46 protein-coding genes and 1 pseudogene (1 of these 47 running past the window's edge) are annotated in these 57671 nt (G+C 70.5%); 27 read left to right on the plus strand and 20 right to left on the minus strand.

Features of this window, described 5'->3' with window-relative positions; translation table 11 throughout:
- Positions 1–655 precede the first annotated feature (655 nt).
- The 3 genes from Ahu01nite_RS46085 to Ahu01nite_RS46095 form a co-directional block, all read right to left on the minus strand.
- Positions 656–2077 (minus strand): WGR domain-containing protein, encoded by a 1422-nt coding sequence (locus tag Ahu01nite_RS46085; RefSeq protein ID WP_203843093.1) that lies wholly within the window; start codon positions 2075–2077, stop codon positions 656–658.
- Positions 2078–2138: 61 nt separating this feature from the next.
- A complete protein-coding gene (locus Ahu01nite_RS46090; RefSeq protein WP_203843094.1) occupies positions 2139–3041 on the minus strand; it encodes an SDR family NAD(P)-dependent oxidoreductase in 903 nt (300 codons plus the stop codon).
- 41 nt (positions 3042–3082) lie between these two features.
- On the minus strand, positions 3083–5155 hold the full coding sequence (locus Ahu01nite_RS46095) for a HelD family protein (RefSeq protein WP_203843095.1): 2073 nt from the start codon (positions 5153–5155) through the stop codon (positions 3083–3085).
- A 230-nt stretch (positions 5156–5385) separates the two neighbouring features.
- Here Ahu01nite_RS46095 and Ahu01nite_RS46100 point away from each other — a divergent pair, with 230 nt between their 5' ends.
- The 5 genes from Ahu01nite_RS46100 to Ahu01nite_RS46120 all read left to right on the plus strand — a co-directional run bounded on the left by Ahu01nite_RS46100 (position 5386) and on the right by Ahu01nite_RS46120 (position 11614).
- Complete coding sequence (locus tag Ahu01nite_RS46100) at positions 5386–6795, plus strand: RICIN domain-containing protein (protein WP_203843096.1); 1410 nt, start codon at positions 5386–5388, stop codon at positions 6793–6795.
- A 372-nt stretch (positions 6796–7167) separates the two neighbouring features.
- Positions 7168–9264 (plus strand): sensor histidine kinase, encoded by a 2097-nt coding sequence (locus Ahu01nite_RS46105; RefSeq protein ID WP_203843097.1) that lies wholly within the window; start codon positions 7168–7170, stop codon positions 9262–9264.
- The gene (locus tag Ahu01nite_RS46110; protein ID WP_239159678.1) at positions 9246–10232 is read left to right on the plus strand and encodes a magnesium transporter CorA family protein; all 987 of its coding nucleotides are present in this window, start codon (positions 9246–9248) and stop codon (positions 10230–10232) included. Before Ahu01nite_RS46105 ends, Ahu01nite_RS46110 begins: the two co-directional genes overlap by 19 nt.
- A gap of 54 nt (positions 10233–10286) precedes the next feature.
- Positions 10287–11174 (plus strand): aldo/keto reductase, encoded by an 888-nt coding sequence (locus tag Ahu01nite_RS46115; protein WP_203843098.1) that lies wholly within the window; start codon positions 10287–10289, stop codon positions 11172–11174.
- Between the two features lie 14 nt (positions 11175–11188).
- Positions 11189–11614 carry a hypothetical protein gene (locus Ahu01nite_RS46120; protein WP_203843099.1) on the plus strand — a complete coding sequence of 142 codons (426 nt, stop codon included), beginning with the start codon at positions 11189–11191 and terminating at the stop codon, positions 11612–11614.
- A 393-nt stretch (positions 11615–12007) separates the two neighbouring features.
- On the opposite strand, the gene Ahu01nite_RS46125 is transcribed toward Ahu01nite_RS46120, so the two are convergent.
- Entirely contained in the window at positions 12008–12922 is a 915-nt protein-coding gene (locus Ahu01nite_RS46125; protein ID WP_203843100.1) for an ADP-ribosylation family protein, read from the minus strand.
- 90 nt (positions 12923–13012) lie between these two features.
- On the minus strand, positions 13013–17239 hold the full coding sequence (locus Ahu01nite_RS46130) for a carboxypeptidase regulatory-like domain-containing protein (RefSeq protein WP_203843101.1): 4227 nt from the start codon (positions 17237–17239) through the stop codon (positions 13013–13015).
- Positions 17240–17397: 158 nt separating this feature from the next.
- Between Ahu01nite_RS46130 and Ahu01nite_RS46135 the strand changes: the two genes are divergently transcribed.
- From Ahu01nite_RS46135 to Ahu01nite_RS46165, 7 genes are all read left to right on the plus strand, one after another.
- Complete coding sequence (locus tag Ahu01nite_RS46135) at positions 17398–18378, plus strand: helix-turn-helix transcriptional regulator (protein ID WP_203843102.1); 981 nt, start codon at positions 17398–17400, stop codon at positions 18376–18378.
- Between the two features lie 67 nt (positions 18379–18445).
- Complete coding sequence (locus tag Ahu01nite_RS46140; RefSeq protein ID WP_203843103.1) at positions 18446–19273, plus strand: SDR family NAD(P)-dependent oxidoreductase; 828 nt, start codon at positions 18446–18448, stop codon at positions 19271–19273.
- A 9-nt stretch (positions 19274–19282) separates the two neighbouring features.
- Complete coding sequence (locus Ahu01nite_RS46145; protein ID WP_239159679.1) at positions 19283–19978, plus strand: polyamine aminopropyltransferase; 696 nt, start codon at positions 19283–19285, stop codon at positions 19976–19978.
- A 27-nt stretch (positions 19979–20005) separates the two neighbouring features.
- Positions 20006–20509 (plus strand): acyl-CoA thioesterase, encoded by a 504-nt coding sequence (locus Ahu01nite_RS46150; protein ID WP_239159680.1) that lies wholly within the window; start codon positions 20006–20008, stop codon positions 20507–20509.
- A gap of 448 nt (positions 20510–20957) precedes the next feature.
- The gene (locus Ahu01nite_RS46155) at positions 20958–21431 is read left to right on the plus strand and encodes an Rv0361 family membrane protein (protein ID WP_203843105.1); all 474 of its coding nucleotides are present in this window, start codon (positions 20958–20960) and stop codon (positions 21429–21431) included.
- Positions 21432–21478: 47 nt separating this feature from the next.
- On the plus strand, positions 21479–21865 hold the full coding sequence (locus tag Ahu01nite_RS46160; protein WP_203843106.1) for a hypothetical protein: 387 nt from the start codon (positions 21479–21481) through the stop codon (positions 21863–21865).
- Positions 21866–22090: 225 nt separating this feature from the next.
- Entirely contained in the window at positions 22091–23584 is a 1494-nt protein-coding gene (locus Ahu01nite_RS46165; RefSeq protein ID WP_203843107.1) for a cellulase family glycosylhydrolase, read from the plus strand.
- A 14-nt stretch (positions 23585–23598) separates the two neighbouring features.
- On the opposite strand, the gene Ahu01nite_RS46170 is transcribed toward Ahu01nite_RS46165, so the two are convergent.
- Positions 23599–24570 carry a helix-turn-helix transcriptional regulator gene (locus tag Ahu01nite_RS46170; RefSeq protein WP_203843108.1) on the minus strand — a complete coding sequence of 324 codons (972 nt, stop codon included), beginning with the start codon at positions 24568–24570 and terminating at the stop codon, positions 23599–23601.
- 63 nt (positions 24571–24633) lie between these two features.
- On the opposite strand from Ahu01nite_RS46170, the gene Ahu01nite_RS46175 reads away from it, so the two are divergent.
- A complete protein-coding gene (locus Ahu01nite_RS46175) occupies positions 24634–25089 on the plus strand; it encodes a VOC family protein (RefSeq protein ID WP_203843109.1) in 456 nt (151 codons plus the stop codon).
- A gap of 95 nt (positions 25090–25184) precedes the next feature.
- The gene (locus Ahu01nite_RS46180) at positions 25185–26078 is read left to right on the plus strand and encodes an aldo/keto reductase (protein WP_307794771.1); all 894 of its coding nucleotides are present in this window, start codon (positions 25185–25187) and stop codon (positions 26076–26078) included.
- Here Ahu01nite_RS46180 and Ahu01nite_RS46185 read toward each other — a convergent pair whose 3' ends face one another.
- Together Ahu01nite_RS46185 and Ahu01nite_RS46190 are read right to left on the minus strand one after the other, a co-directional pair.
- Positions 26079–26447, minus strand: a complete 369-nt coding sequence (locus Ahu01nite_RS46185; RefSeq protein ID WP_239159681.1) for a hypothetical protein — start codon at positions 26445–26447, stop codon at positions 26079–26081.
- Positions 26444–28450: an alpha-1,4-glucan--maltose-1-phosphate maltosyltransferase gene (locus Ahu01nite_RS46190; RefSeq protein WP_203843151.1), complete on the minus strand. Its 2007-nt coding sequence runs from the start codon at positions 28448–28450 to the stop codon at positions 26444–26446. Before Ahu01nite_RS46190 ends, Ahu01nite_RS46185 begins: the two co-directional genes overlap by 4 nt.
- Before the next feature lie 506 nt (positions 28451–28956).
- On the opposite strand from Ahu01nite_RS46190, the gene Ahu01nite_RS46195 reads away from it, so the two are divergent.
- Both Ahu01nite_RS46195 and Ahu01nite_RS46200 read left to right on the plus strand, forming a co-directional pair.
- The gene (locus Ahu01nite_RS46195; protein ID WP_203843110.1) at positions 28957–29862 is read left to right on the plus strand and encodes a hypothetical protein; all 906 of its coding nucleotides are present in this window, start codon (positions 28957–28959) and stop codon (positions 29860–29862) included.
- Between the two features lie 6 nt (positions 29863–29868).
- Positions 29869–30363 carry a SigE family RNA polymerase sigma factor gene (locus tag Ahu01nite_RS46200; RefSeq protein WP_203843111.1) on the plus strand — a complete coding sequence of 165 codons (495 nt, stop codon included), beginning with the start codon at positions 29869–29871 and terminating at the stop codon, positions 30361–30363.
- A gap of 2 nt (positions 30364–30365) precedes the next feature.
- Here the strand turns inward: Ahu01nite_RS46200 and Ahu01nite_RS46205 are convergent, their stop codons facing one another.
- Together Ahu01nite_RS46205 and Ahu01nite_RS46210 are read right to left on the minus strand one after the other, a co-directional pair.
- Entirely contained in the window at positions 30366–31109 is a 744-nt protein-coding gene (locus tag Ahu01nite_RS46205) for a GTP pyrophosphokinase (protein ID WP_239159682.1), read from the minus strand.
- A 251-nt stretch (positions 31110–31360) separates the two neighbouring features.
- A complete protein-coding gene (locus Ahu01nite_RS46210; RefSeq protein ID WP_203843112.1) occupies positions 31361–33163 on the minus strand; it encodes a protein kinase domain-containing protein in 1803 nt (600 codons plus the stop codon).
- Positions 33164–33446: 283 nt separating this feature from the next.
- Here Ahu01nite_RS46210 and Ahu01nite_RS46215 point away from each other — a divergent pair, with 283 nt between their 5' ends.
- Complete coding sequence (locus Ahu01nite_RS46215; protein WP_203843113.1) at positions 33447–33821, plus strand: hypothetical protein; 375 nt, start codon at positions 33447–33449, stop codon at positions 33819–33821.
- A gap of 216 nt (positions 33822–34037) precedes the next feature.
- Here Ahu01nite_RS46215 and Ahu01nite_RS46220 read toward each other — a convergent pair whose 3' ends face one another.
- The 4 genes and pseudogenes from Ahu01nite_RS46220 to Ahu01nite_RS46230 all read right to left on the minus strand — a co-directional run bounded on the left by Ahu01nite_RS46220 (position 34038) and on the right by Ahu01nite_RS46230 (position 36404).
- A complete protein-coding gene (locus Ahu01nite_RS46220) occupies positions 34038–34910 on the minus strand; it encodes a DUF2267 domain-containing protein (protein ID WP_203843114.1) in 873 nt (290 codons plus the stop codon).
- 146 nt (positions 34911–35056) lie between these two features.
- A complete protein-coding gene (locus Ahu01nite_RS46225) occupies positions 35057–35776 on the minus strand; it encodes an SDR family NAD(P)-dependent oxidoreductase (RefSeq protein WP_203843115.1) in 720 nt (239 codons plus the stop codon).
- Positions 35686–36078: pseudogene (locus Ahu01nite_RS51110) on the minus strand (MmyB family transcriptional regulator); the annotation flags it as partial. The gene Ahu01nite_RS46225 and the pseudogene Ahu01nite_RS51110, both read right to left, overlap by 91 nt.
- Entirely contained in the window at positions 36075–36404 is a 330-nt protein-coding gene (locus tag Ahu01nite_RS46230) for a helix-turn-helix domain-containing protein (RefSeq protein WP_203843116.1), read from the minus strand. The gene Ahu01nite_RS46230 and the pseudogene Ahu01nite_RS51110, both read right to left, overlap by 4 nt.
- Before the next feature lie 40 nt (positions 36405–36444).
- On the opposite strand from Ahu01nite_RS46230, the gene Ahu01nite_RS46235 reads away from it, so the two are divergent.
- Positions 36445–37344, plus strand: coding sequence for an aminotransferase class IV (locus tag Ahu01nite_RS46235; protein ID WP_203843117.1), 900 nt, complete (start codon positions 36445–36447; stop codon positions 37342–37344).
- Here the strand turns inward: Ahu01nite_RS46235 and Ahu01nite_RS46240 are convergent.
- Genes Ahu01nite_RS46240 through Ahu01nite_RS46250 form a run of 3 tightly spaced genes read right to left on the minus strand, consistent with a single transcriptional unit; the run spans position 37339 to position 39288 of the window.
- Positions 37339–38043, minus strand: a complete 705-nt coding sequence (locus Ahu01nite_RS46240) for a sulfotransferase-like domain-containing protein (protein WP_203843118.1) — start codon at positions 38041–38043, stop codon at positions 37339–37341. The two genes, Ahu01nite_RS46235 and Ahu01nite_RS46240, sit on opposite strands and share 6 nt — an antisense overlap.
- Before the next feature lie 30 nt (positions 38044–38073).
- Positions 38074–38898 (minus strand): tyrosinase family protein, encoded by an 825-nt coding sequence (locus Ahu01nite_RS46245; RefSeq protein WP_203843119.1) that lies wholly within the window; start codon positions 38896–38898, stop codon positions 38074–38076.
- Positions 38899–38910: 12 nt separating this feature from the next.
- Positions 38911–39288: a tyrosinase family oxidase copper chaperone gene (locus tag Ahu01nite_RS46250; protein WP_203843120.1), complete on the minus strand. Its 378-nt coding sequence runs from the start codon at positions 39286–39288 to the stop codon at positions 38911–38913.
- A gap of 253 nt (positions 39289–39541) precedes the next feature.
- Here Ahu01nite_RS46250 and Ahu01nite_RS46255 point away from each other — a divergent pair, with 253 nt between their 5' ends.
- Genes Ahu01nite_RS46255 through Ahu01nite_RS46290 form a run of 8 tightly spaced genes read left to right on the plus strand, consistent with a single transcriptional unit; the run spans position 39542 to position 50391 of the window.
- A complete protein-coding gene (locus Ahu01nite_RS46255) occupies positions 39542–40354 on the plus strand; it encodes a glycosyltransferase family 2 protein (protein WP_203843121.1) in 813 nt (270 codons plus the stop codon).
- A gap of 7 nt (positions 40355–40361) precedes the next feature.
- Positions 40362–41528 (plus strand): glycosyltransferase family 4 protein, encoded by a 1167-nt coding sequence (locus tag Ahu01nite_RS46260; RefSeq protein ID WP_203843122.1) that lies wholly within the window; start codon positions 40362–40364, stop codon positions 41526–41528.
- Complete coding sequence (locus Ahu01nite_RS46265) at positions 41504–42466, plus strand: glycosyltransferase (RefSeq protein ID WP_203843123.1); 963 nt, start codon at positions 41504–41506, stop codon at positions 42464–42466. The genes Ahu01nite_RS46260 and Ahu01nite_RS46265 overlap by 25 nt, the downstream gene beginning before the upstream one ends.
- 3 nt (positions 42467–42469) lie before the next feature.
- Positions 42470–43576, plus strand: coding sequence for a glycosyltransferase family 4 protein (locus Ahu01nite_RS46270; protein WP_203843124.1), 1107 nt, complete (start codon positions 42470–42472; stop codon positions 43574–43576).
- The gene (locus tag Ahu01nite_RS46275; protein WP_203843125.1) at positions 43573–45873 is read left to right on the plus strand and encodes a glycosyltransferase family 39 protein; all 2301 of its coding nucleotides are present in this window, start codon (positions 43573–43575) and stop codon (positions 45871–45873) included. Before Ahu01nite_RS46270 ends, Ahu01nite_RS46275 begins: the two co-directional genes overlap by 4 nt.
- On the plus strand, positions 45870–48482 hold the full coding sequence (locus tag Ahu01nite_RS46280) for a glycosyltransferase (protein ID WP_203843126.1): 2613 nt from the start codon (positions 45870–45872) through the stop codon (positions 48480–48482). Before Ahu01nite_RS46275 ends, Ahu01nite_RS46280 begins: the two co-directional genes overlap by 4 nt.
- Positions 48479–49321 (plus strand): PIG-L deacetylase family protein, encoded by an 843-nt coding sequence (locus tag Ahu01nite_RS46285; RefSeq protein WP_203843127.1) that lies wholly within the window; start codon positions 48479–48481, stop codon positions 49319–49321. The genes Ahu01nite_RS46280 and Ahu01nite_RS46285 overlap by 4 nt, the downstream gene beginning before the upstream one ends.
- Positions 49318–50391, plus strand: coding sequence for a GNAT family N-acetyltransferase (locus tag Ahu01nite_RS46290; protein WP_203843128.1), 1074 nt, complete (start codon positions 49318–49320; stop codon positions 50389–50391). Before Ahu01nite_RS46285 ends, Ahu01nite_RS46290 begins: the two co-directional genes overlap by 4 nt.
- A 90-nt stretch (positions 50392–50481) precedes the next feature.
- On the opposite strand, the gene Ahu01nite_RS46295 is transcribed toward Ahu01nite_RS46290, so the two are convergent.
- The 3 genes from Ahu01nite_RS46295 to Ahu01nite_RS46305 all read right to left on the minus strand — a co-directional run bounded on the left by Ahu01nite_RS46295 (position 50482) and on the right by Ahu01nite_RS46305 (position 56733).
- Positions 50482–52266 (minus strand): LamG-like jellyroll fold domain-containing protein, encoded by a 1785-nt coding sequence (locus tag Ahu01nite_RS46295; protein ID WP_203843129.1) that lies wholly within the window; start codon positions 52264–52266, stop codon positions 50482–50484.
- Positions 52267–52491: 225 nt separating this feature from the next.
- On the minus strand, positions 52492–55581 hold the full coding sequence (locus Ahu01nite_RS46300) for a S8 family peptidase (protein ID WP_203843130.1): 3090 nt from the start codon (positions 55579–55581) through the stop codon (positions 52492–52494).
- A 243-nt stretch (positions 55582–55824) separates the two neighbouring features.
- Positions 55825–56733 carry a DMT family transporter gene (locus Ahu01nite_RS46305; RefSeq protein ID WP_203843131.1) on the minus strand — a complete coding sequence of 303 codons (909 nt, stop codon included), beginning with the start codon at positions 56731–56733 and terminating at the stop codon, positions 55825–55827.
- A 54-nt stretch (positions 56734–56787) separates the two neighbouring features.
- Between Ahu01nite_RS46305 and Ahu01nite_RS46310 the strand changes: the two genes are divergently transcribed.
- Positions 56788–57671: the 5' portion of a hypothetical protein gene (locus tag Ahu01nite_RS46310; protein WP_203843132.1), read on the plus strand. It continues 352 nt past the right edge of the window; only the first 884 of its 1236 coding nucleotides appear in the window; its start codon is at positions 56788–56790; the stop codon falls past the right edge of the window.

A 57671-nucleotide genomic window follows, 5' to 3' on the forward strand; every position in this document is an offset into this window, starting at 1 on the left:
TTTCTTGATTGTTCTCAGGGATTTCCATGATCGGAAGGCGGTTTGTGCCATTGTCGGGTTGAGGGGGATCACACCAATTCGAATGGCAGATAGCGAGTATTCGGATAGCCGTGAAGTGGTGGTGGATGGATCTCGGGAGGCGATCGTCGTGCTTACCGCGCCACGAGTTCGTTGGCCGCCTTGTTGTCATCGGCAGAGGCGGATAGCTGATAGATGATCATGCTGATTGCGGACGACGCCGGTTGGGCAGTGCGGCGAGCGTTCGGATGAGCTGGCGCCCCGGTGCTCATCGGCGATGATGACGTGTTTGTCCTCGGCCAGGGGACGGGTCGCTTCGGCGCAGCGATCGACGGGAGAGCTGGACCGCCGGCTGCGCTTGTCATGGTTCTGGCGGTCGTCGCAAACACCTGGCCCCGGGCCGGGCGGCCCGAGGGTGGGCGGGCCGGGCGACCCGGGGTTTGACCGGCTGATCCGCCCGGTCTCAGCCGCCCGGTCTCAGCCGCCAGGTCTCCGCGATCCGCCCGGTCTCCGCGACCCGCCCGGTCTCAGTGGCCCGCCCGGTCTCAGCGGCCCGCCGGGTCGCCCGGACCGGGGATTGGCGGGCCGGGCGAGCCGCGAACCTCTCCTCGGCTGTTAGGTGTGCGACGGGGCCGGGTCAGACGAGGCGGCGGATTTCGCCGTAGGCGCGGTAGAAGCCGCCTCGGGTGGCTTCGCGGACGCCGGTGAGGACGTAGCGGCTGCCCTGTTCGCGGATGCCCTTGGGGAATTGGACCTGCCAGTCGTGGTGGTAGCCGGAGGAGATGACGCGGACTCGGAGGCGGCCGCTCTCTTCGATGCATTCGACGATGACGCCGTCGGAGGGGTCGTGGACGATGTCGATGGTGGTGGAGGGGGTGACGGCGGGCATGCGGGGTGGGGCCTTGACGTCGACCGCTTGGGGGACCGTGCCGGCTACTGCGGACTGGATGGCGGACTCGCTGGCGTCGATGCAGGCGAGGGAGCCATCCGTGGTGACGATGTAGAGGCGGTTGTTGCGGTACTGCATGGAGAAGGCGGAGCCGCAGCCGGTGGCGAGTTTCCAGAGGCGGGTGCCGTCGGCGGCGAAGCAGTAGATGGAGGAGGCGCTGTCGCCGGCGAAGACGTAGCGGCCGTCCTCGGCGGTGGCGCAGGAGTAGACCGCGGCGTCGCAGTGGTAGGTCTGGTGGTGGGTGCCGTCCTTGCCGAGCTCGACGACCTGGCGGTTGGCGGTGCCGGCGTAGACGGTGTCGCGTTCCTGCCAGCCGAAGAGGACCGAGCCGGTCTTCGTGTGCCAGAGCTCGCGGCCGGTGCGCCAGTCGTAGCTGGTCACGCCCTGGGTGTGGCCGTGGTGGATGGCGTTGGTGTCGCAGCGGACCATCCACGCCGACTGGCCGCGGCCGGGGCGCTGCCAGAGGAACTCGTCCTCGTGGTCGATCGCGGAGATGCCGCCGCCGGCGTCCGAGACGCCGAGGACGCCGTCGTGGATGTCGAGCCAGTAGATGTCGATCTCGGGGGCGATGCGGTAGGCCAGGCGGGGGACCTTGCCGGACAGGTCGTAGACGTTGCCGTCGTCGCAGCCGGCGTAGATCCAGCCGTCGTCGGCGACGATGCACTTGACGCCCTCGGGGAGCCGGAACTGCTGCAGCACCTCGGCTCCGTGGCTGAGCGTGGTGATCAGGCCGCTCTCGTTGCCGACCATGCACACGTCGTCGTCGACGAAGATGCCGAACGCCGGGCTGCCCGACGAGTAGCGCCACAGCACCGGTGCGCGGGTGGCCGACGAGCGGGTGCTGACGATCTGGCGCCGGGACACCGAGCGTTTCTGCCGGCCGCCGGGCTGCGCTGTGGCGTACCCCTTGCGGACCTTCTCCCCGATCTTCTTGGCCGCCTCGGCCTTGGCCTTGTCGGTGGTGGTGAACGACTTCTGGCTGGTCTGGCCGCGGTCGCCGATGCGCCCATATCGGATGGTGAGGTCGGTGCCGTCGACCGTCACCTCGTAGAACTTGTGGGCACTGCCGTTGTCCTCGGAGAGCTCGAGGTACGTGGTGTCGGCGGGCATGGGTCACCTTCCATCCAGCGGATCGATGGGTGAGAAGGTAGCGACGGGGTACGACAGTTTTTCAGCCGACCCCGTTGAGCAGGACACGCGTCTCGGCGACGTAGCGATCCTGGAACGCGGGGTCACTCACCTGGGTGGAACCGCGCATCGTCCGGCCGTTCTCGTCGTAGTAGCCGCCGGTGCCGGTCGCCGGGTCGGTCAGGACCGTGGTGATCACGCGGCCGGCGGTCTTCGGGTTGCTCCAGTACTTGATCATCGGGGCGATCGGCGACAGGACGTACTTCGACAGGACGCGCAGGGCGATGTTCGCGTCGCGGCCCAGGTCGGAGCCGGGGCTGAAGCCGGGTTCGACGGCGTTGAAGCGCAGCCGCGGGGTCTCGCGGGCGAACGCGAGGACGGTGGCGAGATTGCCCTGCTTGGACGTGGCGTACGCGTCCCCGCCCGGCAGTTTCGACCCGCCGGGCAGCCATTCGCCGCGGGCGCTCGCCTCGGCCGAGATGTAGCGGGAGCCCCGGAAGCCGGCGGTGACGGCGGGTTTACGCTCGGGGTCCTCGACGGCGGAGACGACGAACACGACGTTCGCGCCGTCGGGCAGGTGCGGGATCAGGGACTCGGTCAGCGCGAACGGCCCGAGGTGGTCGGTGGCGAAGACGCCGTCCCAGCCCTGCGCGGACGTGAACGGGCGCATCGCCATGATGCCCGCGTTGTTGACCAGCCCGGCGAGCGGCAGCCCGAGCGCGGCGATCTCCCCGGCCGCCCGGCGCGCGCTGGTGACGTCGGACAGGTCGGCCACCACCGGCACGGCGTGCCCGCCCCGGGCCCGGATCTCCTGGGCGACGTCGTCGAGTTTGGCGCGGTTGCGGCCGGCCAGCACCACCGTGCCGTGGGTGGCGAGTTCGAGGGCGGTGCGGCGGCCGATGCCGGCGGTCGGCCCGGTGATGATCCATGCTGCGGAAGGTGTCATACCAGCAGCGTGGCAGGGTTCAAGCGCTTGAACGCAAGCCCTCAGACCAGGTGCAATTGTCCCAGTTCCTGGGTGCAGCGGGTGAGGGCCACATAGAGACCGTTCCAGCCCCGGGGTTCGGCCGCGATGCCCGTCGGGTCGATCACCAGCGTGGCGTCCCACTCCAGGCCTTTGGCCTCGGTCGCAGTCAGCACGGGTACGCCACCCAGCGCGGCCCGCAACTCTTCAGCGCGCGCCACGGGGGCGACAACCCCGACCGTGCCACCCGCCCACCGCTCCTGCAGCTCCCGGACGGCCTGGGCAGCGGTCCCGACGAGCTCGTCCGCCGCGACGGTGTGCTCCCACGGCGTGATGCCGGAGGAACGGACCGCGCGCGGCGGTGCGTTGTGGCTGCCGGCCTTCGCGAGGACCGGGCCGGTGAGCTCCATGACCTCGCGCGGGGTCCGGTAGCAGATGGTCAGCTCCGCCGGGGTCCAGCGGTCGCCGAGCGTCGCCTGCACGGCCTGCGCCCAGCTGGTGTGCCGGTGTGACGCCTCGGCCTGGTCGATGTCGCCGACGGCGGTGATCGAGCGGCTGGGGCAGCGGCGCAGGACCATCTGCCACTGCATCTCGGAGAGCTCCTGCGCCTCGTCGATCACGACGTGGCCGTAGACCCAGTCGCGCCGGCTGCGGGCCCGGTCGGCCATGAACTCGCCCTGCAGTTGCGGGGACTCCTCGCCGAGCAGCTCCGCCACGGCGTCCAGCAGGGGGATGTCGCTCGGCGCCCAGGCTCCGGGCTCGGCTGCCACGAGCGCCTTTTCGTCATCGGTCAGCTCCGGCGCGTACCGATGAAGGAGATCTTGATCGTGCAGCAGTGAGCGCACCGTGACCGCGGGGTCCCGGACCGGCCAGATCGAGGCGAGGAACCGGGCGATCGTGGGGTGGGTGGCGATGCGTTCGCGCAGATCCTCGAGCTCGTCCTCGGAGAGCAGGCCGTCGACGTCGCTGGCGGAGGGCCCGGCGGGGGAGTCGGGGCCGGAGAACCGGGCGAGGATGTCCTCGAAGCCCTCCTCCATCGACTCGAGCAGGGACTCGCGCTGTTCGGCGACGGCATCGGCCAGGAGGTGGTGCAGCTGGGCGGCAAAGGCGGCACGGGCCTGGTGGTACGCGCGTCCCTGCGTCGCCGAGGCGAGCGCCTGCGCCACCGTCCCGGCCGGGATGACGTACGCGTCGCCCTCCCAGCGCAGCTCCAGATTGCGCGGTTGTGGGAGCAGCGAGCCCACGTAGCGTTCGAGGGTCTGCTGCCACATCGCGCGGCCCTTGATCTCGGAGATCCGCCTGTCCTCGCCGCGGGCGACGGTAACGCCGGGCAGCAGGGTGTCGCAGGTGGCGGAGACGACGGCGGTCTCGCCGAGCGCGGGCAGGACCTGGGCGATGTAGTCGAGGAACCGCGGCGACGGGCCGAGCACCAGGACCGCCCGCTCCGCCATGTGGCGATGGGTGAACAGCAGATATGCCACGCGGTGCAGCGCGACGACCGTCTTGCCGGTGCCGGGCCCGCCCTGCACGATCAGCGGCCCGGTCGCCCCGGCCCGGACGATGTCGTCCTGCTCACGCTGCAGTGTGGAGATCGCCGTTGACATTCTCCCGGTACGCCGTTCACCCAGCGCCGCCAGCAGAGCGCCCTCGCCGACAAGGCTGCCGTCGCTCTTCTCGTCCAGTGGTTCGTCGTCCACACCGGTGACCACCGAACCGGACGTCCTGATGTGCCTTCGCCGGGCCTGGCCCTGCGGGTCGAGCGGTGTCGCCGTGTAGAACGGCCGGGACGCAGGAGCGCGCCAGTCGAGCACGAGCGGGTCGGCGTCCTCGCGCTGGTCGCGGAGTCCTATGCGGCCGATGTGGCGGACCGTGCCGTCGAGGCCGTCGAGGCGCCCGAAGACGAGGCCGTCGCGGGCCCGGCGCAGCTCGTCGTACTGCCGTTTCAGCATGCGCCGGCGGCTGTGGTCGAGGGCGTCCTCCGCGGCCTCCTCGAGCTCGGTGCTCAGGTGCCCGGCCAGCCGGTCGCGACGGTCCAGGGCCGTGTCGAGAAACGACTGTTCCTCGGCGATCGCGGATTCGGCGGTGCGTGACCTCATGCTGCGTGACCTCGCAAGGCTCGGCGGATATCGCCGCCAAGAATAGCGACGAAAGGGGCCGGGAATGGTAATCGACGAGATCGATATCTCAGCCGCTTGCGATATCGGGGCCGTCCGTGTCCTCGAATCCGAATTTCATTCTTGACTATTCCGCACGGTCGCGTGCAGAAGCCGCACATATCGACCTACATCTATTGCCATACCAGGGATGAACCGGTTGAGTGTCAGGCATGTTACGAATCCTGGCCCTGGTGGCCGCTATCCTCATGATCCCCAGTCCCGCGCAGGCCGCCGCGGTCACCATCACCAACGGGACCCAGTTCACCGACACGAGCGGGACGGCCGTGCACGCCCACGGCGGCGGCATCCTCAAGGTGGGCGGCTACTACTACTGGTTCGGCGAGAACCGCAACGCCGACGACACGTTCCGGGCGGTCTCCGTCTACCGCTCCACCGACCTGCGCACCTGGGAATTCCGGCACGACGTGCTCACCCGCACGTCGGCCACCGAGCTGCAGAACGCCAAGATCGAGCGCCCCAAGGTCATCTACAACGCGTCCACCGGCACGTTCGTGATGTGGATGCACAAGGAGAACGGCACCGACTACGCCGAGGCGCGAGCGGCCGTCGCCACGTCGTCGACCGTGGACGGTGACTACAGCTACCGGGGGAGTTTCCGGCCGCTCGGCTCGTACATGTCGCGCGACATCACCCTCTACGACGACGGCGCCGGCGCGGCCTACATGATCTCGGCCGCCGACGAGAACCGCGACCTGCACATCTACCGGCTCACCGCCGACTATCTCAACGTGCAGACGCTCGTCGGCAACTTCTGGAACGACAACTCCCGCGAAGCCCCCGCGCTGTTCAAACGGGGAAGCACCTACTTCCTGCTGACCTCGGGCACGTCCGGCTGGAACCCCAACCAGGCCCGGTACGCGACCGCGTCGAGCATCGCCGGCCCCTGGACCGCCATGACGAATGTCGGCGACGGTACGACGTTCGGTTCGCAACCGGCGTACGTGCAACCGGTCCAGGGCACCGCGGGGACGTCGTACCTGTATCTCGGTGACCGCTGGGCGGGCGCCTGGAGCGGCCCGGTCAACGACTCGCAGTACGTCTGGCTGCCCATCACGTTCCCGACCGCCACCACCATGAGCCTGACCTGGTATCCGACCATCACCATCGACACGGCGACCGGCACGATCACCGGCAACGCCCCCGTCCGCTACCGGGTCACGAACCGCAACAGCGGCAAGGTCATGGACACGGTGAGCGCCTCCACCGCCGACAACGCCGAGGTCAAGCAGTACACCTGGAACAGCGGTACGAATCAGCGCTGGGAATTCCAGGAGACCGGCGGCGGCTACGTCAGGATCATCAACCAGAACAGCGGCAAATGCCTCGACGTCTCCTCGTCCGCCACCACCGACGGCGCCAACATCATCCAGTACACCTGCGGCAGCGGCACCAACCAGCAATGGTCCTGGCGCGCCACCGGCAGCTACTTCCAGCTCGTCGCCCGTCACAGCGGAAAATGCCTCGACGTCGTCAGTGCCAACACCGCCGACGGCGCCGACATCCAGCAGTACACCTGCGGCACCGGCACCAACCAGCAGTGGTCCCGCACCGTCGCCTGACCGGCAGGACCGATCCCGGCCGGCCCCACGTAACTCTCCGACGCGGGACAGCTGAAGCCGCAGGATGGTGCGACATCGCGGGTTTCGGCGCAACTTCGTGCCCCGTAGCTCGAGCGTCGCCACCCCGGAGCCGGTACATCCCACCGGGGTTGACCCTGTCGGATGCCACGATCGCAAGCCCGGTGGCAGCCAGAGAGCCACGGCGTATCGCCATGAGTGACCGATTCCTGCAGTGCGGGCTCGATGCCTGATCAAGGCGAGGTGAATCGCAGAGACGGAGTGATGTCCATCTCGGACAGTGGTCAGATCGTCGAACCGCCACGGACCCGTTGCCTGAGGGCTAGCGTGTGCTGTGACTTTCCGGAGGGAAGTGTGGCTCCTGACGAGGAACGTGTCGATCAACACCTGCTGAGACGGGTGCGCCGGCTGGTGCCGCTGCTCGCCGTTCTGGTGGTCTGCATGGGGCTGACGGTGCTGGCGGGCTGGATGTTCGGCGCCGGCACGCTGACCCGGGTGATCCCGGACGCGGCGTCGATGAAGCCGGTCACCGCGGCGTGCGTGACGATCCTGGGCCTGAGCCTGCTGGCCGCGATATCGCAGCGCGGCGGGATCCGGGTTGCCGGCACGGTGGGTTGCGCGGTCGTGACGCTCGCCGCGACGGTGACCCTGCTCCAGTACGCGACCGGCCTGGACCTCGGCATCGACCGGCTGCTGTTCCCGGAGTCCGTGGCCGCCGACCGGGTGGCCACCTCCTTCCCGGGCCGGATGGCGCCGAACACCGCGACGGCGATGCTCCTGCTGACCGGTGCGCAGCTCGCCGCGGTGCGCCGGCACCCGCGGGCGGTGGTGGTCTCCCAGGTGATGTGCATGGTCGCGGCGATCGTGGGTGTGCTCGGCCTCTACGGGTACGCCCTGAGCGTCTCCGCCCTGCAACGGTTCCTGGGCCTGACCGGGATGGCCGTGAACACCGCGGCGGCGGTGACCCTGCTCGCCGCCGGGACGTTCCTGATCCTGCCCGAGCAGGGCCTGGCCCGGCTGGCGGTGTCGCGGGGCTCGAGTGCGTCGCTGACCCGGGCGATGCTCACGACGGCGACCGTGGTGCCGTTCAGCCTCGGGTGGCTGTGCCTGCGCGCGCAGGACGCCGGGAGGTTCGACGCGCGACTGGGGCTGGCGTTGCTGGTGACCGCCAACGTGGTCGCCTTCGTGGCGGTCGGTGTCGCGTTCGGGTCGCGGGCGGTCCGCACCGAGCTGGAGCGGGACCACTCGGAGATTCTGCTCGGCCGCAACATCCAGACCCAGGCCGCGATGGACAACATGCCCGAGGCGGTCTTCATCAAGGATCTGACCGGGCGGTACGCCCAGGTGAACCTCGCCTTCGAGAAGCACTTCGGCGCCCCTTCCGCCCTGACGGATCGGGATCTGTTCGGCGAGGCGGACGCGACGCGGCTGCAGCGGTACACGCAGGAGGCGCTGATCTGCGACCGGGCCGTGCGCTTCGAACAGGTCATCGCGGGGCGTGACTACCAGTCGGCGCTGTTTCCGCTGCACCGGCCGGACGGGTCCGCGTACGGAATCTGCGGGGTCTTCACCGACGTCACCACCCGCAAGCGGGCTGAGATCGACCTGGCCGGCACCGCGGCGGCCCTGCGCTCGGAGCTGCTGCACCGCGCCGAGATCGAGGCCGAGCTGATGGCCCGCCAGGCCGACCTCAAGGCGTTCGCCTACGTCGTCGCCCACGACCTGAAAGGGCCGCTGACCGCGGTCACCGGCTTCGCCGAGATCGTCGAGTCCGACCTGCAAGCCGGCGTGACCGACCCGGCGATGCTCGTCCCGAACCTCGAACGCGTGCGCGGCGGGGTGGTGCGGATGCGGAGCTTCATCGACGACCTGCTCGCCTATGCGACGGCCCGGGACGCGGCGCTGCGCCTGGAAACGATCGACCTGGAAGCGCTGGTCGCCGGCATCGTCGCCGACCGCGTCGACCATCTGCCCGCCGGCCCGGCGACGCGGCCCGACATCCGCTCGGGGCCGCTCCCGGCGGTGCACGCCGACCCGGTGCTGTGCCGGCAACTGCTGGACAACCTGATCGGCAACGCGATCAAATACACACCGCCCGGGCGCCCCGCCACCGTACGCATCAGTGCCCACACCCTGCCGCAGGCTTCGGCGGTCCGGATCGAGGTCGCCGACCGCGGCATCGGCATCCCCGCCGGCCAGCACGAACGCGTCTTCGAGTCGTTCCACCGCGCGACCACCGACAGCGGCTTCGCGGGGACCGGCCTCGGCCTGGCCATCTGCCGGCGGGTCGTCGAGCGGCACGACGGCACCATCACGGTCGCGGACAATCCGGGTGGCGGCAGCATCTTCCGGTTCACCCTGCCCCTGGCCGCGGACCCGCTGGTCGGTGCCGGTTCATCCATGATTCAGATCGGCGGCCTATCGTCGTCGGCGTGGACGTCTGGTGGGTGACCGAGGCACAGGGCGCCGAGAAGCGTGACGCGGGGGAGCTGTCCGAGCTGCTGGCCCGCCCGGACGGCCTGGTGTGGGTCGACATCCCGCAGTGTTGGCCCGGCGACGAGAAGGTGCTGCGCGAGGTCTTCGGCTTCCACCCGCACGCGATCCGCGACTGCGTGCACCGCAACCAGGTGCCCAAGGTCCACGCGTACGCCGACCACGTCTTCGTCGTCCTGCACGCCCCGGAGACCGGCCGCAACGGCCACGTCCACTACATCGAGCTGGACCAGTTCATCGGCGCGAACTACCTGGTCACCGTGCACGGCCCGACGAACGAGGCGGTCCCGGCGCGGGTGGCGCTGGCCGACACCGCGGGCGTGATGGCGCGCATCGCGAGCGGCCGCTACCGCCCGGCGTCCGGCTTCGACCTGTCGTACGCCGTGGTCTCGGCCCTCGCCCGGCGCCAGGAGGCCTTCGTCGAGGTGCAGACCCGCGAGGTCTGGCAGCTCGAGCAGCGCGTCACCGGCGGCCACCTCGGCGACCCGGAGAAGTTCCTCGAGGAGATGTTCCGCACCCGCCACGGCCTGGTCGCGGTCCGCACGATGGCGGCGCTGAGCCGCGAGATCTACGGCCGCCTCGCCACGATCAACCGCGGCGTCCCGGAGCGGGCCCGGCCCCTGCTCGACGACACCGTCGACCAGTTCAACCGGGTCTACGCCATCGCGGACGGCCAGAAGGACTACCTCCAGGGCGTGATCGACTTCTACCGCACCCGCAGCGACACCAAGATGACCATCGCCGCGGAACGCCTCGCGGTCATCGCGGTGATCACCCTGCCGATCACGGCCCTCTCCTCGGTGTACGGCATGAACCTCATCGTCAACGACAGCACCCACCTCGGCATGCTCATCCCGGTCCTCGCGGTGATGCTGGTGATGTCGGTGGGCCTGCTCATCTGGGCCAAACGTCAGGGCTGGTGGTGATGGGGTCAAAGCCAGTACCCCTCTGACGACCGCCGGGCGGCCTACGGTCGAGGCATGACAGATGATCTCGTCCTCAACAACGGCGTCACGATGCCCGCGCTCGGCCTCGGCGTCTTCCAGAGCCCGCCCGAGGAGACCGCCGCCGCGGTGGAGACGGCCCTGAACCTCGGTTACCGGCACATCGACACGGCCGCGGCCTACGGCAACGAACGCGAGGTGGGCGAGGGCCTGCGCCGCGCCGGCGTCGCCCGCGACGAGGTGTTCGTCGAGACCAAGGTGTGGGTGAGCGACTACGGCTACGACGAAACCCTGCACGCCTACGACAAGGCGATCGGCAAGCTCGGCGTCGACCGCCTCGACCTGCTGATCCTGCACCAGCCGGCCACGGACCGCTTCGACCGTACGATCGCCGCGTACCAGGCCCTCGAAAAGCTCCTCGCCGACGGCAAGGTCCGCGCCATCGGCGTCAGCAACTTCATGCGCCACCACCTCGACGACCTGCTCGCCGCCACGACGGTTGTGCCCGCGGTCAACCAGATCGAGCTCCACCCGTACTTCACTCAGCCGGACGTCCAGAAAGCCGACGCCGAGCACGGCATCCTCACCCAGGCCTGGTCCCCGATCGGCGGCATCACGTTCTACCCGGGCTGGGGCGAGGAGCGCAAGAACGTCCTCCAGGACCAGGTCATCGCGGAGATCGCCAAGTCCCACGACAAGACCCCGGCCCAGGTCATGCTCCGCTGGCACCTCCAGGAAGGCCGCTCGGCCATCCCCAAGTCCACCAACCCGGGCCGCATCGCCGAGAACTTCGCCGTCTTCGACTTCGACCTCACCACCGAGCAGCTGTCCGCCATCAACGCCCTCGACCGCGGCATCCGCAACGGCCCCGACCCCGACGTCCCCCGCACGGAAATGTTCGACCGCGTCATCCCCGAGGCCTGATCTACTCTGGGCCGATGCCGCCGCCCCTGACCATCATGTCGATCGTCGGGGGCGGTTTCGAGGACAAACGCTGGACCAGAGGCATCGACGATCTCGTCCGCGCGACGCGGGGAGACTTCGGCACCGACCCGTTCACCCTGACCGTGATGTTCCTGGTTCCCGCCGAGGTGTGGGTCCCTCCGTTCTCGGGACTGCGCCTGCGTTCCTACTCCGGCGAAACGCTCTCGGTGGAGGTCCAGGTCGCCCTCGCCGAACATCCTGTCGGCAACGCCCGTTCGGAGCTGCTCGATCTTCTGGACAAGGCTGTGAGGAGAGCGGAAGCCTGGGGTCGCAGAACGAAAAGAATCACCGGACCGCTGGTGGAGGTCAGAAAGTCGGCGGCTGCTCTACGGGCGCAGGTCGTCGATCAGACGGCTGACCAAGGGGCGGAGGGCGGCTGATCGGGCGCGGCGCCGGCGGGAGATGCCGGGCATGACCGTGTCCGGGATGGTGGTGGCGCGGATGGACCACATCCCGGCCAGCGCCACGACGAAACGTGATGCGTCCGGCGGCAGCGTGTGCAACAACCGGTAGGCGCGATCGGTTCCTGATCAGACGCGTCCAGCCGTCGAAGTCGGAGATGCGATGAACGACCGCGGATACGGCCTTCACGAAAACCCGCTGTCCGTCGGCCAGTCGCAAGCCCGCGGCCGGCCCGGGTGACATGCCGCCGTGCAGATCGGTGTGACCGGCGATCGTGCTACCGAGCGCCTCAGCGACGGCTGTCCGCACCGGTTCCGGTGTGTCGGCCCACGCGGCCGGGGCGGTGAACGTCACGCCGCATCGTATGCCGGTCAGGTGAGGACCTGGACCGAGTCGAGGTCGCGGTGGGTGGCGTGGAGGGTGGCGATCTCTGCCAGGGCGTGGCGGCCGAGGGTGCGGTAGGCGCCGACGAGCAGGGGCAGGCCCTGGTCGCGGTAGGTGTCGGTGTCGAGCCAGTGGAGTTCGGCGCCGATGGCGAGGGCGAGGGCGGGTTTGCCGGCGGCGAGGTCTCGTTCGGCGTCGGTGAGCCAGCGGGCGGCTGCGGCAGGGTCGGAGCGGAAGGCCGTGAGGCGGTCCTGCGACTTGGCCAGGCGGGGGTTGCCGGTGCGGGGTGGGAGGGTGGGGAAGGGCGCGATCGCACCGTACGCACGGGAGCGCGGCGGTTCCCATCCGTCGGCCTGCAGCGCGGCAGCGTCGGCGTCGGCGAACCAGGCCAGTGCGGGGAGCAGCGGGCCGTAGCCGGTGTCGTCGCCGTAGTCGGCGATGGCCGAGTCGATGCGGGCGCGCAGGACTCCCAGCAGGGTGGGGGACTTCTCCACCCAGGTCTCCGCGGAGTCACGGGCGTAGTTGACGGTGATCATGGCCGGTAGCGCGGCGGGGTCGTCGTACCAGAGGCCGAAGTGTTCGCCGTCGGAGTTGCCGGACAGGACGGTGACGAATTCGGCCGGGTCGCGGCGGTAGCGGGCGTGGAGGCGTTCGTCGAGGCCGTCGCGGGCGACCAGGTCCAGGCCGTTGTCGGCGAAGTAGTCCGTGATGCCCCAGGGGCGGAGCATCAGGTCGCTCAGCGCGGAACGTTCCTCGCCGGCGGCGCTGGCCCAGAACGCGTGGAACACGGCGAGGTGGCGGGGGAGTCGCAGGCCGTAGACCCGGGACACCCGGTCCGCGACAGCGGGGAACCGTTCGAGGGCCGTGGCCAGTGCCGCCGTACGCCGCTGATCATCATGCATCGCAGCAGGGTAACCATAAAGCGGAGCCGGGCAGCGGGGGTGTCCCGCTGCCCGGCTCGCCTCCCCCAAGAAAGCTGTCTGCCCCGAGGGCTATTTGCTCTGCATGGTCTCGGTCAGGTACGCGCCGACCTTGGCCGCGCTCATCGCGGCGTTGGCGGCGAGGGCGAAGTCGGCCGTGACCGTCTCACCCTTCTTGATCGTGGCGATCTTCATCGCCGGGGTGTAGCCGTCCTTGGCGGCGATGATCTGGACCGGGTTGCCCGCGCTGTCGAGCCAGAGGTGCCAGGCACCCGCGGCGTCGGTCTTCAGCGTGTACGTCGTCGGGCCGCATTCGCCCGTTGCCAGGTCGTACGCCGGGCAGAGCGCCACCGTGGCGCCGCCGATGACCTTGCCGGCCTTGTCCTTGACCGTGCCGGTGAGCTGGCCCCAGCTCGCGGGCGGGGTCGTGGTCAGCGAGACCGTGACCGGCGGGACGTCGCGGTAGGGCGTGTTGGTCGTGACGTTGAGCTTGGCCTGGTACGTGCCGAGCTGGGACAGCTTCGACGAGTCCGCGGTGACCTTGACGGTGACCGTGCGGCCGGGCTGGACGGTGAAGTCCGTCTTGTTCGCGGAGAGCCAGGAGACGTCCTGGCCGCAGTCGCCGTAGCCGGCGAGGTTCTGCACCCACCACGTGGAGAACGAGCTGCCGATCGCGCCGCCGACCGTGTAGAGACCGCACGCGGCCGCGCCCCGGTAGGTGGCGTTGTTGGCGTTCGGGAGCCTGGTCCAGGCGTCGGCGGCTGGGTCGTACTCGACGGCCTGGTTGCTCAGGGCCGTACCACCGGCGACCGCGCCACCGATGATCTGGAGTTTGCCGTTCGCCGCCGTCGCGGCGCCGCCCCACACGTCACCCGGCATGGCTGCCTTCGTCACCCAGGCGGTCGCGCCGGGCTTCAGGGTGTACGTGTCGCTCAGCGTCCTGCCGCCACCCGCCGTGCCGCCGGCGCAGACGAGCTCGTCCTGAAGGCCACCGCAGGCGAGGTACGCGACCACGCTCGGGTACGCCGGGGCGGTGCTCCACACGTCGGTGGCCGGGTCGTAGCGGTAGACCTTGTCGCTCTGGGTGCACGCGCTGCCGCCGGTGGAGCAGCCGCCGACGACGTAGAGCTTGCCTGCGACCACAGCCGTGCCGGAGACCGAGGCGGGTCCGGGCAGATCCGCGACCTGGGTCCAGGCGTTCGTGGCCGGGTCGTACGCGTACGTAGCGCGGTTGAGGCCCGTGCTGCCGTCCCAGCCGCCGGTGACGTACAGCTTGTCGCCGATGAAGCCGCCGGTGAGGCCCGCGATCGGCTTGGGCAGTTCCGCGATCGCCGACCACTGCTGGGTTTCCGGGTCGAGGACGTAGGCGCTGCTGTAACGGGTGTAGCCGCTGGTGCCGCCGACCGAGTAGACCTTGCCGTCGTGGGCGGCGGCGACGTTGTCCATCACCGGCACCGGGTAGTCGGTGAGGTCCGACCAGGGCAGGGCCGCGGGGTTTGCCTGGCGCGGGGTGGCGGTGTCCTGCGCCGTGGACGTGCCCGCCACGTCGCCGGTGCTGAGTTCGGTGGGTACGCGCAGATCCGGCGCGCCGGTGCCGGTGGCGGTGCCGGCGAGCGGGGTGAAGCCGCCCGGGTCCTCACCGAGGTGGACCTTCACCGCTACGGCACCGTCGTTGCCGAACGTCAGGGTCTGGCTCGACTTGTCGCCGAGCGTCTCCTCGTACGCGAGATCGCCGCGGTTGACCGTCAGCAGCCCGGCGGTGAGCTTGACGTTGACCTGCTTGAGCGCGTTCGCCTTGACGGAGACCTTGGTCTTCGCGGCGGTGTAGAACCCGTCCGTGACGCTCAGCGGGACGCTGCCGGTCTGCGAGCTGAACAGCCAGTAGTAGCCGTCGGCGAGCGCCGGGTCCTCGGGTGTCGCGGTGGTGACGGCGAACTCCGTCGGGTGCGGGTCGCTGGTGACGACCGCGCCGGTGAGCGGCTTGCCGGTGTTGGCGTCGGAGACGAACCCGGCGACCAGCCCGCCCGCGACGGGGGCGCAGACGTTCGTGCCGATCAGGACGTTGTCTACCTGCCAGCTGCGGCTCCAGCTACCCGTGTAGTGGAACCGGAGCCGGACGTCGCTGTGCCCGGCGGCCTGCGGGACCGCGAGCTCGAAGTGGTCGATCCAGGTCCACATGTCGAAGACGGTGGTCCAGGTGGTGCCGCCGTCCAGGCTCAGGTCGACGGAGCCGGTCTGGTCGGGGAAGCCGATGTACGTGGTGTCGAAACCGATCACCGGGTTCGCGTGACCGCTGAGGTCGACGACCGGCGACACGAGGGTGGAGTCCTGCTTGCCGGTCTCGCCCCACACGTCGGAGTCGATGAGCGCGATGTCACCGTCGCTGCCCGGGGGCGTGTTGTAGCGAGCGTTGTCGAAGTTCCAGGTCTGGCCGGTTCCGGCCGCGTCGGTGACGGTCCAGCCGTCCTTGACGTCCGTGCCGGTCCAGCCGGTGAAGTCCTCGAACAGGCCGGTGTGCGTGATCGCGTACCCGGGTGCGGCACAGGACTCCGCGTCGACCGGCAGCGCGATGTTCTTCTTCACGTTGGCGTTCTTGACCGCGACGGTGAACGTCTGCGCCTGGTACCCGGTCAGGTCCGCGGCCTCGGCGTGCACGGTGTAGTCCGTGCCGACGGGCAGGTTCACCGAGTACTCACCGGAGAACGCGTCGGAGTAGAACGCGCCGTCGGGGTAGCCGTCGATGGTGAGCTTCGCGCGCATCGGCCAGCCGTGCCCCGAACCGTCGGTGACCTTGCCACTGACGACCTTGCTCGCGAGCGTGGTCAGCGTGAAGTTCGTGGTGACCTGCTCGCCGGTGGTGATGACGACGCCGGCGGCGGTGCCGGTGGCGTAGCCGAACTTCGTCGTGGTCAGCGTGTACGTGCCCGCGGTCGCGAACAGGTCGTAGGTGCCGTCGGCGTCCGTCGTCGCGGTGAAGTGGGCGCCCTCGGCGCCGGTCGCGGTTATGGTCGCCCCGGCGAGCGGCTGGCCGGCGGCGGTGACCGTGCCGGTGACCTGGCCGATGTCGCCGAGGGTCAGCGCGGTGACACCCTGCGGGCTGCCGAGCCCGGTCGGGCCGTCCCAGCCGGGACCGGCCTGGCACAAAACGTTGCCGCAGCTGCCGTTGATGCCCTCGGTGACGTCGAACAGGCCACGACCACCGGCGTACGGGTACGTGACCGGGTAGGTGCCCGGGGTGGGCTTGCCGGCCAGCGCGTACATGCCGGCGACGAGCGGCGCGGACAGCGACGTGCCACCGATCTGGGACCAGCCGTCGAGGCCGAACGTGCCGTAGACGGACAGGCCCGAGGCCGGGTCGGCGACCGCGGAGATGTCCGCGGAGGCGCGGCTGGCGCAGTTCGTGGCGATGCCGGTCTGGAAGTCGGGCTTCGGCTCGTAGTCGGAGCAGCCGGAACCGGCCTCGTCCCACGCGGTCTCGGCCCAGCCACGGGCCGAGTCGTCGCGGGCGAGGTACGTGCCGCCGATGCCGGTGACCAGCGGGCTGGTGGCCGGGTAGCTCTGCACGTTGCCGTCGTCGCCGCTGGAGACGGTGATCGCGACGCCGGGGTGGTCGTAGTACTGGTCGAACTCCTGCGCGTACGGCGTCTCGTAGTTCATGCCGTACGAGTTGGAGATCGCCGTGACACCCAGGGCGGCGGCGGTGTTCACGGCCTCGCCCAGGTCGGCCATGTTGGCGCTGTCACCCTGCACGAGCAGGATGTTGCACTTGGGGCAGGACGCGGAGACGGCGTCGAGGTCGAGGGCCGTTTCCATGGCCCAGCCGCTGTCCTGCACCGGGTAGTCCGTGCCGCCGCGCTGGTCGATCTTGCGGAAGCAGCCGTTGTCGGTGGTGCACGGGGTCAGGCCGTAGTGGTCGCGCCAGACGGCCAGGTCGGCCTCGGCGTTGTCATAGCCGTACGCGTCGACGATGGCGACGGTCAGGCCCGCGCCGGCGTCGGCGGGCAGGGCGTACGCCTGCTGGATCTCGGCCGGGCCCAGCGCGGTCGGCAGCGGGCCGGCGGCGGCGGTGCGCTTCGACAGCTTGCCCGCGGAGGTGGCGAGGGCGACCGCGAAGCACTGCGCGGTGGGCACCTCATCGGGGCCGGCGAACGGCTGCGGCTTGTTGCAGCCGGCCGGGACGAACTCGGCGGCGGGCGCCGCGGTGGCCGGAGCTGCCGGAGTGACGGAGATCAGGCCCGCGACCATGAGGGCCACAGCGGGGGCGGAGAGGAGTCGTTTGAGCCACAACTCGCGTTTCATCGATATTCCCATCACAACGCGGGGCAGGTCGGAGGGCGACCATGCAGTGTGGAGTGAACCTGACATGTTGGCGCCACGCTGGACAAGATGATCGTCGATGCGGCTTTATGACAGGTGGCACTTTTACGACAGGCCACCGATGATCATGGGGAGCGCGTATGTGGGAGACCGTCGGTATCCCCGAGGTCGAGGCGAAGGTCTACGAGGCGCTGATCGCGCCCGGGCAGGCCACGGTTGCCGGGCTCGCCGGTCGCACCGGGCTCACCCCGGCCCGGATCACCCGCGCGCTGGCCACTCTGGTCGGGCGGGGGCTTGTCACGCGTACGCCCGGCCGCCCCGCCCGCTACGCCGCCGTCGCCCCGTCCCTCGCGGGCTCGGTGCTGATCGCCAAGCGGGAGCACGAGCTGGGCCGGCTCCAGCAGCACCTCAACCGGCTCGACGAGGCGTTCCACGCGGAGCAGTCGGCCCGGCAGCGCCCCCGCAGCGTCGAGATCATCGAAGGCTCGTCCAAGGTGTACCGCGCGTTCGTCCAGATCCAGCGCTCGGCCCGCTACGAGGTGCGCTCGTTCGACAAGCCGCCGTACTTCGTCCCGCCCGGCGAGCACGGCGACGAGGGCCCCAACCTCGAGGAACGCGACCACCTGCAGGCCGGGCGGGTCGGCTACCGGGTCGTCTACGACGCGGAGTCGCTGTCGCTGCCCGGCCGGATGGACAACATCCTCGAGGGCATCCGGCGCGGCGAACGGGCCCGGGCCGGCGGCACGCTACCGGCCAAGATCGTGATCAGCGACGGCACCGCGGCGATCGTCAGCTCCGCGGCGGACCATCACGACGAGCTCGCGTACGTGCTGCATCCGTCCTCGCTCCTGGATCTGACGATCGGCCTGTTCGAGGCGACGTGGGACCGGGCCACCCCGATCACCCGGACGGAGACCCGCATCGACGACGAGACGTTCGGCCCGCAGGAACGGCAGCTGCTGACCCTGCTGGCGAGCGGTGCCACCGACGCGGTGATCGCGCGTACGTTCGGCTGGAGCGTGCGCACGGTGCAGCGCCACCTGCACGCCCTGCTGGAGCGCCTCGGCGCCCGCACCCGCTTCCAGGCCGGCATGGAGGCCGTACGCCGCGACTGGCTATGAGGTGCTCGTCACGCGCGGGGGTCGTGGCGTCACCGGCTACGGAAATCTGCCTGCAACACTGGTACGCATGAGTGATCAACAACTTGCCCTGGTGACCGGCACGTCGAGCGGCATCGGGCTGCACACCGCGGTCGGGCTCGCCGCGGCCGGGCTGCGGGTCGTGGCGACCATGCGGGACCCGGGCAGGGCGGATCGGCTGCGGGCCGTGGCGCAGGAGAACGGCGTGACCCTGGAGGTACGCGCTCTTGACGTCACCGACGAGGCGCAGGCCACCGCACTGGTCGCGGAGCTCGGGCGGGTCGACGTGCTGGTGAACAACGCGGGCCGTGGCTCGGTCGCCACGCTGGAGCAGCTCAGCACCGGCGACCTGCGCGCGCAGCTCGAGGTGAACTACGTGGGCGTCGCCGTGCTGACCCGGCTCGTGCTGCCGGGCATGCGGGCGGCCGGGCGGGGGAGGATCGTCACGGTCAGCAGTGTCGGCGGGGTGGTCGGGCAGCCGTTCTCCGACGCGTACTGCGGGGCGAAGTTCGCGGTCGAGGGGCTGATGCAGTCCCTGGCACCGGTCGTGGCGGCGTTCGGCATCGGCGTCAGCATCGTCGAACCCGGGGCCGTGGCCAGCGACTTCGTCAGCAACGTGGCGGGGAACGTGGGCGGGACGGCGGCCGGCGATCCGTATGCCGGGCTGCTGGCGGCGTACCTGAAGCGGGCCTCGGGAAGCTTCGCCAACGCACAGAGTGCGCCGGACGCCGCGCGTACCGTGATCGAAGCCTGTCTGACCCCGGCCCCGCAGTTCCGCTGGCAGACCTCGGACAACGCCCGCACCTTCGCCGGTCTGTCCCTGGCGGATCTGGACGGCTCGCGCGTCGTCGGCGCGACCAGCGCCTGGGTGGCGTAAGGTCCGGCCGTGCGATTCGCGGAGCTCGACTGGCAGGAAACCCCGATGGGGGCGATCAGCCTGCGCCGGCGCCTCGACCCGGCCCTCAAGGTCGACGTGTACGAGGTCAAGCTCGACGACGACTTCCTCATGTCGAGCCTGTTCACGGTCGCGGAGATCGAACTCGCCCGTCTCGGTCTGGCGGCTACCCCGGGAGCTGAACTCGACGTCGTCGTCGGTGGCCTGGGCCTCGGTTACACGGCGGGGGCCGCGCTCGACGATCCCCGGGTGCGCTCGCTGCGGGTCGTCGACGCGCTCGGCCAGGTGATCGAGTGGCACGAGCGCGGCCTGCTCCCGCTGTCCGAACGACTGACCGGCGACCCGCGCACCCTCCTGCAGCAGGGCGACTTCTTCGCCCTCGCCGCGTCCCCGGAAGGCTTCGACGACAGCCACGGCTTCCACGCCATCCTGCTGGACGTCGACCACTCACCCCGGCACGTGCTGCACCCCAGCCACGCGAGCTTCTACACCCCCGACGGCCTGCGCCGCCTGGCCTCCCACCTGCACCCGGGTGGCGTCTTCGCCCTGTGGTCCGACGACCCGCCGGACGACGACTTCACCGCTGTGCTCGGCGAGGTCTTCCCGGCCTGGCAGGCCCACGTCGTGGCTTTTCCCAACCCGCTCACCGGCGGCGAATCCGCCAACACGGTCTACGTCGCGAGCTGACCACCACGCGCGGTTATGATCATGATCATGACCGCCGTGCTGGAGGGCAGGCCGCCTTCGGCGTCCGAGCTGACGTTGTCCCAGATCATGGATCAACACCACACCAACCTGATGGGTACGGTCCACGGCGGCCGAATCTTGAACCTGATCGACTCGGTGGCCGGGGTGGTGGCGGCCCGGCACTCCGACGGGCCGGCGGTCACCGCGGCGATGGACGAGACCGCGTTCCTGCAGGCCGTGCGGGTCGGTGACGTGGTGCACGTGCTGGCCCGGATCACGTGGGCGGGGCGCAGCTCGATGGAGGTCGCGGTCACCGTCACCGCGGACCGCTGGGACCGGGCGGTGCCGGCCACGATGGTCGCCACATCGCACCTGGTCATGGTCGCGGTCGACGACGACGGCAAGCCCCGCCGCATCCCGCCGCTACTCCCGGAAACCGACGAGGACCGTCGCAACTTCCGCCGCGCCGAGATCCGCCGCGAGCACCGTCTCGCCCTGCGCCGCGCCCTCGCCGAACCCGAACACCTTTAACAGGACCTTATTTTCGCCCGGCCCCGGCCGGGCCTGTCGCTGGGTCGTGACGCCCATTGACGAGCGGGCCGGGGCGTCCGGAAACCGGCCGGGTCTGTCGCTGGGTCGTGACGCCCACCCACTGGCGGGCGGGGGTGTGCGGAAACCGGCCGGGTCTGTCGCTGGGTCGTGACGCCCACTTACGAGCGGGCGGGGGTGTGCGGAAACCGGCCGGGCTTGTCGCTGGGTCGTGACGCCCACTTACGAGCGGGCCGGGGTGTGCGGAAACCGGCCGAGCCCGTCGCCGGGTCTGTCGCCCGCCGACAAGCGGGCCGGGTGCGGCGGTGTCACCCCGTTACCACCCACTCATCCGCCAGTTAGGTTGTGTGCAATTAAGTTGTGCACAACTTAATTGCACACAACCTAACTGGGGTGCACGGCAGGTCCGTCCAACCACTATCGTGGCGCGGTGACTTTGCCGCCGCCGTCGTTTTCGCCCAGCCCTGCCGTCCCCGTCTTCGCTCCGCCGCCGCGTAAGCGCCGGACCTGGTTGATCGTGCTGGTCTCGGTGGCGCTGGTGTTCGCGGCGGGGTGCGCGTTCGGGATCGTTCGGCTGGTGCTCGGGGTCAAGCATGTGTCCGATGTCGAGAGCGACGTCAACGAGGCGACCAGCGTGTTTATCGAGGACAGCCGGGACGGGCTCAGTCAGCAGGGCTGGGACGGGCTGTGCGAGGACGCCCGAGGGAACTATGCGCAGGAGGATCTGGCCGGGCGCAAGCAGGACGTGAGCGGGTTCGCGATCACGGATACGAGCGTGGATTACGCGCGGGGGCAGGCGACCGTGCGCGTCGAACTGCAGCGGGCCGACGGGAGCAGGAGCGACGAGGTCTACGTCGTGCAGGAGGAGGGGGAGCGGTGGAAGGTGTGCGCTTTCCCCGTGTAGGGCACTAGGCTCCCCGTCGATCTTCGCTAGGGGAGGGAATTCCGGTCATGTTGATGGCGTTGCTGCTCGATCTCGCCAACATTCTGGGCGGGCTGCTGCTCGCCGTTCCGCTGCTCACGCGGCTGCCGTCCGTCGGGGACGGGTTCGGGAGGTTCGCCGCCAAGATCGCGCCGTGGGGGTGGATCGTCGGGATCGTCGCGCTGGTGGCGGGCGGCTACTACCTGATTGTGCACGTGTTCTCGGGGCCGCACGTGTTCCACTTCGAGATCGTCGGGATCGCGGTCGGGGTGCTGTTGCTGTGGGACCGGCTGACCGGGCGCAAGCCGCTGGGGACCGGTGAGCGGGGTGGGGTCGCGGGGGCGCAGTTGCTGCTCGCGATCTTCGGGATCATCGCGATCCTCGTCGGCATCCAGGGACTGTTCACCTCGGACTGAGCCGCGATGAAGGCTGAGCCGCGATAAAGGCTGGGCCGGGGTGAAGGCTGGGCCGGGGTGAAGGCTGGGCCGGGGTGAAGGCTGGGCCGGGGTGAAGAGGACGGTGCGTCGACTTAAGGCGTACAAAAGGAAGTTTTGCCTGGCAGTGGATCTGCGGTTTAGAGTCGGGCCGACCTGGGAGCGCTCCCAGGTCGCCGCCTTTCCCCGAGTCCCCGGAGTTCCCGCATGCGCAAGGTAAAACTCAAGCTCCTCGCGGCCGGCGCGGTGGTCGCCGCGGCCTCGGCGGTGGCACTGATCGCGATGCCGGCCTCCGCGGAGACCGCCGCGTTCACCGTAACGAATTCGTGGGGCTCCGGCTACCAGGCCAGCGTCGTCGTCGCCGCGGACAAGAAGATCACCGACTGGAAGGTGGAGCTGACGATGCCGGCCGGCACGTCGGTGATCAACGTGTGGAACGCGACGCAGGCCGTGTCGGGCAGCAACTACACGTTCACCCCGGCCGGGTGGAACGCGACGATCGCCGCGGGTGCCACGACCGAGTTCGGGATGATCGTCAACGGCACCGGGCGGCCCACGAGCTGCAAGGTGAACGGCGCCGACTGCGGTCTCACGGCGACGCCCACCTCGGCTGCGACGTCAAGTCCAGCTGCTTCGCCCGTACCGTCAAAGCCTGTGACCGTGGCCCCGACGACCTCCTCGCCGTCTCCCACCGCCTCGGTCTCCCCGTCGCGCACCACGGCACCGACCACCGCGCCCGCCACGACGACGCCCGCCGCGTCCGGCACTCCGCTGGGGATCAACGGCCTGCTGCACGTGTGCGGTGTGAACCTGTGCAACCAGTACAACAAGGCCATTCAACTGCGCGGCATGAGTACGCACGGACTGCAGTGGTTCGCCAACTGCTACACGAACGCCTCGCTGGACGCGCTCGCGAACGACTGGAACGCCGACCTGCTGCGCATCGCGATGTACGTGCAGGAGGGTGGTTACGAGACCAACCCGGCCGCGTTCACCAGCCAGGTCAACGGTCTGGTCGACAGCGCCGAGGCCCGCGGCATGTACGCGCTGATCGACTTCCACACGCTCACGCCCGGTGACCCGAACTACAACCTGGACCGGGCCAAGACGTTCTTCGCCGCGGTCAGCGCCCGCAACGCCGCCAAGAAGAATGTCATCTACGAGATCGCGAACGAGCCCAACGGTGTCAGCTGGGCCGGCATCAAGAGCTACGCCGAGCAGGTCATCCCGGTCATCCGCGCGAACGACCCGGACGCCGTGATCATCGTCGGCACCCGCGGCTGGTCCTCGCTGGGCGTCTCGGACGGCTCCTCGTCGAGCGAGATCATCGCGAACCCGGTCAAGGCCACGAACATCATGTACACGTTCCACTTCTACGCGGCGTCCCACAAGGACAACTACCGCGACGAGGTCAGCAAGGCGGCGTCCTCGCTGCCGCTGTTCGTCACCGAGTTCGGCACGGTCTCCGCCAGCGGCGGCGGCGCGGTCGACACGGCCAGCAGCACGGCCTGGCTCGACCTGCTCGACCGGCTGAAGATCAGCTACGCCAACTGGACGTTCTCCGACGCGGACGAGGGCAGCGGCGCGCTGAAGAAGGGCACCTGCGCGAGCGGCACCTTCACCGGCACGGGCGTCCTCACCGAATCGGGTGCCCTGCTGCGCAGCCGCATCCGTACGGCGGACAACTTCCCGACCAGCTGAGTACGTAGTTCCCGTCACGCCTCGCCGGCACGTTTCGCCCCGATCCGGGTGAAACGGCCGGCGAGGTGCGTGAAGGCGTCGGAGAGTTCGGCGGGGCCGGCCACCTCGATGTCGGCGTCGTAGCGGGCGATCGCCGCCGCCAGGCTGGGCCAGGACCACGACCCGAGAGTGAGCCGGCACCGATCGGCGCTGACCTCCTCGACCAGGCCGTCGCGGGTGTAGAGGGCCACGGTCGCCGCGGGCAGGTCGAGGATCACCGTGCCCTGGCAGGGCCATCGTCCCGTGGCGTCGCCCGAACCACGGAACGTGCTGGTGACATACGTGGCGACGTCGCCTCCGGGCAGTTCACGCGGCGCGAACCGAGGGCCGTTCGGGGTGCGCAGGGCGATCTTGTCGGCGCGGAACGTACGCCAGTCGTCGCGGTCGAGGTCCCAGGCGATCAGGTACCAGCGGCCGTCCCAGGTGATGACGTGGTGGGGCTCGGCGCGGCGGGTGCTGTCGCCGTAGTCGAAGCGCAGGATCTCGCGGGCGTGGACGGCGTTGCTGATGGCCAGCAGGGTGTCGCCGTCGACCGGGGTGGCCGGCTTGGTCATGGGCCGTTCGACGGCGGTTACCTGCAGTGCGTTGATGCGGTGCCGCAGCCGGGAGGGCAGGACCTGCCGGATGGTGGCCAGCGCGCGTTCGGCGGCCTCGGCGAGACCGTTGCCCGGGGTGGTCGCGGCGATCTGCAGGGCGACGGTGAGGGCGACCGCCTGCTCGTCGTCGAACAGCAGCGGGGGCAGCTCGGTGCCGGCCCGGAGCCGGTAACCGCCGTCGGGGCCTTTGATCGCGGCGATGGGGTAGCCGAGCTCGCGGAGCCGGTCGACGTCGCGGCGTACGGTGCGCAGGCTGATGTCGAGCCGGTCCGCGAGGACCGTGCCGGACCAGTCCCGGCGGGTCTGCAGCAACGACAGCAGGGCCAGCAGTCGGGCTGAGGTTTTCGGCATGAATCCGATTCTGCCTGAAGTAGGTGACACTTCCTGGCACCTACCGCTGCGAATCTTGGCCGCATGACGATCACCACCACGACCCACCTCAACTTCCGCGGCGAAGCCCGTGAGGCCCTCGAGTTCTACCAGTCGGTGTTCGGCGGCCACCTCACGGTCGTCGCGTACGCCGACTTCGGGATGCCCAAGGATCTGCCCGACGCCGGCAAGGTCGTCTTCGGCCAGGTCACGGCCGACAACGGCTTCCGGATCATGGCGTACGACGCCCCCAGCCAGTCCCCGGCGCCCGCCGCGCCGACCGCCACCACCCGGTCGCAGGGCATGACGCTGACCGGCGAGAAGTTCTTCGTCTCCGTCGCCGGGGAGACCGTCGACGAGGTCAGCCCGCTGTGGGAGGCGCTGGCCGACGGCGCCGAAGTGATCGAGAAGTTCGGCCCGTCGCCGTTCTCGCCCGGCTTCGGCATGCTGACCGACCGCTTCGGCGTCACCTGGATCCTCCAGGTCACCGCCGCCGCCTGACGTACTCCCCGGTCCGGGGCCGCCGTGCCCGGCGGCCTCGGCCCACCCCGGCCTGTGGTCGCCGTCCCCGGCGGCCTCACTCGGGCATCAACTTCATCGACACCGCCGACGTGTACGGCGGCGACGGCGAGACCGAGCGCATCGTCGGCAAGGCCCTGCGAGGCCGCCGCGACGACGTCGTGCTCGCCACCAAGTTCAACGGCGCCATGGGTGATGACCCCAACCGGCGTGGCAACTCCCGGCGCTGGATCGTCACCGCCCTCGAGGACTCCCTGCGGCGCCTCGGCGTCGACCACATCGACCTCTACCAGGTCCACCACCCCGAACCCGGCACCGACATCGAGGAGACCCTGTCAGCCCTGACCGACCTGATGCGGGCCGGCAAGGTACGCGCGATCGGCCACTCCAACCTGCCCGCCGCGGAGATCGTGGAGGCCCAGTGGGTCTCCGAACGCCGTGGGCTGGCCCGGTTCCGCACCGAGCAACCCACGTACTCGATCCTCAACCGCGGCATCGAACGCGACGTCCTGCCGGTCTGCGAACGGTACGGCCTCGGCACCCTGGTCTGGAGCCCCCTCGCGTCGGGCCTGCTCACCGGCCGTTTCCGGAAAGGCGGTGAGCAACCCTCGGCCGGGCGCATGCACTGGGTGCCGAAGCACATGACCGACCAGCGCAACCACGACGCCGTCGAGCGGCTCGTCCCGATCGCCGCCGAGGCGGGCCTGTCGCTGACCCACCTGGCGCTGGCCTTCGCCATCAGCCATCCCGCGGTCACCTCGGCCATCATCGGGCCCCGCACGATGGCCCAGCTCGACGACCTGCTCGCGGGTGCCGCCGCCACCCTCGACGACACCACCCTCGACCGGATCGACGAGGTCGTCGCGCCCGGGACGAACCCGGGCACGCTCGACATCGCCTACGTCTCACCCCCACTCAACCAGGCTGCCCTCCGCCGCCGCCGACTCGCCGACCGCCCCGCAGCAGCCTGATCAGCGCGCCAAGATGGTGACGTCACTGGTCGTCGCCGCAACTAGCGTGCTGCCCGAGGGGGAGAACCCCACGACCCGGAGCACCGGCTTGCCTGCGAGTGACCCGGGGCCGGCGCAGGTCAGCTCCTCGTCGTCGGGGTAGAGGGTCGCCGGGTCCTCGTCACGGGCGAGGAGTTCGCCGCTCGCCGGGTCGAAGAGGCCGTGGCCGTTGTGGCTGACCGCCATCAGTAGTTCGCGCCCGGTGGCCGGGTCCGGTGCGAAGCCGACCCCGACCAGGCCGCCCACCGCCGCGCACGCGACCTGGTGCCACGGCGGTGGTGCCGGCACGACCGCCGCGTCGAGGAAGCGGCGGCGTACCGGGTCGGTCATGCGTGCTGGTCCCAGCGGTTGTCCGAGGAGACGTGGACGATGTGGACCGGTTCCGACTCGGGGCCGAGGCGGATGAAGTTGTGTTCGGACCAGTTCCAGTGTTCGCCGGTGATGAGATCGTGGGCGGTGAAGGTGTCGTGCCAGCCGAGGCCGAGCTCCGGCATGGTGAGATGGATGACCGTGTCGCGGGATTGGTCGGGGGCGAGGTTGGCCACCACGAGGATGGTGTCGTCGCGGTCGTAGACGCGGCGGGACTTGGAGAAGACCAGGATGTTGTCGTCGTCCGAGTAGTGGAATCGCAGGTTGCGCAGCCAGTGCAGGGCCGGGTGGGCGCGGCGGATCTCGTTCAGGCGGGTGAGGTACGGCGCCAGGGTGTCGTTCTGCTCGTCCCAGTGACGGTTCTTGTACTCGTACTTCTCGTTGTCGATCTGCTCCTCGGCACCCGGGCGCGCGACGTGTTCCCGCAGTTCGTAGCCGGCGTAGATCCCGTACGTCGGCACCAGCGTCGCGGCGAGCGCGGCGCGCATCTTCCACGCGGCCGGGCCGCCGTGCTGCAGGAACGGGGTCAGGATGTCGTGCGTGGTGGGCCAGAAACTCGGGCGCATGTAGGCGGCGGCCGGACCGGCGAGCTCCGTCGCGTACTCCTGGATCTCGCTCTTGGTGTGCCGCCAGGTGTAATAGGTGTACGACTGCTGGAACCCGATCTTCGCCAGGGTGTGCATCATCGGCGGGCGGGTGAACGCCTCCGCGAGCCAGATGATGCCGGGGTGCTCGGCGGCGACCTCGGCGATCAGCCGCTCCCAGAAGCCCAGCGGCTTGGTGTGCGGGTTGTCGACCCGGAAGATCGTGACGCCGTGGCCGATCCAGAGCCGGACGACGCGCAGGAGCTCCTCGTACAGGCCCTCGGGGTCGTTGTCGAAGTTCAGCGGGTAGATGTCCTGGTACTTCTTGGGCGGATTCTCCGCGTACGCGATGGAGCCGTCCGCCCGCGTCGTGAACCACTCCGGATGCTCGGTGACCCAGGGGTGGTCGGGGGCGCAGTTCAGCGCCAGGTCCAGGGCCACTTCCAGGCCGAGCGCGCGGGCCCGCGCGGTGAAGTCGTCGAAGTCGGCGAACGTACCCAGGTCGGGGTGGATCGCGTCGTGGCCGCCCTGGGCGGAGCCGATCGCGTACGGTGAGCCCGGATCGTAGGGTGTTGAATGCAGTGAGTTGTTGCGGCCCTTGCGGTTGACCTCGCCGATCGGGTGGATCGGGGTCAGATAGATGACGTCGAAACCCATGGCGGCGACCGCGGTGAGGCGCTCCGCCGCCGTGGCGAACGTGCCGCTGCTCCACGTGCCGTCGGTGAACGTCGCGCCCTCGGAGCGGGGGAAGAATTCGTACCAGGCGCCGTAGAGGGCGCGGTCGCGTTCGACCAGCCACGGATGCTCCGGGGAGGCCGAGACGTGGTCCCGCAGCGGCCGGGCGGCCAGCTCGCCCCGGACGGCCGCGGAGACGCCCGCACCCAGCCGCACCTCCGGCTCGTCCCGGGTGTCGCGCAGCCCGGCGATCGCGTCGGTCAGCGCGGCGGCCTGCTCCTTGCTCCGGGGCACCTCCGCCACGGCCCGCTCGAGGACCTGCGCGCCCTCCTCGAGCATCAGCTCGACGTCCACCCCGGCACCGACCTTGATCACGGCGTCGTGGTTCCAGGTGCCGTACGGGTCGGACCAGCCCTCGACCCGGTAGGACCACGACCCCGTCCGGTCCGCGCTCACCGTGGCCGACCAGGCGTCCAGCCCGGCATTGACCCGGGTCATCGGCAGCTGGTGCACACCGCCGAGCGGGTCGGTGAGCACGACGGTGGCACTCACCGCCTCGTGTCCCTCCCGGAACACGGTCGCGGTCACCGCGAACTCCTCGCCGACCACCGATTTCGCCGGCCTGTTGCCACCGTCGACAACCGGGGCGACGTCCACCACGGGGATACGGCCGATCGGCCGCCGGGCCGCACCTGGCCAGGGCATTCTCGTCACAACGGACGACGCTAACCCATTTTTTGTCATACCGCTGTGTTGGGATGTCTTTCATGGAACGCGCCCTCTCCGAGCACTGGCAGGCCCCGATCCGCGACATCGAGGTCACTGCCGGGACCTTCACCAACTGCAGCGGGTACGCCGGAGCGACAGCTGATTTCGAACCGTCACACGATCGACTCCAACGAGCGCCGCATCGTCGAGGTGGGCGGTGTCTTGTCCAGCGCGCGCTGGAGGCAGCATGAAGTGGGAGCCGGTGGAGGTGCTCCCGGTCAGCGCGCTCGTGGGGAGCGCCACGGCCGGCTGGCTGACCGACCCGGCTGACGACGAGATGGCGCACCTGCTGCTGGTGTCGTTCGCGGGCGAGTGCCGGGGTGCCGGGGTGTGCGGGAGGGGAAGGTCGCCGCGATCGGAGAAATGTTGGATGGGTGTGTCACGGGAGTGCAGGGTCGTTGCGTCTACCGGGGTGAGGAGTGCGGGAGCGGGGAAGGACGAGGGTGACCGAGGATCTTAGGGCGCTGATGCGTTCCGAGCTGAGCGAGGAGCGCCCGCCGCCGCTGGGGGACATCGTGGCGGTGGCGATGGACGGCGGCCGGCGGATCGCGCGGCGGCGGCGGGCTGCGATGGTGGGTGCTGCGTTCGCGGTGCTGGGGGTGGTCGCGGCCGGGACGGTGGTCTCGTGGCCGGCGGGCAGCCCTCGCACCGCGCCGGGTCTGGCTGCCGGGGCCCTGCCGTCAGGGGCCCCGGCGTCTGTGGCCCTGCCGTCGGAGGCTCTGCCGTCAGAGGCCCCGGCATCGGTGGCTGACCCGTCCGAGGTCCTGCCCTCGGGTGGCAGTGCGGGCGGGACACCCTCGCCGAACGTCAGTTATCCGTACCGCACGAGTGTGGGCGCGGTTCCGGAATCCAAGATGTGGGACGTGCCGCTGCGGGGCAAGCGTGGGACGGGTAATCAGGTGGCGGCGACGGACAAGTCGGTGCTGGAGCTGCTCACGCAGTTGCTGCCGAAGGGCAAGGTCAGCAAACTCGCGGCGAATTCCGATGACGGGCTGTTCGCGCAGGTGTATCTCGACACCGGCAAGGGGCCCGGCATGCTGCGGGTATGGCTCAAGCCGTTGCGGGACACGGGTGCCACGCCGGGCATGGTGAAACTCGAGACGTTCGCGGCGGCGGACGCCAACTGCGTACAGTCCACTGTGGTTTATGCCTCTTATCCGGCCGGTGGCCATCTGGAGATGGACATCGCGACCTGCCTGGACGACGACGGCAGGCCGGCCGAGCCGGCGCTCACCCTCGACGAGGCCGTGGCGGTCATGTCGGACGCGCGCTGGGGGACCACGATGGACGCCGAGCTGGTCGTGGCCGGCGCCAAGAGGTACGCCGACGTGCCCGCCCAGGCGAGGTAGGGGCCGATGGCGAACTATGACGACGAGTTCGAGGTCTTCGCCCGGGCATCGGCGGAGCGGCTGCGTGCGACGGCGTTCATGCTGTGCCGGGACTGGCATCTGGCCCAGGACCTCACCCAGACCACGCTGACCAAGCTCTACGTCGTCTGGCGCAAGGCCGCACAAGCCGACAACCCTGTGGCGTACGCGCAGAAGATGCTGTTCCGGGCTTACCTCGACCACCGGCGCCGGCGCAGCTCCAGCGAACGGGCTGTCCCGGAGTTCGAGGACGTCGCGCATGCCGGCAGCCCGGATCTGCGCCTGACGATGCTGGACGCGCTGGCGCAGCTGCCCCCGCGGGACCGAGCGATCGTGATCCTGCGCTATTTCGAGGACTATTCGGTGGAGCAGACCGCCGAGGTCCTGAACGTGCCCGCCAGCGTGGTGAAGACGCAGACCAAGCGGTCCCTGTCGAAGCTGAAGGAGCTGCTCGCCCCGGAGCAGGTGGCGCTCTTCGCCTGAGCTTATCGCCGCGGGCCGTGGATCTCCTGGTGCAGGCGCTCCATGCGCTTGTCGAGCCGGGCGGCGTCCTCGGCGGCAGCGGCCAGCTCGTCGCGCAGGGCGGGCGGGATGTCGGGGTTGTGCTTGTAGTAGATCTTGTGCTCGAGGCTGGCCCAGAAGTCCATCGCGACCGTGCGCAGCTGCACCTCCACCGGAACGGCGACGACCTGGTCGGAGAGGAAGACCGGGATCTCCACGATCATGTGCAGGCTGCGGTAGCCGTTGTCCTTCGGCTTCGCGATGTAGTCCTTGGTCTGCACCGGGTTGACGTCCGGCTGACGGGTCAGCATGTCCGCCACGGTGTAGACGTCGGAGACGAAGCTGCACACGATGCGGATGCCGGCGATGTCGCGGATCCGGGCACGCAGGTCGTCGAACGTGAGCGGGCACTCGATCCGCCGGGCCTTCGCGGCGATGCTGGCCGCGCTCTTGAGCCGCGGGTTGACGTGCTCGATCGGGTTGCCGGTGCCCCGGTGGGCCAGCTCCTCCGCCAGGATGTCGATCTTCGTCCGGATCTCGGCGAGCCCGAACTTGTAGACCATCATGAACCGGGTCAGCTCATCGGTCGCCTCATGGAACGGCGCGGGCACCGCCGCGGTCGTGCCGGCCGCCCGCGCGGCGCCGTCGGGCCCCGCGATCGCGTGGCGCTCGACGATCTGTCCGTGAACGGTCCCGCGCTGCTCCGCGCCGGGATGCTCAGGATTCACGATGGTTCTCTCCAGTTTCGGTCTCGAACTGCCGCATGCACCGTCCTACCGTATGCGCAGTGCTCCAGAGCGGGTCACGCAGTGGGAAAGACGTCCACGGAGAGAAATGCGAGCAATTCTCACCGACTTGTCCATTCCGCGTTACCGGCTCACCGCCGCGGCCCGAAAAATTCCTCGCGGAATTCACGAAAGCGCAGGCTGGGGGCCTGTCGGGGCTGATATCGCTGCGGTCCCAGCTCCCGTCCCGGGGGTCAGCGGACCTCGAGCTCGTAGACGGAGATGCCGTACTGGCTGGAACGCTTCGTGCTGTAGAGCCGCACGTAGCGTGCGGGCACGTCCTTGACGTCGATCGTGACGTCGCCGCCGGTCCCGGTCTTCGTGCTGTAGATGCTCTTCCAGGTCGCGCTGTCGGTGGAGACCTCGATGCGGTACGCCACGGCGTACGCGTTCTCCCACCGCACCCGGACCTCGCTGATCTGCCAGCGGTTCCCGAGATCGACCCGCAGCCACTGCGTGTCGGTGAACGCGCTGCTCCACCGCGTGGTCGTGTCCCCGTCAACGGCGTAGAGCGCGTTCCACGGATCGCCCTCCGAGCCCGACGCGAGCGCGGGGTGGTCCAGGGCGAGGTTGCGGAGTGACGGGTTCGCCTGGGCGCTCACCGTCGACGGCTTCCTGCTCGCCGGGGTGGCCTTGGGTGAGCCGGCCGCGGCCTTGGACTGCTGCGTGCCCTTCGGGGACGGCGCCTTCGTCGTTTTGATGGTGACGGGCGCGGACGTCGTCGAAGGGGCCGCGGAGGTCACCGGCGGGAGGCTGGCCAGCTGCTGGTCGTCGCTGTCGTCCACCGCGTTGAGGGCGAACATGGTCGTCGCCACGCCCGACACCACGAGGAACACCGCCAGCGCGGCCAGCAGCACCCGGCTACGCCGCGACTCGCCCTGCCGCTCCGGCTCCGGCGGCAGCACGAACACCGACGTCGGCAACGCGGCGAACGCGGTGGGCCGCGGCGTCGCGAAGCTGTGGGGCTGCGGCGTCGTGGTGGAGGTGCTGGGCTGCGGCGTCGCGAAGCTGTGGGGCTGGGGCGTCGAGGTGCCGGGTGGCGGCGTCGCGAAGCCGGTGGGTGGCGGTGTCACGAATGCCGGGGGTGGCGGCGTCGGGAAGGTGCCGGGCGGCGGCGTGGCGGAGGTGGTGGGCTCGGAGGGGCGGCGCTGGGTGGGGATGGCGGTGGGGGTTTGCTGCGCCGCGGGGACGGCGAGGAGGGCGTCGAGGAGTTCGCGGGCGGTGGGGCGGTCCTGGGGGTTCTTGGCGAGGGAGCGTTCGACGATGGTGCGCAGGGGTTCGGGGAGGCCGTCGAGGCGGGGTGGCTGGGTCAGGATGCGGCCGGCGGTGGCGGCGGGGGAGTCGCCGGCGAACGGGGTGCGGCCCGTGCCGGAGTAGCAGACCACGCAGCCCCAGGCGAAGATGTCCGCCGCGGCCGTGAGGGGGGTGCCAGGATCGTCGGAGAAGCGTTCCGGCGCCATGTAGGCGACGGTCCCGACCATCTGATCGGTACGCGTGTGCTGCGTAGCCGCCTCGAACGCGCGCGCCAGGCCGAAGTCGATCACCTTGGGGCTGCCCGGCGCCAGCAGGACGTTGTCCGGTTTCAGGTCGCGGTGGATCACGCCCGCGCCGTGGATGCCGGTCAGCGCCGTGGCCACGCCGACGGCCACGGAGTGCAGGGCCGCGGCGCGCAGCGGGCCGCGCTCCTCGACGACCTCGTTCAGGCCGGGGCCGTCGACGTATTCGACCACCAGGTACGGCGGTTCGTGGTCGAGGTCGGCGTCGAGGTATTCCGCGGTGCAGAACGCCGGCACCTGCCGGGCCCGCTGGACCTCGCTGCGGAACCGGTTGCGGAACTCCGGGTCGTGCGACAGCGACGAATGCACCAGTTTGATCGCGACATAGGTGCCCTCGCGATCCTCGGCGAGATAAACGACACCCATGCCACCCGCGCCGAGCCGTCCCGTCAGAACGTATTCGCCCAGTTGCTCAGGGTCGCTGCTGTGCAATGGACTCACGCGGTACGCGGTGTCCACCTATCGGGCTCCCCACGAGACACGAAATGCACGGAAATCTGATCACGCATCATGGCAGCAGACCACTCCGGTCCGGAAGTGGGGGGCGGGTTCCCAAGGTGCGTACCCGTCCGCCTCTTGAAGCTTGTGGTACGTGCAGTTCGCCCGGGTTTGCGCTTTCCTGAGCTCCGGGAATAGCTGACGCTCGATCAAAGAATGCATCCCCGACTGTTAAGGTTGATCTTGATTTCGGCGCTGGGCCGGTGGTCGTGACCAAGGGGGAGACATGGCGGACATCGATACCGCCCTCAAGGGGGCAATGACGATCGATGGGGCCATCGGCGCCGCACTGGTCGACTATGGCAGCGGCCTGGCCCTCGGCGTCGTGGGCGGCGGCACCCAGCACGACATGAGCGTCGCCGCCGCGGGCAACACCGACGTCGTCCGGGCCCAGATGCGAACTCTCGAAATGGTCGGCGTCCGCGACTCCATCGAGGACGTCCTGATCACCCTCGACACCGAATACCACCTCATCCGCCTCATCCCGCCGACCCGCTCCGGCGACACCTTCTTCCTCTACCTCATCCTGGACAAGGCCCGCGCCAACCTGGGCCTCGCCCGCTACCACCTGCGCAAGATCGAAGCCGACCTGGTGGTCTGACCGACCGAACTGATCCTCCCGGACGTATCAACCCGGCCTGATCCACTCGGTCAACCCGGCTTGATCCACTCGGCCTGGATCCACTCGGCCTGGATCCACTCGGCCTGGGGACCTCACGATCTTGGGCGTCCCCAGGCCGAGTGGATCGGCTTTGGGTGCTCAGGCCGAGTGGATCGGCTTTGGCCGCTCACGCCGAGTGGATCGGCTTTGGCGCGCTCAGGCCGAGAGCTGTCGCACGCCGGCCCGCTGATGATGGCCGGACGCCGCATTGGTAGCCACTCGCACGATCCGCCGCGGAGCAGCCCCGGCCCGCCGTGCCGGCGTCGTCTCGTCGGCCTGGGTAGGGTCCGGCTCACGCTGAGTCTCGACCAGTTCCAGGTCCAGTGCCAGGTCCACGGACTCGACTGCGGTGTGCTCGTTGCCGCCGGGGTGCAGGTTGAGGGGCTCAAGCTCGGCGAGGTGAAGGGCGGCAGGCTCGGCGGCGTCCGGAACGACCGAGTTGAGTTGACGCCCGGTCGGTGACGTCGAGGCCGGTGAAGAGCCGGCCGAAACCGATGGCGCCTGGGTGGTCAGGGCCGGGAGTGACGCGGCCTGCGCGAGTTCGGCCGAGAGCTCGACCTCGGCGAATGAAATCTGGGCCGGCGACGCCTGCACGAGAGAGGCTTGGGCGGGTGACGCCTGCGCGAGAGGGGTCTGCGGTGTCGAGGGCCGGGCCGGTGATGTTTGGGCGCGCAGGAGGGGGCGCAGGTCGGCCGGGGCGAGGTGGGCGATGGTGGCTGGGGTGTGGGTGCGGGCGGCGGCGTTCCATTGTTCGAAGATGACCCGGGCGAGGAAGGCGGCGTCGGGTTCGTCGATCAGGAGGCGGGTGGCGAGCCGGCTGATGAAGGTGTTGCGGCCGGGTGGGACGGCGGTGGCAGGTGGCATGTGGCTGGTGGGTCGCAGGTCGTCGGGGAAATTGGCGGCCAGTTGGTCCAGGACGTGATGCGGGAGTATGTCCCCGAGGGTTTCAAGGATCGCGCTGATGGCGCGTCGGGTTTCGTTGGGCCCGTGCAGCCGGGCCCTTTTCTGGATGCGGACCAACACGTCCATCGCCACGATTTTCTCCCCCTGGGCGAACCTTGTCGCCCCGCCGCCGAATGCCGGCCCGGCCCAACCCGGGTGTCCTCACGCATACCCGTCCGCCGGGGCCCAAAACGGGGCCCAGCAACGATGTGCGTGAGGTCACCCGCGCGCTGTCAGGCGGGAGAGTAGTCGGTCGATGTGGACAGTTGATGCCAGGCGGCTACCTCGTCGGTGACATTCTTGATCTTGGCTGTGATGTCGGCCACGGTGGAGCTGCCGAGGGGGATCCGGGCGGGCATGTCGGCGACGTCGGCGATGGTGAGAATGGCTGCTGCTGCCTTGGCCGGGTCGCTTTCCTGGATTTTGTTGTTGTCGGTGGCCCGGGTTCGCGACGCTCCGCCGCTGGCTGCGTACGCATCAATGGTCTGCTCGGCGATCTCGAGTGACGTCGAGGCCAGGAAGTCGGTCCGGAACGGGCCGGGTTGCACCGCGGTGACCTGGATGCCGAGCGGGGCGACCTCCGCCCGCAGTGCCTCGGTGATGCCTTCGACCGCGAACTTGGTGGCGCTGTAGACGCCCCAGCCGGGCCAGGCGACGACCCCGCCGGTCGAGCTCAGGTTGAGGATCCTGCCGTGCCCGGCGGCCCGCATGACCGGGAGTACTGCCCGGGTGACCGTCAGCAGGCCGAAGACGTTGGTGTCGAAGACGCCGCGGGGTTCGCTGTCGCTGGTCTCCTCGGACGGCGAGCCGCGTCCGCCGAGTAGATGAGCACGGTCTGGCCCTGGCTGCCGGGCAGCAGCATTGTCTCGTAGCTGATCCGCATCTCGCCGGCCGATTCGTGGAAGAACCGCTTGACGCCGTGGGTGTGCTCGGACAGTTCGTATCCGGACCACAGCCGGGCGAATTCCGGCGAGCGCGCGGTGAGATCGTCGACCAGGGCGGTCAGCGCCGGGTCCGGCACGCCGGGCATCGCGGCCGCGCGCAGCACGGCGACCACCCCGGCGGCGATCTCGGGCCAGTCCAGGTAGACGATCCGGGCGCGCGGGTTGAGGAACATCCAGCGGGCGGTGTTGCGCTCGGTGGGTGGCATCGCGTCGAAGTCGTCGAGCAGGAGTTTGCCGGCGCGGTTGATGCCGAGGACCTCGAGGTGCGGGCCGTGGATGAGTGCCGGGGCCGGGTCGAGCGCGTGGATCATCGCCAGCAGCGCGGGCCGCACCTTGAGCGTGACGCCTGCCCGGCGGGGGAGTAGGCGGTGCCGGGGTGCAGCAGGGAGCGGAAATGCCTGCTCTGCAGGTCGTCGAGGCGCAGTGCCGCCTCGGCGACCTGGTCGGAGACGTTGCCGGCGCGGCCCTGCTCAAGCTTCACGTAGTAGTCGACGCTGACACCGGCGAGCTGCGCGACCTCTTCGCGCCGCAAGCCGCGCACCCGCCGCGTGACGTCTCCGTGCGGGAGGCCGGCCTCCTCCGGGGAGATGGCGGCGCGTCGTAAGGTGAGGAATTCGCGCAGGGGACCCGGGGCCATGCCTCGATGATCGCCTACCGGGGTGGGGGACAATGCTCGGATGTTGCAGAGCTACGACGAGCGCAATGCCGACATCGTCTACTGGGTCAACGGGGTGCTGCGGCACCGGGACGAGCCGGGGTTGTCGCCGTTCGACTCGGTGGTGCAGGGTGGGGACGCCGTGTGGGAAGGGCTGCGGCTCTACCAGGGGTCGATCTTCGGGCTGACCGAGCATCTCGATCGGTTGCGCCGGTCCGCCACGGCGCTGAACTTCGCCGGGATCCCCGGCGATGCCGACATCTACGCGGCGGTGCGGGAGACGTTGCGGGCCAATGAGATGACTGACGGCGTACACATCCGATTGACCTTGACCCGGGGGGTGAAGGTCACCAGCGGGATGGATCCGCGGCTCAACCGGGCCGGGCCGACGCTGATCGTGCTCGCTGAGCACAAGGCGCCGGTCTACGACACGTCCGGGCTGAGTCTCGCGACGACGAGCGTGCGGCGTCCCGGGCCGGACGTCCTGGACCCGAAGATCCATCATGCCAACCTGCTGAACTCGATCCTCGCGAAGATCGAGGCGACGGTGGCCGGTGCCGACGACGCGCTGATGCTCGACGGCCGCGGTTTTGTCGCCGAGACCAATGCCACGCATCTGTTCCGGGTCCGGGGCGGCGCTCTGGCCACGCCGAGCACCGCGGCCTGCCCCGAGGGCATCACCCGGCAGACCGTCCTGGAGCTGGCGGCGGCGGCCGGCATCCCGGCCGTGGTCCGTGACATCTCCCTCACCGAGATGTACACCGCTGACGAGGTGTTCTGCACCGGCACGATGGGTGAGATCGCGGGCGTCACCACCATCGACGGCCGCGCGATCGGTTCCGGCAAGCCCGGCCCGATGACGGCGCGGATCGCCGAGCTCTACCAGTCGCATGCCCGCGCGAACGGTGTAGCAGTGCTATAGGCGGTGGGCGGCCAGTTCCTCGTAGTAGGGGCGGGCCGCGTCGGCGAGCGGGCGCAGGTGTTCCGGGATGTCGGCCGGGCCCGGGGTGTGCGCCGTGAAGCCGGTGGACGCCTCGACGGCCGCATACCAGTACGGCGCCCAGACGCCGTCGGTGTCGCGGGGCCCCGCCGGCCACCGCAGCATGGCCGGGTCGAAGCCGATCCCGAGCGCCTCGCAGAGCCGGCCCAGCACGGCCGGCGGGTCGGCGAGCAGGTCGGCGGCGTCCACGACCGGGCCGCCGTACGCGCGGAAGATCTCGGCCTGTTGCGGGTAGCCGAGGTCCTCCAGGGTGGGTTCGCCGCGCACCCGGGCGTACGACGCGACGACCTGGGCCGGGTCACGCAGCAAAAACGCGTGGGTCAGGCCGTCCAGCCAGGAACGGCCGATGTCCGGCAGCAGGTGGTGGGCCATGTGTTTCTGGTAGAACACGGCGGCGCCGTCCGGTGCCGGGCCGGTGAGCTGGGCGGCCACGTCCTGCCAGCGGTTCGGCTGGCTCGCCAGCACGGCGTCGCGGCCGGGGTGGTCGAGCCCGGTGGCGGCCAGGTAGTGGGCGTAGAGCGGCTCGTCGCAGACGGCGGTGTCGGTCCGGGACCCGAAGCTGCGCAGCATGGCCGTGGAGATGTTGCGGGGCCCGGACCACATTGCCACCCGTGTCGTCATGGCTCCATGATCACACCGGTGGGCGCGCTTTTACGCGTACGTGTAGAACGGTTTGTGATCGATGAGTTCGCTCGGTTTTCTCGTCTTCCACGGCGGCATCGGATCGTTGAGTGCGATGACGTTCTTCGTGGTGGCCGCGGGCAGATAGCCGTATCCCGGGTGTTTCGCCTGCCAGTCGGCCCAGAGCTTGTCGATGTAGCAGTGGTGCAGCCAGAACACCGGGTCGTTGGGGGAGTCCCCGCCGGTCATCGTGCCGCCCACCCAGTCGTGGACGCGGTTGTGCAGGTCGGCCCCGGACCAGCCCTCCAGCCTGTTGCGGAAACCGGTCGCCGAGGAGCTGTTGTACGGCGCGGCGTCGTACGGCACCAGCCCCAGCACCAGGTTGACCTCGTCGATGGTCGGCAGGCTGGTCGCGTCCACGCCCATGACCCGGCGCAGGAACGGGCGGCTGTCGATGCGTTCGTTCAGCGGCCAGTTCTGTTTCGAGTAGGCGAACGGCCCGTTGGGCACCTCGCGGTCCCCGCCCTGCCCGTCGCCACCCATGAAGTCCGGCGTGAACGGCGGGGCGTTCTTCGCGCGCGACGCGGTCCAGTTCCAGTACGGCAGCGACACGTTCTTGTTGATCGCCTGCAGCGCCTGCTCGAACATCAGCAGGAACTGCCGGTGCCAGGGCAGGAACGACGGGGCACGGTGCGCCACCCGGGGCCCGTTGTCCTGATCGAGGCCCATGTATTCGAGGTGGGTCTTCACGAACGGGTCATAGAGGCCCTTCTTCTTGAGCGTGATGACCGCGTCGGTGAACGCCTTGCGCTGGGCGTAGGTGAGCACTTTCTGATCCTGGCGCACTGTTGCCATGAGTCGCCCCCGTCACTTGTGCCGGTGCGTGCGCATCGGCATCAGGTCGGCCTTGCCGAGCGAGTCGACCGCGGCTCGCGAGGCGGCCCGCAGCGTCGTGAACCTGCGGTAATGGTTGGTGACCGTCGTGAATGTGCCGTCCGCGTTGGACATCACGTGCAGTGGCAGGTCGTCGATGAGGACCAGGTCGTCCGGCAGGGCCTGACCGGGCAGCAGCTTGGCCGGTTTCCGGATCGTTATCAGTCGCCCCCGGTAGGTCTCCCGCGTCTCGGCGGGGGCGGCCCGGCGGGCGTCGGCGCCGCGGCTGAACACCTGCCCCGCGCCGATGGACGCGGCGACCACCGCACCCGCCGTCATCCGCAGCGCGCCGCGCCGGCTCATTCCTTTCATGGATATGTATCCCTTCGCTAATGGCCGGAAATTGTCCTGCGAGATCCACGATGACATGACCCGCCGTTTGGTTGCGGGTGATGTGCGTTGTTCCCACTTGCGGGAGTGCTAATTCCCCGTGCGGGTGAAGAGGCTGGCCGTTTGGCCCACCCCGGTGGTGTCAGGATCAGTGGAAATTATCCGGAAAGGTGTATGCGGCGCTGGTGCGCCGTGTTGAGTCCGAGGCGGTGAATACCTCTACACAGGAGGAACAGTGTTCGTCTCCGTCGTGATCCCCGCCCTCAATGAACGCGAGAACATATCGCGGACGATCGGCTCCATCCCCGTCGAGAAACTGCGGGTCGCAGGGCATGAGACCGAGATCGTCATCGTGGACAACGGGTCCACCGACGGCACCGGGGAATTGGCCCGGCAGCTCGGCGCGAAGGTTGTCGTGCAGCCGGTCCGCGGTTATGGCAACGCGTACAAGGCGGGCTTCGCGAATTGTTCGGGGGAGATCATCGCCACCGGCGACGCCGACCTCACCTATCCATTCGAAATTCTGCCCGAGGTCATCGACAACCTGGCTGCCGAAGATATCGACTTTCTTAGCACGAATCGTCTCGGCGACCTTCTCCCGGGTGCGATGACGCGGAGCCACGTCTGGGGCAACAAATGCCTGTCCGGCATTGCCCGGCAGCTGTTCCGGGTGCCGTTCGCCGATTCGCAATCGGGTATGTGGGTCTTCCGCCGCAAGGTCTGGAACGGGCTGCGGATGCGCTCCGGCGGCATGGGGTTCTCGCAGGAGCTGAAGATCGAGGCGTTCCGGCACGGCTTCAAGTGCGCGGAGATCCCGATCGTCTACCGCCCGCGTGGCGGCGAGACGAAGATCCGTACCGTCGCCGACGGCATGCGCAACCTGGCGGAGATGCTCGCGGTGCGGGCCCGGCCGGTGGCCCCGCTCACCCAGAACAGCTATGTGGCGCTGCCGAGCTGGTCCGATCTGCCGTCCGCGCGGGAGCCCGAGCGGGCCCCGGTGCCGTCGTGCACCTGCGCCGCCGGCGCGGTCGCGAACCCGGCCTGGTAGCCGCGAGATGGACGTCCTGATCGTCTCCAGCTACTTCCCGCCACACGTCGGCGGTGTCGAGGTGGTGGCGCAGCAGCAGGCACGCAGCCTGGCGGAGGCCGGTCACACGGTCGTGGTCGCCACGTCGCAGACCGGGGGTGCGCCCGGCCGGGAGCGCCAGGCGGGCTACGACGTCGTCCGGCTGCCGGTGAGCAACGTGCTGGACCGGCGTACCGGGGTGCCGTTCCCGTTGATCGGGCCGGCGTTCCTGCGCGGCCTCAAGGATCTGGTCGCCAGGTGCGACGTGGTGCACGTGCACGACGTGCTGTACCCGCCGCCGCAAGCCGCGGCCTGGTTCGCGCGGCGGGCCGGGAAGCCGATGTACGTCACCCAGCACATCGAAGGCGTGCACCACCCGAACCCGCTGGTGCTGGCCGCCGCCCGGTTGTCCGCGCGGGTGGCCGGCGGTTACCTCTGGCGTCACGCCCGCCGGGTCGTCGCACCGAGCGCGCTCGTCGCCGACTACCTGCGGGCCCGGGGGGTTCCCGCGGACAAGGTGGTCGCCGCGCCGAACGGCATCGACACGGCGGCGTTCGCTCCGGGGTCGGCGGGGCTGCGCGGCGGGGAGGTACGCGACCGGCTGGGCCTGCCGAGCGGGCGACCGATCGCGTTGTTCGCGGGCCGGATGGTGCCGCGCAAGGGTTTCGAGCAGCTCATCGCGGCGGCCGACGACGCGTACGACATCGTCCTCGCCGGCACCGGGCACCCGGGGCCGCTGCCCGCCGGGGTCCACTGGGTCGGGCCGGTGTCCCGCGCCGACCTGGCGGTGCTGTACCGCCTCGCCGACGTGTTCGTGCTGCCGTCGGTCGGGGACCTGTTCCCGCTGGTCGTGCAGGAGGCGATGGCGTGCGGCCTGCCGATCGTGACGACCGACGACGAGCGCTATGACGCGTACGGCGTGGACCGCCGCCTGTTCAGCCTGGTCGCGCCCGAACCGGAGGCGCTGCGCCGGGCGATCCGCGCCGTGGTCGCCGACGCCGGGCTCAGGCGCCGGATGGGCGAGCATTCGCGGCGTCTCGCGGTGCGGCACTTCGACTGGCGCGTCAACCAGCGGCTCCTGGTGAGCCTGTACGACCGCGACGTCCCCGGAGAACAGAGGGAGGAGAGCGCATGCCCATCAGTGTCGTCGTTCTGACCTACGACAGCGCCCGGACCATCGACCGGTGCCTCGACTCGCTCGCGGGCCAGCGTCTCGAACCCGCGGAGATCATCGTCGTGGATGACGACTCCACCGACGGTACGCTCGCCGCGGTCGAGGAGTTCCGGGCGCGCAGCATCGTGCCGGTCCGCGTGCTGCGCAACGGCAGCCACAACATCTCCCGCGGCCGCAACCTCGGGATGGCGGCGGCGCGTACCCGCCTCGTCGCGTTCCTCGACTCCGACGCCTGGGCCGACGACGGGTGGACCAGCGAACTCGTCGATGCCTTTCGCGGTGACCCCGGCGTGGCAGTGGTAGGCGGCGGTGTCGAGACGGCGCACGCGTCGGCGTTCGCGGAGGCGATCGCGGTCAACGACGCCACCATCCGGCGGCTCGCGACCTCCGGGGTGCTGCTGATCGCCGGCTGCAACATGGCCGTGCACCTGGACCGTCTCGACGGCGAGGTGTTCGACGAGCGGTGGGTGCACGCCGAGGACATCGAGTTCGTCGACCGGGTCAAGCAGCGGCACGGCTGGCGCATCGTGCCCGCCGCGGTGGTCCGGCACGAGAGCCGGGCCACCCCGCGCGGCTACCTGCGGCAGATGTACCGCTACGCGATCTGGCGGGTCCGGTATGCCGCCCACACCCGCACCGCCCGCGCGATCGACTACGTGCCCACCGCCGTCATGCTCGCCGCGGTGCTCGCCGCTGTGCTGGTGTCGCCGTGGCTGCTGCTGACCGTGCCGGGCCTCGCGGTCGCCGAGACGCTGTTCGTCGTCGGGTACTGCCGGCCCCGCCCGGTGCTGTGGCCGTTGATGCTGCTCGGCTGGCTGGTGAAGAACACCGGCTGGGGTCTCGGCGTGCTCGTCGCCCTGACCCAGCAGTCGACCGCCCGCTCCGGGGTGCCGGCCCGCCGCCCGAGCACGGCGGGCTGAGGCATGGAGATCCTCCAGGTCGCCACATTCTACCCCCCGCACCTCGGCGGCGAGGAACTCGTCGCGCAGCAGCTCGCCGGGATGCAGGCGCACCGGCACGACGTCACCGTCTACGCGTCACGGGTCGGTGCCGCCGGCGCGCCCCGGCGGGAGCAGCACGGCCGGTTGCGGGTCGTCCGCGACGGCGCCCGCAGTCTCGGGAACACGCCGGTCACCCCGCGGCTGCTGAGCCGGCTGATCCGGCACCGGCCGCGGCCCGACATCGTGCACGTGCACGCGGGGCTGGCGATGACGCCGGAGATCGTGCGGCTCGCGTCGTGGCTGCGCGGGATCCCGTACGTCGTGCATCTGCACCTGATGGTCCGCCCGTCGAGCCGCGCCGGAGCCCTGCTGCTCCCGGTGTACCAGCGGGTCTTCTACGCCGGGTTCCTGCGGCACGCCGCCCGCGTCATCTGCCTGACCGAGGCGATGCGCCAGGTGGCGATCACGACGTTCGGGCTGCGCCCGGAGCGGGTGGTGGTGGTGCCCAACGGCGTGGACATCGACGTGTTCGGCTCGGTGGCACCGCAGCGCCGGGCGGAGCGCGAGCTGCTGTTCGTCGGGCGGCTGACCGCGCAGAAGAACGTCGGGCTGCTCGTCGAGGTGATGGCGGCGCTCCCGCCGGACGTGTGCCTGCGCATCGTCGGCGACGGGGAGCTGCGGGAGGTGCTCGAGCGCCGGGTCGCGGCGCTGGGGCTGGCCAACGTCCGCTTCGAGGGGCGGCTGAGCCCGGACCAGCTGTCCCCGCTCTATCAGCGGGCGACCGCGGTGCTGATGCCGTCGACCCACGAGGGGCTGCCGCTGGTGCTGCTCGAGGCGATGGCCGCGGGCGCGCCGGTGGTCTGCTCGGCGCTGCCGGAGCTCGTCGAGGCCGGTGGTGACGCGGTGGTCGCGGTGGCTCCGCTCACCCCCGGGAAGCTGGCCGCCGTCCTGCTCGACCTGCTCGGCGATCCGGCCCGCCGGGAAAGGCTTTCGCATGCGGCCCGTACGCGCGCCGCCGGCTACGGCTGGACCGAGGTAGCGGCCCGGGTCGACGCGGTCTATGCCCAGATCACGGCGGAGCGCCGATGACGGTGCTGAACTATCTTCCCGATCTGCCCGTCGCACCCCCCCTTTCGCCGGCCCGGCTGCCCGTCCGCGACCGGCGGCTCACCATCGCGGCGTTGCTCGCGCTCCTCCTGCTGAACGCGATCGTCCTCGCCGATGTCCTCGCGCCGCTGCGCGCGGTGGTCGGCCTGCCGGTGGCGTGCGTGGTGCCGGGCGCGCTCGTCCTGCGGCTGCTGCGCAACACCCACCGCCGCGGCGCGGACTGGCTGCTGCACGCGGTGGCGCTGTCGCTGGCCGGGCTGTTCGTGATCGCGGGTGCGCTCGGTGTCCTGCCCGGCCTGGAGATCAACCCCGTCGGCGCCCTCGTCGCGCTGGATCTGCTGATCGCCGCCCTCGCGCTCGCCGATCTCCTGACGAAGATCCCTTCAAGGGACAACACCGATCCGTTGGTACGCCCCACAGCAGCCGCGACGATCACGACGACACTCGGCGTCGCCGCGGTGGTGCTCGTGGTCACGGGCGCGCACCACCTCAACGCCGGCGGATCATCGGCGCTGACGGCTGCCGGTCTGGCGGTGGCGGCGTGCGCGCTGGCCGCCGCGATCGTCGCGGGCCGCCGCCGCAACACCGGTGTCGCCGCCACCGGCGTCTACCTCGTCGCGCTCGCCGTGCTGCTGGCCACGTCGCTGCGCGGCATCGGCGTGACCGGGCACGACATCAAGATCGAGTACCGGGTGCTGCTGGACACACTCGACGGCGGGTCCTGGTATCCCGGCGGGACGTTCGTCGGCTACAACTCGTGCCTGAGCATCACGGTGCTGCCGGCGTTCCTGGCCCGGCTGCTCGGCCTCGCCGCCGTCGACGTCTTCCGGGTCTGCTTCCAGCTCCTCTTCGCGCTCGTGCCCGTCGGCGTCTACCTGCTGGCCCGGCGGCGCTTCCCCGGCGGGTGGGCGGTGGCCGCGGCCGGGCTGTTCATCGCGTTCCCGGGCTTCGTCAACGACATGCCGATGCTCAACCGCCAGGAGATCGCGCTGATCTTCTTCGTGGTGCTGACCGGAACCCTGCTCGACGCGCACGCCCCGCGCCGGCAGCGCCAGGCGCTCTTCGTCATCGGCGCGACCGGCCTGACCGTCTCGCACTACACCAGCACCTACGTCGCCGCGACGGTGCTGCTGATCGCCTGGGCGCTGCGCCGGCTGCGCAAGCGGGGCCGCACCCGGTTCGGCCGGCCGGCTCTGGTCCTCGTCGTGCTCGCGGTCTCCTGGGCCGTCGCCTCCAACAGCGCCTCCACGTTCGGCACCGGTCTCTACACGGCGGCGGCCGCGGTCGTGGACCGGGCCACCGTCAGCGCCGACGCCGCCCGGTACAGCCTGATCGGCGGGGAGAAACCGGTCAGCGACGCCGAGGCGCTGGCCCGCTACGTGACCGCGATCCGCGCGAACGTGCCGGACGCCCCACCGGTCGCCGCCGCCTGCACCCCCGTGCTGATCCCGGGCGACCACCTGCCGCCGACCGATGCCGGGACGGCGATCGCGCGCGCCGGGGTCACCCCGGAACAGCTCAACGCCACCTCCCGCGGCGCCGCGGTGCTGCTCTTCGAGGGCGGTGCAGTCCTCGGCTGTGCGCTGCTGTGGTGGCGCCGGCGGCGTACCGGCACCGAGACCCTCGCCCAGCTGACCGCCGCCGGCCTGGTCCTGCTCGCCGTCTCGGTCGTCGCACCGCAGCTGACCGACAGTTACGGGCTGCTGCGGCTCTACCAGCAGTTCCTGGTCCTGCTCGCCCCGCTCGTGCTACTCGGGCCCGCCGTCGCAGCGCGCCTGCTGCTCGGGCGGGTCACGGGCACCCAACGCGCCCACCGGGTGACCGCGGCGTTCGCCGCGGCCACCTCGGTCGCCTGCCTGCTCACCATCAGCGGGCTCATTCCGCAACTCGTCGGGGGATACGTGCCGCAGCTCAATCTCAACAACGCCGGACCCTATTACCGCGCCTACTACGCCGACGACGGCGACCTGCGGGAGGCCGCCTGGATCGGCAGGCATCTCGCACCGGACACCTGGCTGGTCACCGACAGCCGGGACACGGCCAACCTGCGCAGCATGACGCACCTCTACCCGCAGGAGGGCCTCGCGCCGGGCACGACCCCCGCCGAGGCGTACGTCGGCCTGCGGGTCGGCGCCGATCCGGACCGGGCCGTCGCGGCGGCGGTCGTCGGCGAGCGGGTCCTGCGGTACACGTTCCCGATCAGGTGCGTCTCCGCCGGGCGCCCGCTGGTCCGCCAGACCCCCGTGTACCGCGTCTACGGCCCGGTGATCAGGCCGTGAGCCTCGACGTCGGGCGCCCGGCCGCCACCGTGGAGCTGACGACCTCGCTGCGCATCCTGCACGTCGTCAACATGGGCACCACGTGCGGCGGCGCCGAGCGGCTGCTGAGCGACACGGCCGCCGCGCAGCGCGCCGCCGGGCACGAGGTGCGGGTGCTCTCCAGCGACCTGCCGGGCAGCGGCACCCGGTTCAACGACGCCGCCTGGGCGCAGACGGGCCGCGACGCGCACTGGACCGCCCGGCTGCGCGGCCAGCTGAACAATCCCGCGGCCGGCGTGGCCCTGGCCGAGCAGGTGCTGGAATTCCAGCCGGATGTCGTGCACCTGCACACCGTGGGGCTGCTCTCCCCGGCGGCGCTGCCCGTGCTCGCGACGACCCCGACGGTGCTGACCGTGCACGGCGCCGAGATCTACGTCCGCGGGACCGAGCGGTTCTGCATGCCGGACTCCTGTTACCGCCGGACCGCTGACGGCGAGCCACGGCTGACCGTACGCGGCCGCCTCGTCGCCCTCGCCACGGCGCTGCTGGCGGGCCGGGCCTGGCGCCGGGGCCTGCGCGTCGTCGACGTCGTCCTGGCCCCGAGCCGCTACCTCGCCACCCTTGCCAGCCGTGATCTCGGCCGGACCCGGGTGGTGCCCAACGGGTACACGCCGTCGCACCCGGGCGTCGTCCCGGAGCAGACCGCACCGCACCATCCGCGCCTGCTCTTCGCCGGCCGTCTGGAGCAGTTCAAGGGACCGCAGGTGGCCCTGGCCGCGATGCCGGCGATCCTGACCCGGCACCCGGACGCCCGGCTGACGATCTCGGGCTCCGGCCCGATGGAACAGACCCTCAAGGAATATGTACGCGACCACGACCTCGCCGCCCACGTCGAACTCACCGGCTGGCTCGCCCCCGGGGAGCTGCAACGCCGCTATGCCGAGGCGGATGTCGTCTTGGTCCCGTCGGTGTGGCCGGAGGCGTTCGGGCTGACCGCGCTGGAGGCCTTCGCCGTCGGTACGCCCGTCGTCGCGTCCGCGGTCGGCGGCCTGCCCGATCTGGTACGTGTGGGGGAGACCGGCGCTCTCGTGCCACCGGGCGATGCCGCCGCGCTAGCCGCCGCCGTCAGCGACCTGCTCGACGACGAGCCCCGGCGCCGTCTGCTCGGCCGGGGCGCCCGCGCCCTGCACGCCGGGCTGACGCTCGACCGGCATCTGACCACGGTGCACGAGTCCTACGGCGACGCCATCGCCGCGCATCACGCGCAGCGCCGCCCGGCCGGCGCCCACCGCGCTGTCGCCGCGGGTCAGGGCCCGGCCGCACGCCTCGCCGGTTTCGTGCGGGAAACCATGGCCGACAGCCTCCTGCGCAACTCGGCGCTGCTGCTGCTGTCCACGGTGGTCCTTGCCGGCGGCGGGTTCCTGTTCTGGCGGGTCGTGACCCACCTGCTCACCACCCCCGAGGTGGGCCGGGCCAGCGCGCTGATCTCGGCGTCGACGCTGGTGGTCAACCTGGCGCTGCTCGGGCTGAACAACTCCCTGATCCGCTATCTGGGGGAGTGGTCCGACCGGGCCCGCACCGTCAACACCGCGCTGACCGTCGTGGCCATCGCCGCGCTGCTGGGGGCGCTCGTCTTCGTCGTCGCCCTGCCGTCGCTCGCACCGGGTCTCGTCGGCGTCGAGCACCCCGGCCGGTCGCTGGCCTTCATCGCGCTCTGCGTCACCGGAGCTGTCGGCCTCTGTTATGACAATGTGTTCGTCGCCCTGCGCCGCAGCGATTACGTGCTGGTCCGCAACGTGCTCGTGGTGATCCTGCGGCTCGGCCTGCCGCTGCTGCTGGCGGGTTCCGCGGCGTTCGGCATCTTCGGCGCGTACTGGCTGGCCCCGGCGATCGCCCTGCCGCTGTACTTCGCCGCCGCGCACCGGCTCGGCCTCAGTGCCCGGGTCGCGCTCGGCGCCGAGCGGCTGCGGGCCATGTGGCGCTACTCCGCCGCCAACTACATGGCGACCGCGATCCTGATGACGCCGAGCCTGCTGATGCCGGTCATGGTCGCCCACCGGATCGGGCCCGGACCGGCGGCGAAGTACTACATCGCGTCGCTGATCGCCGGGGTGCTCGTCTTCGTGCCCCAGGCGACGGCGCGCAGCTTCTTCGCCGAGGTGTCCCACGACCGGGGCAGCCTGCGCGCGCACCTGTCCCGCGTCGTCACGGTCACCACCGCGCTGCAGGGCCCGGTGCTCGCCGTGATCATCCTCGCGGGAAAGCCCCTGCTGCGGCTGTTCGGGCCGGACTACGTCCCGGCGTACCCGGTGCTGGTCCTGCTCGCCCTCACCCTCGCGCTGAGCTCGGTCGGCTTCATCGGCAGCACGCTGCTGCTGGTCGCCGGTCGCACGAAACTGCTGTGCCAGCTGTCCGCCGCGGCGTACGCCGTCTCCCTGATCGGCGCCTACCTGCTCGCCGGGCAGGGCCTGGTCTGGATCGGCGCCGCCCTGCTCACCGGCGAGGTCGTCCTGACCATCGGCTACCTGCGGATCATCGCCGTGGAGCTGCGTACGGCGCCGATTGTGGACAACACCCCGACAACCCAGCCTGCCGTGCCCCGGCCGGCGGAAAGGACTTCGATCTCGTGACAGGTTTCAGCCAGGCGGTCCGCGCGGTCGGCCGTCCCGTGCACGCCTCCACCTCCTCGTGGTGGCGCCGGGCGCTGCGGCACCGCGCGGTGGACGCCACGGCACTGGTGACCGGGCGGCGCATCATGGTGCTGGCCCCGCACCCGGACGACGAGACGCTGGGCTGCGGCGCCGTCATCGCCCGGGCTCGCGCCGCCGGTGACCAGGTCACCGTCGTGATCGCCACCGACGGGCGGCACAGCAGCCGGTCGCAGGTGCTCGCCCCGGAGCCGCTCGCCCGGGTGCGCAGCGGCGAGTTGCGGACGGCGTGCCGCGCGCTCGGGGTCGCCGAGCAGGACGTCGTCCAGCTCGGCCGTGAGGACGGGACGCTCAGCGACTGCCTGCCCGAGGTCGCCGCCGAGCTCGCCGCGCTGCTCGCCGACCGGCGGCCGGACACCGTCTTCGTCACCTGCCGGCAGGATTCCCACCCCGACCACGAGGCGCTGCACGAGGCGCTGAGCCTGGCCCTGCGGTATCCGGTGCCGGCTCAGGAACCGCCGCAGGTGCTGGCGTACCCGATCTGGGCCTGGACCAGCGGGCCCTGGTTCCTGGCGGCAGGGCGGCTGCGGACCCGCCGGCTCACCTGGGCGCTGCGGCAGCTGTTCACGACCGGCTGGGTGGAGATTCCGGCCGGTGACCACCTCGCCGCCAAACGGTCGGCGATCGAGGCGTACGCGAGTCAGACGACCAACTTCACGGGGGAGGCGTCATGGAGCTATCTGCCGGCGGACGCGGTGTCGCTGTTCCTGCAGCCGTCGGAGATCTTCCTGGCCGTCGGCCGCCCGGAGCCGGTGCGATGACCCTCGAGGAGTTCGAGAAGCTGGGCCCGCAGTGGGAGACGCTGTACGCGAAGTCGGCGTCGGCCACCCCGTTCCTGGCGCACGGCTGGCTCAGCGCGTACTGGCGTGCGTTCAACCCCGCCGACGTCCGCATCGTGTGTGTGCACGACGGCGCCGGTCGCCTGGTCGCCGCCGCCGCCCTGCGGGTGCAGCGCCGTCGCGGGGTCCGCACCCTGATCCCGCTCGCCGCGGAGCTCACCGACTTCAGCGACGTCCTGCTCGACGACGACGTCCCGGACGCGGGGGAGGAGCTGGCGGCCTCACTGCTCGCGCTGCCGGGCTGGGATGTCATCGAGCTGCCCGAGGCCCCGCCGGGCGCGCAGGTCTGGCGGCTGCTGAACGGCTGGCCAGGGCAGGCGTTCGCGCGCCCGGCGAGCGTCTGCCTGGAGCTGCCGGTCGGCGCGACCGAGGTGGTCCTGGCCGGCCTGCCCGCCAAGCAGCGCCGCCACCTGCGCCGCAACGACCGGCTCGATCTGCGCCACGAGGCCGTTCCCGCCGATCCGGAGAGCCTGGCCACCGGCGTCGGTGAGCTGCTCGACCTGCACGCCCGCGAGTGGGACGGCCGGGGCGGCAACGCGCTGCACGGCACGGAGACGTTCCGCCGGCACCTCACGACCGCGGTGCAGAACCTGGCGCCGCAGGGCCGGGCCCGGCTCACCCGGCACACTCTGGACGGTGTGCTCGCCGCGGTGTCGCTGACGCTCTACACGGCCGGGACGGTCGCGGGCTATCTTTACGGCGCCGACCCGTCGCTGCGCAAACAGGTCGACATCAGCGCGCTGCTCATCGACTCGGGGTTGCGGCTGGGCCGCGAGCACGGCACGGCGAAGCTCTCGCTGCTGCGCGGTGAGGAGTCCGGCAAGCTGCGCTGGCAGCCCCTGGCGCGGCGCAATCAGCGGATGACGTTGCTGCGCCCGCACTTCGGCCTCGGTCACGGGTTCGCCGTCGCGGGCCTGATCTCCCAGGCGGGCCGCGCGAGCCTGCGGCGCATCCCGGCCGTGACGCGGTTCGCCACCCGACTGGGCTTCTGACGTACACGAGGGGTTTTCAGCGCACAAACGGACTGCGGCGGTACGCAGGTATCGCGTACCGCCGCAGTCATCGGGGGGTGGGTGAGGTCATCAGCGAACCATGGCCGCCTTCAGGGCCGCGTACGCCGGCTTTGCGCTGCCGTCGAACCGCAGGACGCCGAAGTGCTGCTCGCGGTCCGTGGCCGAGGTGCCGGTGTCACGGGCGGAGTAGTAGAACATCGGGCCGGCGAACGGCTTGGCGTACCAGACGTCGTACGCCTCGGTCAGGTCGCTCGCCTGGCGGGCCTCGGTGAACGAGTTCGAGCCACCGGTGGGCAGGCCGTACTCGGTCGCCCAGAGCTTGTCGGCGGCGTCGCCGTTCGCGGACATGATGTCGTAGAGCTTCTGCGAGTCCTGGTTCATGTGCGAGCTGTTGGCCGGGGTGTAGCTACCGGTGTACGGGTGCCAGCCGACCGCGTCGAGCAGGCCCTTGGCGCCGTTCGCGTACGCGTCGCTGAGGTAGGTGAACGGGTCGGCGCCGCCGGTCCAGTCGGTCGGGGCGAGCGCGCCGAACACGATGTTCGCCTTGGTGCCGAGCTCGCTGGCGGCCTTACGGACACCGGCGACACACGGGATCAGGGTGGTACGGGCGTACGCGGCACCGTTCGGGTTGCTCAGACCCGGGTGCGGCAGGTTGATCTCGTTGCCGACCTCGTAGTCCATGACGCCCATGGGGATGTAGTGCTTGGCGGTCTGGTAGCAGTAGTTGTTCAGCAGCGACGTGTCGGCGGCGGGGCCGTAGTCGCCCACGTTGCCGTTGGCCCAGCCCGGCACGGTGTGCAGGATGGCGAGGTAGCGCAGGTTGCTGGCACGCGCGTCGGTGATGACCCGGTCGAACGTGTCCCAGCGCCAGTCGCCCTTGATCGGCTCGAGGTACTGCCAGCCGAGGTCGCTGCGGATGTACGTCGCGTTCGCGGCGCTGACGGCCTGGAAGTCGGCGGCGCGGCGGTCGTTCCACGGCATGCCGGCGCCGAGCGCGACACCACCGATGTGCTTGCCGGCCGGAGTGGTGGCCGGGGGCGGTGTGACGGTGGTGGCGGGAGGGGTGACCGCACCCTTGGCGGCGGTGTAGTGGGCGGAGACGCGGGCGGCGGTCAGCACCTTCGGGTACATCGCGAGACCGTCGACGAGCAGCTTGCCGGGGTTGACCGGGTTGCCGTTCGCGGAGTTCAGCATCGCGCCGATCTCCAGCGGCAGGCTCTCGGCGTCGGTGCCGGCCAGCCCGGCGGTCGTGCCGGTCTTGTCCAGGGCGCCGTCGACGTACCAGTTCCAGCGCTTGTCGGTGCCGTTGAACGTGAAGACCAGGTGGCTGTAGTTGCTGGAGTTGAGGCCGCGGGTGGTGCCGATGTCGATGCCGTTGCGCTTGAAGTGCACGGTGTGGGCGCTGTCGGACGAGACCCACATCGCGGTGCCGAAGTGACCGGTGGTGACCTGGCCGCGGCTGAAGATGGTCGGCCAGCCCGTGGTCTGCGGCGTGGCGGGCAGCTTGGCCCACACCTCGGCGGTGAACGAGGACGCGGCGCGCATGGAGTCGGTGTACGGCACCCGGATCTGCTGGCCGATCCCGTCGAACGAGGCGGCGTTGCCGACGGCGCCCTTCGTGCCCAGCAGCGCCGTGGAGATGCTCGGCGCGGCGTGCGTACCCGTCAGATCCTTGATCTTGCCGGTGGTCTCGTCCATCGGCCAGTAGCCCTTGGGGCTGTCGGCCAGCACGGCGGCGTCGTAGGCGGTCGTGGTCGCGGCGGCCTGCGCCGGGGTGATCCCGGTCGCGATACCGGCGGTGAGGGCGGTGACTGCGACACCTACGAACGTCGAAACGGTGGACAGCGGCTTCATTGGTTGCTCCTCTACTAGGGGCGACCCGAAGGGCCGGAAGACCGGCAAGGACCGCGGCTGCGATCGGTGCTCCATCGGCGTACACATGTCTCTTCGCCCTGCCGGCAGAGGCAGCGAGTTCCGCTTCGGTGGAGTTGAGGTGCACGGAAGTTGCCGATTCTGGACAGCGAAAAGGGAGCCCCCGCCGGGTGGCGGAGGCTCCCTTTTTTGTCAGGGCCGGAGGGGTCAGCCGATCGTGATCAGCTGGGCCTCGTCGCGGCTCCTGTTGTCGTGGCTGACGACCATCAGACCCTTGGGCGGGTTGCGCAGGAACTCCGCCCGGTTCAGCGTGACCGTCTCGGCGACGCTGGCGTTCGGCGCCACCTCGGCGAACGCGCCCGTGCTGATCGCCGGGGTGAACACGTTGTAGGTGGCCGTGCCGGCGATGGTGTCGCTGGTCGGGTCCACCAGGCCGGCGCTGGCCGCGTGGTACGTGATCCGCGGGCTGGCCGCCGAGAGGCACGGCGAGCCCTCCTGGCACAGCTGCGAGATCAGCACCGGGAGCACCAGCGTGCTGCTGTCGGTCGGCGCGTCGGCGAAGAACTCGAGCGTGGCGCCGCCGGTCCGCAGGTCGAACACGGCCGTGACCAGCTCACCGGTGACGTCACCGGTGGTCAGCGCGCCGTAGTCCGCACCGACGACCACGTAGTCGTCGACCTTGTCGGCGTTGACGTCGACGTAGATGTCGAACTCGTTGCTCGCCGCGTTCGACCAGCGGTCGTGGGTGGCGACGGCGAACTGGATCGCGTCATCGGCGAGCAGGCTCTGCACGCCGACGGCCTTCAGGTCGGTCGAGCCCTGATCCTCGTCCGGGTCGGACAGGCCCCACGCGTAGAAGTCGGCGGTGCCGGTGGTGGCGCCACGGCGGTTGGTGACCGTCGCGGTGGCCGTGCCCTTGGCCCGCAGCGCACCCGTGTTCAGGTCGGTGTGCACGTTCGAGACCGCCTGCGGCACCAGGTAGTACGGCACCCGCAGTGCGACACCGGAGTTGCTCCTGCCCACCGGCGTGAACGTGACGAGCCCGGCGACGTCCTGGAACGCGCTGGAGTCCCCGGCGGTGGCGGCCGGCACCTCGAGGGTGACCGCGACCGCCGCGGTGCCCCGCGCGGGGACCGTCACCCGGGTCTTCTGCAGCTTGACCTTATGCGGGCTGCCGGCCGCCCGGGCCACCGAGACGGTGAAGGTGGCCGCGGTCCGGCCGAAGTTCTTCACCTTGACGAGCTTGTTCCTGCTGTAGTTGGCGCCCAGCTCGGCGAACCCGTAGTTCAGGGTCGCGGTGCCGCTGTCGCCGAGCGCCACGACCTGGGTGTCGACCGCGCCCGGCACCTGGATCAGGCCGGAGCCGCCCAGCCGGGTGCTGTACCCGGTGACCTTCGCCGGGTCGGCGGTGTTGACGATGGCGGCCTTCCAGTACTCGGACCTGCGCCAGTCCGGGTGGGCCTGCTTGACCAGTGCGGCCTCGCCGGCGGTGTGGGGTGCGGCCATCGAGGTGCCGGACTCCGTGGCGGAGCCGTTGCCCGTGCCCGAGCCGGCCGAGACGATGCTGACGCCCGGCGCGGTGACGTCCGGCTTGAGCCAGCTGTCGCCGGTCCGCGCGCCGCCCGAGGTGAAGCTGGCGAAGCCCAGGTAGTTCGGGTTGCTCAGGTTCTTGTTGGTGAGCGTGGTCGTGGAGCCGTCAGCGGCCACCAGCGCGGCCGCGGCGGTGTTCGGCACGCCCAGGAACGGGATGGTGACGTTCGCGGGCTCACCGGTGTCGGGGTTGCTGGTGATCGCGCCCTCGAACGGCGGGTACGCGGCGTCGGTGTTCACCATCAGGACCGCGGCGGCACCGGCGGCCTGACCGTAGACCGCCTTCGCGACCCGGCCGCAGGTGCCACGGGCGACGACGACGAGCGCCCCGGCGACCCCGGGCTGGTCGAACTCGGCGACGCTGCAGCCCAGCGCGATGCCACCGGCACCGTTGCCGAGCACCTTGACCGGCAGGGTCAGCCCGTCGGCGAAGGTCGCGCCGTTCGCGTTGATCGCGTCCAGCGACGTGCCGGTGCCCAGGGCCAGACTCGCGCCCGGGAACGACGGGACCGGGTCGCTCGCCGCGACGCTGATCACGCCGGTCGCGGTGGACGGGCTGCCCACGATGTACGGGTTGTGCCCCGAGTTGCCGGCCGACGCGACCACGATCACGCCGTCCTTCGCGGCGTTCTCGGCCGCGACGGCGTCCGGCGACTCCGCGGAGCCGAACGACGAGCCGAGCGACATGTTGATGACGTCCATGTCGTTGGCGACGGCCCACTCGATGGCGTCGACGACCATGTCCGTCGAGCCGTTGCAGCCGAAGACGCGGACGGCGTACAGGTCGGCCTTGGGGGCGGCGCCGGGGCCGACGGTCCAGGAGTTCGACCCGACGGTCTTCGTGTCGTAGGTGCCCTTGTACGTCTTGCCGTTGCTGAGCACGCCGTACCCGGCGGTGGTGCCCGCGACGTGGGAGCCGTGCCCGTTGCAGTCGAGCGGGTTCGCGTCGGGGACCGGCACCGGCTGGTACGTGGCGCTGCCCGGGTCGGCGTCGTACGTGTCACCGACGAGGTCGATGCCGCCCTTGACCTTCGGCGCCTTCGGGCCGAACAGTGCGGGGTCGGCGGCCTGCGTCTCCGCGGCGTGGGCCTTGTCGTACGCGGCCACGGTGCCCGGCCCGCCGAAGTCGGCGTGCGTGTAGTCGATACCGGTGTCGATGATCGCGACCTTGACGCCCTCGCCGCGGTACTTGTCCGGCGCGCTCCACGCCTGCGGGGCACCGATCAGCGGCACGCCGTTGGTGTTGTCCGGCTTGACGGTCTGCACCGCGTGCACGCCGACGACGTCCGGGGCGGCGGCGAGCGTGTCCAGCTCGTTCGCGTTGATCCGCACCTTCACGCCGTTGTACGCGTGCTGGTAGGTACCGAGCACCGTGCCACCGAGACCGCGCACCTTCTGCACGACCGGCGCCTGCTCCTTGCCGAGCTGGTCACGGCGCTGCTTGCGCTGCGTCGTGGTCAGCGGCGTCGCGGCGGCGGCGTCGGTCACCGCGACCGGGTCCCCGCTGAGCTGCACCATCACGGTGACCGGCCTGTTCTTCAGGGCCAGCGGTACCCCGGTCACCTTCGACCCGGCCGGGACCGGTTCGAAACCCGGCCGGTCGCCCGGCGCGGCGAACGCGCTCGTCGAGGTGCTCACCATGCCCAGGGCGGTTATCAACAGGCCCACGCCCGCCGCCCGGGTGAGCTGCGATCGAATCAACCTCACTGCGGCTGCCTCCTTGCCGTAACCGGCCGGGCACCGCCGGCAGGGTTCGCCGCACTCGGGCTGCCGGGCCGGTCGGAATGTGCATAACGGACCCGATTGATCAGGCCCATCGACCACGATGGACGTCCGCCGGGCCCCAGAAGCTTCACACGCCGACGAGCCGGGACTGAATAGCCGAATGGCCGACCCGGGCCTGGCCGAGTGGATGATCTTGAAATAGTGAATTGTGCATATGTTGCGCCGTCATTGACGGCTGATCACGAGCACCATCCCGGCAAGGGTGACCACAGTGGCCCCGGCCTGCACCGGCGTGGGCGTCGCTCCGAGGTGGACCAGGGCGGAACCCACCCCGACCAGCGGCGGCACCCCCAGCCCGAGCAGGGCCGAATAGGACGCGCCCGCGGTGACCAGAATGCGATGCTGGAGCAGATAAGCAGGGACATAGATGACAATGCCCAGAATGGCCAGCAAACCGACCGCGGTCAGACTGACGGCCGCCCCTTCCACCACCGCCCACGCGATCAGCGGAATGCTCCCGGCCGCGAAGATCGGCAGAATCCGCGGCGCCATCGCACCGTGATATCCGCGATTGACCCGGGCGAAGAACAGCCCGTAGAAAGCGATCGACAGCATCGCCGCCACGGCGCACACCGTCCCGAGCGTGACGTCGCGCCCGAACGTCCCGGCCAGCCGGGGGACCACGTAGGCGGCGGCCCCGGCCACGGCGACGGCGGTGCCCGCGACGGTCAGCAGGGGCGGCCGGGCGCGGGCCAGCACGCTCTCGGCGACCAGGACCACGGCCGGCGCCAAGCAGAGCACCAGACTCGGCAGGGCAGGCCCGGCAAGCGCGATCGCGACGGTGGAGAAGACCGTATAGGCGGTCACCCCGGTGCCGGCAAGGATCACAATCTGCCACCATCGGTACGCCCGGAGCGCCGGCGTCCCCACCGGCGCCGTCCGCCACGTCAGCGCCGCGAGCCCGAGCACGGTGAACCCGGTCCGCCCCGCGGCGACGGCCGCCGTGCTCGCATCCCGCAGCGACACGCCCACGACCAGCCACGTCGCGCCCAGCAGCAGGATCAGCGCCCCCGACCGCGCGAACAACCGGGTCCGGTCACTGACAACCGGGCGGGGCCGTTGTACGCTGCCCACGATGAATACCTCCTGGTACGGATTGGAGGTCCCGTCCGCGAAGTGTGAGTGCTGATGCGCTCCCACGCCGTGAACGGCGACTCCCGTCTTCCTGTCTGGCAGCGCGTGCGCGAGTTCGCCGTGCCGCCCCCCATGATCCATACGGCCACCACCCGGCGTCTCGCGGGTGACTGGGCCGGCGCCTGTGCCGCCGCGCGGTTCGACGTCGACATCGACCTGCGGGGTCTCGCGCGCACCCATGGTCTCGAATTCACCGGCCGGGTCCGTGACGACCTGCGCCACCTCGCCCCCGACCTGCTGCGCTGGCACCTGCCCCGGGTCGCCCCGGACGGCCTGCTGCGACCCGGCCTGACCCTGACCCTCGCCCGGTACGGCGCGGAGCACCTGGTCGCCCGGACCGCACCGGCCTGGGCGGACAGCGGCCAGCGGATCTCCCTCGCGCTGTGGAGCGGCGGCCCGCATCCCGACCGGCGCTTCCGGCTCGACCTGCACCGCCACCTCTGGGATGCCCGCCGCACGGCGGAGCTGCGGGAACGCTCCGTGCAGGACTGGGCCTACGAGGCAGCTCTGCTGCGCCACGCCGAGAACCGCCCGGACGCCCCCGTCCTGGTCCGGCAGCGCACCCGCCGCTACCTGGCCCTGACCCCCGACGCCGAGATCCAGCACACCGAGACCCAGCACACCGAGACCCCGCACGCCGAGAGCACGGTCGCGAAGCCGCGGCCGGGTGACCTGCTGCTCCCGGACGCGGCCACCAGCACGCCTCCTGACGTGCTGCTCCTGCGCGCCGGCCTGATCGACCCCGCCCACCTCCACCCCCTGGTCGCCGCAGCCCTGGCACCGGGGATCAGCGCGCCGCCCCCGTCCCCGAGCGCTGCCCCGCACGAGCGTCAGGTCGACTGCCGTGGGGTGCCGCACCGGATCGCGCTCGTCGACGG

The sequence above is a fragment of the Winogradskya humida genome (assembly GCF_016862215.1).
Lineage (GTDB): Bacteria > Actinomycetota > Actinomycetes > Mycobacteriales > Micromonosporaceae > Actinoplanes > Actinoplanes humidus.

Coding starts and splice junctions, on each gene's coding strand:
- Ahu01nite_RS46085 (WP_203843093.1), bottom strand. CDS start 2,077: ATGCCCGCCGACACCACGTACCTCGAGCTCTCCGAGGACAACGGCAGT.
- Ahu01nite_RS46090 (WP_203843094.1), bottom strand. CDS start 3,041: ATGACACCTTCCGCAGCATGGATCATCACCGGGCCGACCGCCGGCATC.
- Ahu01nite_RS46095 (WP_203843095.1), bottom strand. CDS start 5,155: ATGAGGTCACGCACCGCCGAATCCGCGATCGCCGAGGAACAGTCGTTT.
- Ahu01nite_RS46100 (WP_203843096.1), top strand. CDS start 5,386: ATGTTACGAATCCTGGCCCTGGTGGCCGCTATCCTCATGATCCCCAGT.
- Ahu01nite_RS46115 (WP_203843098.1), top strand. CDS start 10,287: ATGACAGATGATCTCGTCCTCAACAACGGCGTCACGATGCCCGCGCTC.
- Ahu01nite_RS46120 (WP_203843099.1), top strand. CDS start 11,189: ATGCCGCCGCCCCTGACCATCATGTCGATCGTCGGGGGCGGTTTCGAG.
- Ahu01nite_RS46125 (WP_203843100.1), bottom strand. CDS start 12,922: ATGCATGATGATCAGCGGCGTACGGCGGCACTGGCCACGGCCCTCGAA.
- Ahu01nite_RS46130 (WP_203843101.1), bottom strand. CDS start 17,239: ATGAAACGCGAGTTGTGGCTCAAACGACTCCTCTCCGCCCCCGCTGTG.
- Ahu01nite_RS46135 (WP_203843102.1), top strand. CDS start 17,398: ATGTGGGAGACCGTCGGTATCCCCGAGGTCGAGGCGAAGGTCTACGAG.
- Ahu01nite_RS46140 (WP_203843103.1), top strand. CDS start 18,446: ATGAGTGATCAACAACTTGCCCTGGTGACCGGCACGTCGAGCGGCATC.
- Ahu01nite_RS46150 (WP_239159680.1), top strand. CDS start 20,006: ATGACCGCCGTGCTGGAGGGCAGGCCGCCTTCGGCGTCCGAGCTGACG.
- Ahu01nite_RS46160 (WP_203843106.1), top strand. CDS start 21,479: ATGTTGATGGCGTTGCTGCTCGATCTCGCCAACATTCTGGGCGGGCTG.
- Ahu01nite_RS46165 (WP_203843107.1), top strand. CDS start 22,091: ATGCGCAAGGTAAAACTCAAGCTCCTCGCGGCCGGCGCGGTGGTCGCC.
- Ahu01nite_RS46170 (WP_203843108.1), bottom strand. CDS start 24,570: ATGCCGAAAACCTCAGCCCGACTGCTGGCCCTGCTGTCGTTGCTGCAG.
- Ahu01nite_RS46175 (WP_203843109.1), top strand. CDS start 24,634: ATGACGATCACCACCACGACCCACCTCAACTTCCGCGGCGAAGCCCGT.
- Ahu01nite_RS46185 (WP_239159681.1), bottom strand. CDS start 26,447: ATGACCGACCCGGTACGCCGCCGCTTCCTCGACGCGGCGGTCGTGCCG.
- Ahu01nite_RS46190 (WP_203843151.1), bottom strand. CDS start 28,450: ATGCCCTGGCCAGGTGCGGCCCGGCGGCCGATCGGCCGTATCCCCGTG.
- Ahu01nite_RS46200 (WP_203843111.1), top strand. CDS start 29,869: ATGGCGAACTATGACGACGAGTTCGAGGTCTTCGCCCGGGCATCGGCG.
- Ahu01nite_RS46215 (WP_203843113.1), top strand. CDS start 33,447: ATGGCGGACATCGATACCGCCCTCAAGGGGGCAATGACGATCGATGGG.
- Ahu01nite_RS46220 (WP_203843114.1), bottom strand. CDS start 34,910: ATGGACGTGTTGGTCCGCATCCAGAAAAGGGCCCGGCTGCACGGGCCC.
- Ahu01nite_RS46230 (WP_203843116.1), bottom strand. CDS start 36,404: ATGGCCCCGGGTCCCCTGCGCGAATTCCTCACCTTACGACGCGCCGCC.
- Ahu01nite_RS46235 (WP_203843117.1), top strand. CDS start 36,445: ATGTTGCAGAGCTACGACGAGCGCAATGCCGACATCGTCTACTGGGTC.
- Ahu01nite_RS46240 (WP_203843118.1), bottom strand. CDS start 38,043: ATGACGACACGGGTGGCAATGTGGTCCGGGCCCCGCAACATCTCCACG.
- Ahu01nite_RS46245 (WP_203843119.1), bottom strand. CDS start 38,898: ATGGCAACAGTGCGCCAGGATCAGAAAGTGCTCACCTACGCCCAGCGC.
- Ahu01nite_RS46250 (WP_203843120.1), bottom strand. CDS start 39,288: ATGAAAGGAATGAGCCGGCGCGGCGCGCTGCGGATGACGGCGGGTGCG.
- Ahu01nite_RS46260 (WP_203843122.1), top strand. CDS start 40,362: ATGGACGTCCTGATCGTCTCCAGCTACTTCCCGCCACACGTCGGCGGT.
- Ahu01nite_RS46265 (WP_203843123.1), top strand. CDS start 41,504: ATGCCCATCAGTGTCGTCGTTCTGACCTACGACAGCGCCCGGACCATC.
- Ahu01nite_RS46270 (WP_203843124.1), top strand. CDS start 42,470: ATGGAGATCCTCCAGGTCGCCACATTCTACCCCCCGCACCTCGGCGGC.
- Ahu01nite_RS46275 (WP_203843125.1), top strand. CDS start 43,573: ATGACGGTGCTGAACTATCTTCCCGATCTGCCCGTCGCACCCCCCCTT.
- Ahu01nite_RS46290 (WP_203843128.1), top strand. CDS start 49,318: ATGACCCTCGAGGAGTTCGAGAAGCTGGGCCCGCAGTGGGAGACGCTG.
- Ahu01nite_RS46295 (WP_203843129.1), bottom strand. CDS start 52,266: ATGAAGCCGCTGTCCACCGTTTCGACGTTCGTAGGTGTCGCAGTCACC.